Source organism: Thalassovita autumnalis (assembly GCF_001458255.1).
Taxonomy (GTDB): domain Bacteria; phylum Pseudomonadota; class Alphaproteobacteria; order Rhodobacterales; family Rhodobacteraceae; genus Thalassobius; species Thalassobius autumnalis.
This window is the reverse complement of the sequence record NZ_CYSB01000035.1, coordinates 57,006-111,663: the sequence shown is the minus strand read 5'-3', so window position 1 is coordinate 111,663 and position 54,658 is coordinate 57,006. Positions and strand designations below refer to the sequence as shown.

The 54,658-nt window shown below is 61.2% G+C and carries 60 protein-coding genes and 1 riboswitch (2 of these 61 only partly in view); of the genes, 26 read left to right on the top strand and 34 right to left on the bottom strand.

The window, feature by feature from the left end; genetic code table 11:
• Window positions 1-1,244: the 5' portion of an NAD(P)-dependent oxidoreductase gene (locus TL5118_RS13580; protein WP_058245195.1), read on the bottom strand. 79 nt of this gene lie to the left of the window's left edge; the window shows 1,244 of its 1,323 coding nt (coding positions 1-1,244); the start codon lies at window positions 1,242-1,244; its stop codon lies off the left edge, out of view.
• A 253-nt stretch (window positions 1,245-1,497) separates the two neighbouring features.
• Here TL5118_RS13580 and TL5118_RS13575 point away from each other — a divergent pair, with 253 nt between their 5' ends.
• On the top strand, window positions 1,498-4,710 hold the full coding sequence (locus TL5118_RS13575; protein WP_058245196.1) for a reductive dehalogenase: 3,213 nt from the start codon (window positions 1,498-1,500) through the stop codon (window positions 4,708-4,710).
• A gap of 84 nt (window positions 4,711-4,794) precedes the next feature.
• A complete protein-coding gene (locus tag TL5118_RS13570; protein ID WP_058245197.1) occupies window positions 4,795-5,340 on the top strand; it encodes a TetR/AcrR family transcriptional regulator in 546 nt (181 codons plus the stop codon).
• A gap of 4 nt (window positions 5,341-5,344) precedes the next feature.
• Here TL5118_RS13570 and recO read toward each other — a convergent pair whose 3' ends face one another.
• Both recO and TL5118_RS13560 read right to left on the bottom strand, forming a co-directional pair.
• Complete coding sequence (gene recO / locus TL5118_RS13565) at window positions 5,345-6,064, bottom strand: DNA repair protein RecO (RefSeq protein ID WP_058245198.1); 720 nt, start codon at window positions 6,062-6,064, stop codon at window positions 5,345-5,347.
• A 42-nt stretch (window positions 6,065-6,106) separates the two neighbouring features.
• On the bottom strand, window positions 6,107-6,439 hold the full coding sequence (locus tag TL5118_RS13560; RefSeq protein ID WP_058245199.1) for a DUF1491 family protein: 333 nt from the start codon (window positions 6,437-6,439) through the stop codon (window positions 6,107-6,109).
• Between the two features lie 70 nt (window positions 6,440-6,509).
• Between TL5118_RS13560 and TL5118_RS21180 the strand changes: the two genes are divergently transcribed.
• Window positions 6,510-6,695, top strand: coding sequence for a hypothetical protein (locus TL5118_RS21180; RefSeq protein ID WP_131727446.1), 186 nt, complete (start codon window positions 6,510-6,512; stop codon window positions 6,693-6,695).
• Here TL5118_RS21180 and era read toward each other — a convergent pair.
• From era to folK, 11 genes are all read right to left on the bottom strand, one after another.
• A complete protein-coding gene (era, locus tag TL5118_RS13555) occupies window positions 6,692-7,597 on the bottom strand; it encodes a GTPase Era (RefSeq protein WP_058245200.1) in 906 nt (301 codons plus the stop codon). The genes TL5118_RS21180 and era overlap by 4 nt on opposite strands.
• A 104-nt stretch (window positions 7,598-7,701) precedes the next feature.
• Window positions 7,702-8,385 (bottom strand): ribonuclease III, encoded by a 684-nt coding sequence (gene rnc, locus TL5118_RS13550; RefSeq protein WP_058245201.1) that lies wholly within the window; start codon window positions 8,383-8,385, stop codon window positions 7,702-7,704.
• Window positions 8,382-9,206 (bottom strand): signal peptidase I, encoded by an 825-nt coding sequence (lepB, locus tag TL5118_RS13545; protein ID WP_058245202.1) that lies wholly within the window; start codon window positions 9,204-9,206, stop codon window positions 8,382-8,384. Before lepB ends, rnc begins: the two co-directional genes overlap by 4 nt.
• Before the next feature lie 56 nt (window positions 9,207-9,262).
• The gene (acpS, locus tag TL5118_RS13540; protein ID WP_058245203.1) at window positions 9,263-9,694 is read right to left on the bottom strand and encodes a holo-ACP synthase; all 432 of its coding nucleotides are present in this window, start codon (window positions 9,692-9,694) and stop codon (window positions 9,263-9,265) included.
• Entirely contained in the window at window positions 9,691-10,149 is a 459-nt protein-coding gene (locus tag TL5118_RS13535) for a hypothetical protein (RefSeq protein WP_058245204.1), read from the bottom strand. The genes acpS and TL5118_RS13535 overlap by 4 nt, the downstream gene beginning before the upstream one ends.
• Window positions 10,149-10,769: a LysE family translocator gene (locus tag TL5118_RS13530; protein WP_058245205.1), complete on the bottom strand. Its 621-nt coding sequence runs from the start codon at window positions 10,767-10,769 to the stop codon at window positions 10,149-10,151. Before TL5118_RS13530 ends, TL5118_RS13535 begins: the two co-directional genes overlap by 1 nt.
• Window positions 10,770-10,772: 3 nt before the next feature.
• Entirely contained in the window at window positions 10,773-11,537 is a 765-nt protein-coding gene (locus TL5118_RS13525) for a pyridoxine 5'-phosphate synthase (RefSeq protein WP_058245206.1), read from the bottom strand.
• A 41-nt stretch (window positions 11,538-11,578) separates the two neighbouring features.
• On the bottom strand, window positions 11,579-12,259 hold the full coding sequence (locus TL5118_RS13520; RefSeq protein ID WP_058245207.1) for a DUF2062 domain-containing protein: 681 nt from the start codon (window positions 12,257-12,259) through the stop codon (window positions 11,579-11,581).
• Between the two features lie 14 nt (window positions 12,260-12,273).
• Window positions 12,274-14,409: a RelA/SpoT family protein gene (locus TL5118_RS13515; protein ID WP_058245208.1), complete on the bottom strand. Its 2,136-nt coding sequence runs from the start codon at window positions 14,407-14,409 to the stop codon at window positions 12,274-12,276.
• Between the two features lie 32 nt (window positions 14,410-14,441).
• Window positions 14,442-14,798 (bottom strand): DNA-directed RNA polymerase subunit omega, encoded by a 357-nt coding sequence (gene rpoZ / locus TL5118_RS13510; RefSeq protein WP_058245209.1) that lies wholly within the window; start codon window positions 14,796-14,798, stop codon window positions 14,442-14,444.
• 73 nt (window positions 14,799-14,871) lie between these two features.
• Entirely contained in the window at window positions 14,872-15,438 is a 567-nt protein-coding gene (gene folK / locus TL5118_RS13505) for a 2-amino-4-hydroxy-6-hydroxymethyldihydropteridine diphosphokinase (protein WP_058245210.1), read from the bottom strand.
• A gap of 136 nt (window positions 15,439-15,574) precedes the next feature.
• Between folK and TL5118_RS13500 the strand changes: the two genes are divergently transcribed.
• A complete protein-coding gene (locus TL5118_RS13500; RefSeq protein WP_058245211.1) occupies window positions 15,575-16,144 on the top strand; it encodes a LabA-like NYN domain-containing protein in 570 nt (189 codons plus the stop codon).
• A gap of 92 nt (window positions 16,145-16,236) precedes the next feature.
• Here the strand turns inward: TL5118_RS13500 and TL5118_RS13495 are convergent, their stop codons facing one another.
• Entirely contained in the window at window positions 16,237-16,731 is a 495-nt protein-coding gene (locus TL5118_RS13495; RefSeq protein WP_242601779.1) for a c-type cytochrome, read from the bottom strand.
• Window positions 16,732-16,868: 137 nt separating this feature from the next.
• On the opposite strand from TL5118_RS13495, the gene ispH reads away from it, so the two are divergent.
• The 6 genes from ispH to TL5118_RS13465 all read left to right on the top strand — a co-directional run bounded on the left by ispH (window position 16,869) and on the right by TL5118_RS13465 (window position 21,091).
• A complete protein-coding gene (gene ispH / locus TL5118_RS13490; RefSeq protein WP_058245212.1) occupies window positions 16,869-17,819 on the top strand; it encodes a 4-hydroxy-3-methylbut-2-enyl diphosphate reductase in 951 nt (316 codons plus the stop codon).
• A 49-nt stretch (window positions 17,820-17,868) separates the two neighbouring features.
• Window positions 17,869-18,483, top strand: coding sequence for a LysE family translocator (locus TL5118_RS13485; protein WP_058245213.1), 615 nt, complete (start codon window positions 17,869-17,871; stop codon window positions 18,481-18,483).
• Window positions 18,480-19,091, top strand: a complete 612-nt coding sequence (locus TL5118_RS13480) for a class I SAM-dependent DNA methyltransferase (protein ID WP_058245214.1) — start codon at window positions 18,480-18,482, stop codon at window positions 19,089-19,091. The genes TL5118_RS13485 and TL5118_RS13480 overlap by 4 nt, the downstream gene beginning before the upstream one ends.
• Before the next feature lie 404 nt (window positions 19,092-19,495).
• Entirely contained in the window at window positions 19,496-19,906 is a 411-nt protein-coding gene (locus TL5118_RS13475) for a DUF3429 domain-containing protein (protein ID WP_082626432.1), read from the top strand.
• A 57-nt stretch (window positions 19,907-19,963) separates the two neighbouring features.
• A complete protein-coding gene (gene rnhA, locus TL5118_RS13470; protein WP_058245216.1) occupies window positions 19,964-20,416 on the top strand; it encodes a ribonuclease HI in 453 nt (150 codons plus the stop codon).
• Window positions 20,417-20,455: 39 nt separating this feature from the next.
• Window positions 20,456-21,091: a trimeric intracellular cation channel family protein gene (locus TL5118_RS13465; RefSeq protein ID WP_058245445.1), complete on the top strand. Its 636-nt coding sequence runs from the start codon at window positions 20,456-20,458 to the stop codon at window positions 21,089-21,091.
• A gap of 6 nt (window positions 21,092-21,097) precedes the next feature.
• On the opposite strand, the gene TL5118_RS13460 is transcribed toward TL5118_RS13465, so the two are convergent.
• Genes TL5118_RS13460 through def (TL5118_RS13435) form a run of 6 tightly spaced genes read right to left on the bottom strand, consistent with a single transcriptional unit; the run spans window position 21,098 to window position 24,091 of the window.
• The gene (locus TL5118_RS13460) at window positions 21,098-21,331 is read right to left on the bottom strand and encodes a GlsB/YeaQ/YmgE family stress response membrane protein (RefSeq protein WP_058245217.1); all 234 of its coding nucleotides are present in this window, start codon (window positions 21,329-21,331) and stop codon (window positions 21,098-21,100) included.
• A gap of 39 nt (window positions 21,332-21,370) precedes the next feature.
• Window positions 21,371-21,607 (bottom strand): hypothetical protein, encoded by a 237-nt coding sequence (locus TL5118_RS13455; RefSeq protein ID WP_058245218.1) that lies wholly within the window; start codon window positions 21,605-21,607, stop codon window positions 21,371-21,373.
• 16 nt (window positions 21,608-21,623) lie between these two features.
• Window positions 21,624-22,529, bottom strand: a complete 906-nt coding sequence (fmt, locus tag TL5118_RS13450) for a methionyl-tRNA formyltransferase (RefSeq protein WP_058245219.1) — start codon at window positions 22,527-22,529, stop codon at window positions 21,624-21,626.
• 51 nt (window positions 22,530-22,580) lie between these two features.
• The gene (def, locus tag TL5118_RS13445) at window positions 22,581-23,075 is read right to left on the bottom strand and encodes a peptide deformylase (RefSeq protein ID WP_058245220.1); all 495 of its coding nucleotides are present in this window, start codon (window positions 23,073-23,075) and stop codon (window positions 22,581-22,583) included.
• On the bottom strand, window positions 23,072-23,572 hold the full coding sequence (gene def / locus TL5118_RS13440; RefSeq protein ID WP_058245221.1) for a peptide deformylase: 501 nt from the start codon (window positions 23,570-23,572) through the stop codon (window positions 23,072-23,074). The genes def (TL5118_RS13445) and def (TL5118_RS13440) overlap by 4 nt, the downstream gene beginning before the upstream one ends.
• Before the next feature lie 3 nt (window positions 23,573-23,575).
• Window positions 23,576-24,091, bottom strand: coding sequence for a peptide deformylase (gene def, locus TL5118_RS13435; protein ID WP_058245222.1), 516 nt, complete (start codon window positions 24,089-24,091; stop codon window positions 23,576-23,578).
• A gap of 256 nt (window positions 24,092-24,347) precedes the next feature.
• On the opposite strand from def (TL5118_RS13435), the gene TL5118_RS13430 reads away from it, so the two are divergent.
• Window positions 24,348-25,517 (top strand): MalY/PatB family protein, encoded by a 1,170-nt coding sequence (locus TL5118_RS13430; protein WP_058245223.1) that lies wholly within the window; start codon window positions 24,348-24,350, stop codon window positions 25,515-25,517.
• Window positions 25,518-25,760: 243 nt separating this feature from the next.
• On the opposite strand, the gene TL5118_RS13425 is transcribed toward TL5118_RS13430, so the two are convergent.
• From TL5118_RS13425 to TL5118_RS13385, 9 genes are all read right to left on the bottom strand, one after another.
• Window positions 25,761-26,114, bottom strand: a complete 354-nt coding sequence (locus TL5118_RS13425) for a hypothetical protein (protein WP_058245224.1) — start codon at window positions 26,112-26,114, stop codon at window positions 25,761-25,763.
• A 68-nt stretch (window positions 26,115-26,182) separates the two neighbouring features.
• Window positions 26,183-26,974, bottom strand: a complete 792-nt coding sequence (gene cobM, locus TL5118_RS13420; protein WP_058245225.1) for a precorrin-4 C(11)-methyltransferase — start codon at window positions 26,972-26,974, stop codon at window positions 26,183-26,185.
• A 34-nt stretch (window positions 26,975-27,008) separates the two neighbouring features.
• Entirely contained in the window at window positions 27,009-28,868 is a 1,860-nt protein-coding gene (gene cobJ / locus TL5118_RS13415) for a precorrin-3B C(17)-methyltransferase (protein WP_058245226.1), read from the bottom strand.
• A complete protein-coding gene (gene cobI, locus TL5118_RS13410) occupies window positions 28,859-29,560 on the bottom strand; it encodes a precorrin-2 C(20)-methyltransferase (RefSeq protein ID WP_058245227.1) in 702 nt (233 codons plus the stop codon). The genes cobJ and cobI overlap by 10 nt, the downstream gene beginning before the upstream one ends.
• On the bottom strand, window positions 29,557-30,771 hold the full coding sequence (locus TL5118_RS13405; RefSeq protein ID WP_058245228.1) for a bifunctional cobalt-precorrin-7 (C(5))-methyltransferase/cobalt-precorrin-6B (C(15))-methyltransferase: 1,215 nt from the start codon (window positions 30,769-30,771) through the stop codon (window positions 29,557-29,559). The genes cobI and TL5118_RS13405 overlap by 4 nt, the downstream gene beginning before the upstream one ends.
• Window positions 30,764-31,408 (bottom strand): precorrin-8X methylmutase, encoded by a 645-nt coding sequence (locus TL5118_RS13400; protein ID WP_058245229.1) that lies wholly within the window; start codon window positions 31,406-31,408, stop codon window positions 30,764-30,766. Before TL5118_RS13400 ends, TL5118_RS13405 begins: the two co-directional genes overlap by 8 nt.
• Before the next feature lie 75 nt (window positions 31,409-31,483).
• Window positions 31,484-32,728: a sirohydrochlorin chelatase gene (locus tag TL5118_RS13395; protein ID WP_058245230.1), complete on the bottom strand. Its 1,245-nt coding sequence runs from the start codon at window positions 32,726-32,728 to the stop codon at window positions 31,484-31,486.
• 3 nt (window positions 32,729-32,731) lie between these two features.
• Window positions 32,732-32,968: a DUF6732 family protein gene (locus tag TL5118_RS13390; protein ID WP_058245231.1), complete on the bottom strand. Its 237-nt coding sequence runs from the start codon at window positions 32,966-32,968 to the stop codon at window positions 32,732-32,734.
• Between the two features lie 264 nt (window positions 32,969-33,232).
• Window positions 33,233-34,390 carry a flavin monoamine oxidase family protein gene (locus TL5118_RS13385; protein WP_058260798.1) on the bottom strand — a complete coding sequence of 386 codons (1,158 nt, stop codon included), beginning with the start codon at window positions 34,388-34,390 and terminating at the stop codon, window positions 33,233-33,235.
• Between the two features lie 118 nt (window positions 34,391-34,508).
• On the opposite strand from TL5118_RS13385, the gene TL5118_RS13380 reads away from it, so the two are divergent.
• The 6 genes from TL5118_RS13380 (at window position 34,509) to TL5118_RS13355 (ending at window position 40,172) form a co-directional block, all read left to right on the top strand.
• The gene (locus TL5118_RS13380; protein ID WP_058245233.1) at window positions 34,509-35,492 is read left to right on the top strand and encodes a glutathione S-transferase family protein; all 984 of its coding nucleotides are present in this window, start codon (window positions 34,509-34,511) and stop codon (window positions 35,490-35,492) included.
• Window positions 35,493-35,552: 60 nt separating this feature from the next.
• Window positions 35,553-35,948, top strand: coding sequence for a DUF1636 family protein (locus tag TL5118_RS13375; protein WP_058245234.1), 396 nt, complete (start codon window positions 35,553-35,555; stop codon window positions 35,946-35,948).
• Complete coding sequence (gene cobD / locus TL5118_RS13370; protein WP_058245235.1) at window positions 35,945-36,883, top strand: threonine-phosphate decarboxylase CobD; 939 nt, start codon at window positions 35,945-35,947, stop codon at window positions 36,881-36,883. The genes TL5118_RS13375 and cobD overlap by 4 nt, the downstream gene beginning before the upstream one ends.
• On the top strand, window positions 36,880-37,788 hold the full coding sequence (gene cbiB, locus TL5118_RS13365) for an adenosylcobinamide-phosphate synthase CbiB (protein WP_058245236.1): 909 nt from the start codon (window positions 36,880-36,882) through the stop codon (window positions 37,786-37,788). Before cobD ends, cbiB begins: the two co-directional genes overlap by 4 nt.
• Window positions 37,789-37,871: 83 nt before the next feature.
• A complete protein-coding gene (locus TL5118_RS13360) occupies window positions 37,872-39,062 on the top strand; it encodes a lytic murein transglycosylase (protein WP_058245237.1) in 1,191 nt (396 codons plus the stop codon).
• Between the two features lie 189 nt (window positions 39,063-39,251).
• Window positions 39,252-40,172: a hypothetical protein gene (locus tag TL5118_RS13355; RefSeq protein WP_058245238.1), complete on the top strand. Its 921-nt coding sequence runs from the start codon at window positions 39,252-39,254 to the stop codon at window positions 40,170-40,172.
• A gap of 72 nt (window positions 40,173-40,244) precedes the next feature.
• Here the strand turns inward: TL5118_RS13355 and TL5118_RS13350 are convergent, their stop codons facing one another.
• Window positions 40,245-43,700, bottom strand: coding sequence for a chromosome segregation SMC family protein (locus TL5118_RS13350; protein WP_058245239.1), 3,456 nt, complete (start codon window positions 43,698-43,700; stop codon window positions 40,245-40,247).
• Window positions 43,701-43,931: 231 nt separating this feature from the next.
• A riboswitch (cobalamin riboswitch) is annotated at window positions 43,932-44,147 on the top strand.
• A gap of 37 nt (window positions 44,148-44,184) precedes the next feature.
• On the opposite strand from TL5118_RS13350, the gene TL5118_RS13345 reads away from it, so the two are divergent.
• The 5 genes from TL5118_RS13345 to TL5118_RS13325 all read left to right on the top strand — a co-directional run bounded on the left by TL5118_RS13345 (window position 44,185) and on the right by TL5118_RS13325 (window position 47,293).
• The gene (locus tag TL5118_RS13345) at window positions 44,185-44,364 is read left to right on the top strand and encodes a CbtB domain-containing protein (RefSeq protein ID WP_058245240.1); all 180 of its coding nucleotides are present in this window, start codon (window positions 44,185-44,187) and stop codon (window positions 44,362-44,364) included.
• A 14-nt stretch (window positions 44,365-44,378) separates the two neighbouring features.
• Complete coding sequence (locus TL5118_RS13340; protein WP_058245241.1) at window positions 44,379-45,059, top strand: CbtA family protein; 681 nt, start codon at window positions 44,379-44,381, stop codon at window positions 45,057-45,059.
• Window positions 45,060-45,123: 64 nt separating this feature from the next.
• Window positions 45,124-45,648 carry a hypothetical protein gene (locus TL5118_RS13335; protein ID WP_058245242.1) on the top strand — a complete coding sequence of 175 codons (525 nt, stop codon included), beginning with the start codon at window positions 45,124-45,126 and terminating at the stop codon, window positions 45,646-45,648.
• A 110-nt stretch (window positions 45,649-45,758) separates the two neighbouring features.
• Window positions 45,759-46,847 carry a cobalamin biosynthesis protein CobW gene (gene cobW / locus TL5118_RS13330; RefSeq protein WP_058245243.1) on the top strand — a complete coding sequence of 363 codons (1,089 nt, stop codon included), beginning with the start codon at window positions 45,759-45,761 and terminating at the stop codon, window positions 46,845-46,847.
• Complete coding sequence (locus TL5118_RS13325; protein WP_058245244.1) at window positions 46,844-47,293, top strand: GNAT family N-acetyltransferase; 450 nt, start codon at window positions 46,844-46,846, stop codon at window positions 47,291-47,293. Before cobW ends, TL5118_RS13325 begins: the two co-directional genes overlap by 4 nt.
• Before the next feature lie 5 nt (window positions 47,294-47,298).
• Here the strand turns inward: TL5118_RS13325 and TL5118_RS21405 are convergent, their stop codons facing one another.
• Entirely contained in the window at window positions 47,299-47,469 is a 171-nt protein-coding gene (locus TL5118_RS21405; protein ID WP_165590050.1) for a hypothetical protein, read from the bottom strand.
• Between the two features lie 72 nt (window positions 47,470-47,541).
• Between TL5118_RS21405 and cobN the strand changes: the two genes are divergently transcribed.
• Window positions 47,542-51,234, top strand: coding sequence for a cobaltochelatase subunit CobN (gene cobN, locus TL5118_RS13320; RefSeq protein WP_058245245.1), 3,693 nt, complete (start codon window positions 47,542-47,544; stop codon window positions 51,232-51,234).
• Window positions 51,235-51,323: 89 nt separating this feature from the next.
• Here cobN and TL5118_RS13315 read toward each other — a convergent pair whose 3' ends face one another.
• On the bottom strand, window positions 51,324-51,704 hold the full coding sequence (locus TL5118_RS13315; protein WP_131727635.1) for a hypothetical protein: 381 nt from the start codon (window positions 51,702-51,704) through the stop codon (window positions 51,324-51,326).
• Window positions 51,705-51,838: 134 nt separating this feature from the next.
• Here TL5118_RS13315 and TL5118_RS13310 point away from each other — a divergent pair, with 134 nt between their 5' ends.
• Complete coding sequence (locus TL5118_RS13310; RefSeq protein ID WP_058245247.1) at window positions 51,839-53,053, top strand: TsoY family (seleno)protein; 1,215 nt, start codon at window positions 51,839-51,841, stop codon at window positions 53,051-53,053.
• A gap of 42 nt (window positions 53,054-53,095) precedes the next feature.
• Here TL5118_RS13310 and TL5118_RS13305 read toward each other — a convergent pair whose 3' ends face one another.
• Complete coding sequence (locus TL5118_RS13305; RefSeq protein WP_082626434.1) at window positions 53,096-53,614, bottom strand: fasciclin domain-containing protein; 519 nt, start codon at window positions 53,612-53,614, stop codon at window positions 53,096-53,098.
• 226 nt (window positions 53,615-53,840) lie between these two features.
• Here TL5118_RS13305 and cobO point away from each other — a divergent pair, with 226 nt between their 5' ends.
• Window positions 53,841-54,449, top strand: coding sequence for a cob(I)yrinic acid a,c-diamide adenosyltransferase (gene cobO / locus TL5118_RS13300; protein WP_058245248.1), 609 nt, complete (start codon window positions 53,841-53,843; stop codon window positions 54,447-54,449).
• Window positions 54,449-54,658, top strand: partial view of a metal-dependent hydrolase gene (locus tag TL5118_RS13295; protein ID WP_058245249.1) — the beginning only. The gene runs 279 nt beyond the window's last position; 210 of the gene's 489 nt are visible here — the first part of the coding sequence; its start codon is at window positions 54,449-54,451; its stop codon lies off the right edge, out of view. The genes cobO and TL5118_RS13295 overlap by 1 nt, the downstream gene beginning before the upstream one ends.

Genomic DNA, 54,658 nt, shown 5'->3' with positions numbered 1-54,658 from the left:
CCTGAGGCACAGTCACCCCCGGCCCAGACCCCTGCCATGCTGGTGCGCCCTGCGCCGCTGACGGTGATCTTGCCACGCTCAACCGCGGGTAGGTCATCACCGCCCAGCTGCTGACCAATGGCTTTGAATACCTGATCGGCCGCCAGACGTACGGTCTGGCCGGTCGCTTGCAGATCATCATCGGTGTATTCGAACTCAATCTCCTGCACCGCACCATTGCCGATCACCGCCTTGGGTGAGGCATTGGTGATAATGCGCACCCCTTTGGTGGCGGCCAGCTCCTGCTCAAACGCGGAGGCGTTCATGCGATCTTTGCCGCGGCGGTAAACCAGGCTGACGTTCAAGGCGCCCAGCAGTTTGGCCTGCACGGCAGCATCCACAGCGGTCATGCCGCCGCCGATGACCACAACATCCCGGCCAATCGCCACCTGAGACAGGTCATCGGCCTGGCGCAGCTCAGCAATGAAATCGACCGCATCCAACACGCCGTCTTTGTCTTCGCCGTCGACATTCAGCGCGTTCACACCGGCCAGACCGATGCCAAGGAACACCGCGTCATAATCGGCCTTCAGCTTCTCCAGTGACAGGCCGGCGCCCAAACCTTTGCCATGCTCCACGGTGATGCCACCAATCTGCAGCAGCCAGTCGACCTCTTTTTCAGCGAAATTATCGACCGACTTGTAGGCCGCGATACCAAATTCGTTGAGGCCACCGGATTTAGCGCGCGCATCATAGATGGTCACGTCATGGCCTTTGCTGGCCAAACGGTGCGCACAGCTGAGGCCCGCAGGGCCAGCGCCAACAACCGCCACCTTCTTGCCGGTTGCGGCCGCACGGGTGAACGGATGCACACCCGATGCCATCAAAGTATCGGTGGCGTAACGCTGCAAATTGCCGATCTCCACCGGCTTGCCTTCAGCGGTTTCGCGCACACAGACCTGTTCACACAGCGTTTCGGTGGGGCAGACACGAGCGCACATGCCGCCCAGAATATTCTGCTCCAGAATTGTTTTGGCCGCCGCATCCGGGGTGCCGGTGGCGATCTGCCGGATAAACAAGGGAATATCGATATCTGTCGGACAGGCCGTCATACAGGGCGCGTCGTGACAGAAGTAACAACGATCCGCGGCGACCAGCGCCTCGTGATCGTCAAGCGGGGGATGCAGGTCCGAGAAATTCTCGACCAGGTCCTCCGCGGGGAGCCGCCCAGAAACAATGCCTGGCGTCAGCGCGTTTGAAGTCATGAATACCTCCACTGAGCTTGGTTTTGTCTTCTTTTTTGCAATCACTCTGCACCGTTTTTGTTTTTTTCCAAATGGTAAAATTTAAGCAGTTGAAAAAAACTTGCCCGGCACCGACGGGCCGACCCTCCTCAGAGATGAGGATTTTCTGCGATCTCCCCGCCCGATAGTGGCTGTCTTCCAAAGCCACCTGCCCGGAATGCCGCCCCATAAAATATTGGGCTCTCGGGCCGCCAGCATGAAGGAACCGCCGTCAATGGGATTGCGCTTTTTCTCGGACAAATCACGACCGGTCCATCTGGGCCCCTACCCGATGGAAAATCTGCGCCGCCAAACGGAGCTGCCTGATCTTTCGGCACTTCCCGCCTGGTCCCCTGTCAGCTTCCGCCGCCCCGATGCGCCTGAAAGCATCGTCAACGCGATGGGCGAATATCAGGCGATGCTGGATGCGATCCGCGACGGGGGTGTGAACCGGCTGCAGTCCGACATCCCCGACGACCTGGAAGAGCGCGCCAATCACCTGAAATCATTTGGCTATTTCAGTGATGCCAGCATGGTCGGCATCTGCCGTCTGCCACAGGCCGCGCGGCTGGACGCACCGGTTCTGAACCCCGATATTCAGCGTCTGGCCGAGGCACTAAAAACCCGGCAGACCAAGACGCTGGCCTCGGGCATCGACATGATCATGGCCGAGCTGAAAGAGGCCATGGCCGCGCCGCCCTCCTCGATTGACGATCATGAATATGCGCTGGTCTTCCTCTATGAATACCCGCGCGATCCCGGCCAGACTGAGGCGGGCACCGACTGGATCAAAGATGCCCAGGCACAACGCGCCTGCCTGCGCGCCAACGAAACCGCAGCGGTGCTGGCCAACTACATCCGGCTGCTGGGCTGGGGCGCCAAAGCGCATTCCGGTGGCTCCTCCGACGTAGATTTGAACCACCTCGCCGTGGCCGCGGGTCTGGCCAGTTTCGAAGGCGGCGAACTGGTTGCGCCGTGGGTTGGCCCCCGATTCGGGCTGGCGGCAGTGACCTGCACCCTGCCGGTTGCCACCGATCAGCCGCTGGCGCCGATGGTGCAGCAGCCATGGAAGGCCACCAATGGCCCCGCTTGGTGGCTGGGCACCAAAAGTTCCAAATCCGCCCTCAACCGCGATCCCTTTGCCAATCGGCGTTTCGCCGATGGCGGCCACCCCTTTGAACGGCTGAAACGGGTGGAGGATCCCACCACCTATATCGACGAACCCAATGTGGCCCGTGTGCCCAAACGGGCCGATATGTTTGCCCGCGCCCTTTTCGGTGACATGGGCAAACACGTGCAGGAGGCCACCAAAAACGGCCACTATGTGCGCAAATCCGCGCCCAGCTTTGCCCAACGCCGCGCGCTTGGGGCCTTTGTGGTGATCCAGAACGGCGACCCGAACCCGGCCGGGTCCCATCCCGCCGACCCCACGATCAACGCTTTGAACATCAAGGCCACCAGCTACTTCCTGGGCGCCGATGCCGTTGGCCTCAGCCGGTGCCCCGATTGGGCCTGGTACAGCCACGATGCCGCCGGGGAGGAAATCACGCCGCGCCACAACAACGCCATTTCGATGATCATCGATCAGGGCCGCGAAACGATGGAGGGCTCCTCGGGCGATGACTGGATCGCGGTGGCCCAATCGATGCGCGCTTACCTGCGGTTCTCGCTGCTGGGTGGGGTGATTGCCCAACAGATCCGCAACCTGGGCTATTCCGCCAAGGCTCACACGGTGATGGACGGCGAGGTGCTGCAGCCGCCCCTGTTGCTGCTCAGCGGTCTGGGGGAGGTCAGCCGTATCGGTGAGGTGATCCTGAACCCCTATCTGGGCCCGCGTCTGAAATCCGGCGTAGTGACCACAGACATGCCGATGGCGCATGACAAACCGATCGATTTCGGTCTGCAGAAGTTCTGCGAGTCTTGCAACAAATGCGCGCGCGAATGCCCCTCGGGTGCGATCACCGCCGGGCCAAAGCTGATGTTCAACGGCTATGAGATTTGGAAATCCGACAGCCAGAAATGTGCCAGCTACCGGATCACCACACCGGGCGGGGCGATGTGCGGCCGCTGCATGAAAACCTGCCCCTGGAACCTGGAAGGTCTGTTTTCCGAGGCGCCGTTCCGCTGGGCCGCTTCTAACATCCCCGCCGCCGCCCCGGTGCTGGCCAAGCTGGACGACAAGCTGGGCAACGGTGGCCTCAACGACGTCAAGAAATGGTGGTGGGATCTGGAGCTGACAGATGACGGTGCCTATTACCCCAGCAAACACCCGCTGAACCGGCGCGACCTGCAGACCGATCTGGACCTGAAGTATGAAGATCAGACACTTGCGGTCTACCCCGCCCCGCTGGCGCCGCCGCCCTGGCCCTACCCCTTCCCGATGGACCGCGAAGCAGGCATTGCCGCATATGAGGCGATGATCCCGGCCGAGGAATACCGCGCCAAACTGGCCGCTGGTGATCTGAGCGTGGTGCACCGGTATGAGACCCCCACCGATGCCCCCGTGATCCGGGTGGAGATCAGCAAGGCCGAAGCAATGACCGCCGATGTGACCAAATATGAGTTCGCCACGCTAGACGGCGCCCCGCTACCGGATTGGACGGCAGGCGCCCATCTGGACGTGCTGGTCGCGCCCGAATTCCTGCGCCAATATTCGATGTCGGGCAACCCGTCCGAAACCGGCCGCTATCAGATCGGCGTCCTGCGCGAGGACGAAGGCCGCGGTGGCTCCGCCCTGCTGCACCGCATCTTTGAGGAGGGGCGCAAGGTCTTCATCTCCAAACCGATCAACCACTTCCCGCTGGTTGAAGAGGCCGAGAAGACCTTCCTCATGGGCGGCGGGATCGGCATCACGCCGATGATCGCTTTTGCCCACCGCCTGCACGACCTGGGCCGCGACTTTGCCCTGCACTACTCCTGCTCCAGCCGCGCCAATGCCGGCTATCTGGAGGATCTGGCTGCAATGCCCTGGGCCGACAAAGTGCATTACCACTTCAGTGATGAAGGCACCCGCGCCGATCTGGATCAGGTGCTGTCAGGCTACCGCGAGGGCTGGCACGTCTACACCTGTGGCCCGGACCGTTTCATGGCCGGTGTGATGGAAGCCGCCGAACGCCAGGGCTTCCCCGAAGAGGGGCGGCATCTGGAATACTTCAACGTGCCCGAACAGCCCGAATACGAAAACCACCCCTTCATGCTGAAACTGCAAGACGGCCGCCGCCTTGAGGTGCCAGAGGACAAGACCGCCAGCGATGTGCTGATCGAAAACGGTGTGCATGTGGATGTGAAATGCGCCGATGGCATCTGCGGCGTGTGCAAATGTGGGCTGGTGGCCGGCGAGGTGGAACACCGCGATTTCGTCCTGTCAAACAAGCAGCGTGAAACGGGGATCATCCTGTGCCAGTCCCGCGCGGCCGAACCGGGGGGTGAGATCGAAATCGACCTCTAGGCTTAGGATCCACCTTCTGTGACAAAATGCACCCGGGGAAATTCTGCAGTTGCAAAATGAAATGCTGCAGCGTAGCATTTCCCCATGACCAGCAAACCGCGCCTTTCCAAAGCCGACTGGTTGAAAACCGGTTTCGCCGCCCTGACAGAGGACGGCCCCAACGCGTTGAAAGCCGAACCTCTGGCCCGACGCATGAAGACGACCAAGGGGTCTTTCTACTGGCACTTCGCAGATGTCCCGGCCTATCAGTCCGCCATGCTGGACGTCTGGGAGGCTGAGGCGCTGACTGCGCTGACCACCGTCATCGAAGAAGAGCCCAACGCCATCGCCCGCCTGCGCCGCCTTGGCGCCGAGGTGACAAGCTATGACAGCGCCGTGCTGGCCGATGCCAATCCCGAACATGCCATGCGCGCCTGGGCCAAGGATGATCCCAAAGTGGCCGAACGGGTCGCCAAGGTGGATGGTCTGCGGCTGGATCTGCTGGACGGCTTGTTGAAAGAATCAGGCATCTCAAACCCGGAATGGGCGCGGCTGATCCTTGCCGCCTCGGTCGGGCTGCGTGAACTGCCCGCCAATGACGATGTGGCGCCGATGGATTCGCTGATCGACCTGGTGATGTCGCTGCGCTGACCGCTTATCTTAGCAATCGATCAATAAACCGCTGCCGCGCTTCGGGCAGCGGCCGCCCCCGTGTGCCGGAGGCCAGCGACTTCTGCAGGAAATGTCCCGTTGTGCGCAGCCCCAGGGCCACCTCCTGCGGATCCGGGTCCAGCCCGCCCTTCAGCGCAAAGGGCAGCGGCAGCATCCGGTCCGCCCACTCCCCCGCCCCTTCACGCGATACCGCACGGCCGGTTTTGGGCGACACGTATATCAGATCCTGCGTCTTACCGGTCACCGCACATTCATCAAGGTCCAGCCCGTAGCCCAGCTCCTCCAGCAGGGCGACCTCCCAACGCAGATAGGCCAGCGGCCACAGCTCTGTCTCATCCAAAATGTCAAACAGCGCCTCGGTGCGTTCATAAAGCGCCGGGTGCGGTTCACGTTCCGGCAGGGAATGCACCAGCAGCGCACAAACCGCATTCAGCCCGGCCAGCGCCTGACGGTCCTGCATCACCATCGCTGCCCGGCTGCGCAGCGGCTCAACACTGTAGCTGCCAATGTGATCTTCCAGCCGGGCGCGCCATTGCACATCCAGCTGGGCACCGGGCTGCAGAATGGGGGCAATCTTGCGGCTGGTGGCGCCGCGCATCACGCCAGCATGAATCCCATGCCTCGGGGTGAACACCTCAAGGATCGCTGAGGTCTCCCCGTGTTTGCGCACCGCCAGCAATATGCCCTGATCCCGCCACTCCATAAGGTCAGCTTTGCGTGTATCAGGCGAAGTTACAAGCGGCGATCAATCCGCCAATCCTGGCTCATCCAGCAGGTGGCGGCCGGCGCGGTCTTCGACCTCAATCACCCAGAGGTCGGGGTCAAAGGACCGCTGCTTGCTGATGGAGGCATCCACCTCCCGCTCATCCCCCGATGACAGTTCCATCCATTTGCGATCGCCGGTCATCAGGTCAAACGAGCGCTGGAATCCAACCGCCTGACCATCCAATGTGTTCAGCTTCACCAGCACCGCCCCAGCCGTGTCATCGCCATGGGCCACCACAAAGGCCGGAATATCACTTAAGCGGAGTCTGGTCAGATAGGCATCAACCCAAGTGCGAGCGGTCAAACGCATAATTAAAAGTCCCGGTGAAAGTGACGTAGAGTCTACCAGCTTAACGAGTCAAACCACCAGTCATGAGGTTTACATGTCGAATTTCCGCAGACGGACAATTGTCCCGCGCTTTATGGTGACGATGGGTATTGCGCTGATGGGCGCGGCCTACTTCGAACTGCATCTGATGCCCGAGCCCTACCAGATGAGCCTGGGCGGCCTGTTCGGCTTCCTTGGCACCTTCTGGTTCTTACACGCAGCAGGCATCTTCAAAAGTTAAGAGCCGTCTTTGAAATCGAGCCCCATCTCTGAGTAGCGCTCTTTTTCTTCCAGCCAGTTGCTGCGCACCTTCACCTGCAGGAACAAGTGTACCTTGCGGCCCAGGAACTCACTCAGTTCTTCACGGGCCGCCTTGGAAATGGCTTTGATCGTTTCGCCGCGATGGCCAAGGATGATCCCCTTGTGCCCGTCGCGCGCAACGTAGATCACCTGATCCACCTTGGCGGAGCCGTCTTTGCGCTCTTCCCAGTTTTCGGTTTCCACGGTCAGCTGATAGGGCAGCTCCTGATGCATGCGCAGCGTCAGCTTTTCGCGCGTCATCTCGGCCGCGATCATGCGCATGGGCAGGTCCGCGATCTGATCTTCCGGGTAGAGCCATGGGCTCTCCGGCAGTTCCTTGGCCAGCCATTTGCGCAGATCCTTCACACCGCGGCCCTTCTCGGCCGAAATCATGAAGGTGTGCACGAAGTCATAGCGTTCGTTCAGATCGGCGCTGAGTTTCAGCAACACCTCGGGTTTCACCCGATCGATCTTGTTGATGGCCAGCGCGATTTTGCGCCCCTCACCAATCTCCTCCAGACCTTCCAGAATACGCTCCACCCCTTCGGTCACACCGCGGTGGGCTTCGACCATCAGCACGATGACATCCGCATCCGCGGCGCCACCCCAAGCCGCAGCCACCATGGCGCGATCCAGACGACGGCGCGGTTTGAACAGGCCGGGCGTGTCCACAAACACCAGCTGCGCATCACCTTCCATCGCCACACCACGGATCCGGGCGCGGGTGGTCTGCACCTTATGGGTCACGATGGAAACTTTGGCCCCCACCATGGCATTGGTCAGGGTGGATTTGCCCGCATTGGGCTCTCCGATCAGGGCGATAAATCCGGCGCGTGTGGTCATATGTGTGAATTCCTAAGGTAGTCAGTCTCCGCGACAGACCTCAGTGTCTGCCCGGCAAGGGGGGCAGGTCTAGCCGATTTCACCGGCTTTGACCAGAAGGGCGGTTAAGCCTGCGTCAGGCGCTCCAGCAGGGTCTTGGCCGCGGCCTGTTGCGCCAACCGCTTGGAGGCGGCAGTGGCCTGTTCGCTTTCGCCGCTTTGCAGAGTGACGGAAATGGTAAACACCGGCGCATGGTCTGGCCCCGACCGTGACACTTCCGCGTAGCTGGGGGGCGTCTGTTTGCGGGCCTGGGCCCATTCCTGCAGGGCGGTTTTGGGATCGCGAGCATCCGCATCGACACTGTCCACCCGGCTGCCCCAGAGCCGCAGCACCATCGCCTTGGCGGTTTCGAAATCCGCATCCAGATAGACGGCGGCAATCACCGCCTCCATCGCATCGCCCAGCAGCGCCAGTTTGCGCCGGCCACCGGACATCTGTTCGGACCGGCCCAGTTTCAAAACCGCGCCCAGATCGATGTCTTTGGCGACATCGGCGCAGGCCTCTTTGCGCACCAAGGCGTTAAACCGCGGCGCAAGCTGGCCCTCACTGGCGCCTTTGTCACGCTCCAACAGCGCTTCAGACATCACCAAGCCCAGCACCCGGTCACCCAGAAACTCCAGCCGCTGATTGTCTTCGCGCGTGGGGGAGGATTTGGACGAATGGGTAACAGCCCGAAGCAGAAGCTCGGGCTGTTTAAAGTCGTAACCAATCCGGCCCTGAAAGGCCTTCAGTTCTGCAGAAAGTTTCATTCCACCGCCTTGAAGAAACGATCCCCGCGCCAGGTCCAGAAGGCCAGCATCGAGGTGCCGCCCGAGGAGAACATGATGCGATCGGCGCGACCAATCAGGTTTTCATAAGGCACAAAGCCAACCCCGCCGGCCTGCTGCGGCACGCGGCTGTCGGTGGAGTTGTCACGGTTGTCGCCCATGAAGAAATAGTGGCCCTGCGGCACGGTATAGACCGGCGTGTTGTCCGAGCTCTGGTTGCCGATGTTCAGGATGGTGTAGCTGCGGCCGTTCGGCAGGGTCTCAATCGCAGCATCTTTGGCGCAATCGCCGCCCTGACCCACCGGACCATTGGAACACCGCGGACGCAGACGCTGCGGGCCCTGAGCCTCCGCAATCTCAACGAAATCCTCTACCGGTTCCTGCGACACGGCTTTGCCGTTCAGGTGCAGGACCCCCTGTTTGACCTGCACGGTATCACCCGGCATGCCAATCACGCGCTTGATGTAATCCAGCCCGGTCACCGGGTGGCGGAATACGATGACATCGCCACGCTCCGGCTCGGAGCCCATGACGCGGGTGTTCTCACCATCAATCACAGCACAGATGTTTTTCGCATCCAGACCCAGCATGCGGATGTTGGGGCACGAGGCGTAGGAGTAGCCATAGGCCATCTTGTTCACAAACAGGAAATCGCCGATCAGCAGCGTCGATTTCATCGAACCCGACGGGATCCAGAACGGCTGAAAGAACAGGGTGCGGAAAATACCCGCAATGGCCAGCGCCCAAACCACCGTCTTGATGGTCTCAACCACCGCATTGCCCTTTTTGGCCTCTGCTGCCATCTGTTCTTTCTCCTAGAAATCTTTGATTTGGTAGATGAGCGGTTGTGCCCGGTGTGTCAACCCGACCCTTCGTGCAGGTCTGCCTTCGGCGGGATCGGGCGCGCCTCAATTACCACAAAGGCCTGTGCCCAAGGGTGATCGTCGGTCAGGGTGACATGCACTGTGGCCTCATGGCCCTCAGGCGTCATTGCCTCCAGCCGCTCTTTGGCCCAGCCGGTCAGTTCCATCACCGGTTGCCCGGTGCGCAGGTTCCGGACCGACATGTCCTTCCAGGCGATGCCCATCGCCAAGCCAGTGCCGAGCGCTTTGGAACAGGCCTCCTTCGCGGCCCATCGTTTGGCATAGGTGCCCGCCACATCCTTGCGACGTTCCGCCTTGGCCTGTTCAAGATCGGTGAAGACGCGATTGCGGAACCGATCGCCAAACCGCTCCAGCGTGCCCGCGATACGTTCGATATTGGCCAGATCTGTACCGATCCCCAGGATCATTGGTGCCATACCCCGATCTGACCCGTCGCCTGATTGAGCGTGACCTCCAGCGTGATCGGCAGGAAGTCGTTATAGTCGGAATCAAACCGCTGCGCCTCGAAATTGAAGATCAGCCCAATCGAGGGATCATAGGCGGCGGCGACATTGGCAAAGTCGATGCCGGAAAATCCTGCGCCACCACCAAGGATGACAACGCGACACTGTCTGTCACCTAGTTCATTATAGGGCGGTGACAGAACCAGCAGATGGAACGCCCCCGCTGCCGGTTCCACCGTATCCAACAGCGCCAGCCGTACCGCGCCATTGGCAAAGGTGCGGGTGCTCTCCTCCCAAGGTTCCGCCAGATTGCGGGCCTGCGCCTGCCAGTCACACTCAATCACCTCCCCCGCTGTGGCGAGCGCTGGCATACAGGCAGCTGACAGGGAAACAGACAGGGCGGTTAAAGCTTTACGCATTAGGGGGCCTCCACACGGGTTGTGAAGATCTTGGCCGCTGCAGCGCCAAACATCAATCCAAACACCAGATCAAATCCGCGCTTGGCCCGTGCGTAGCCTGCCGCAATCGCTGCTGTGCTGAACAACAGGGCATAGCCAAAAAACACCAGCATTGAGACTGCAATCAACGCCCCAAACAGCGACCAGACCGCAGCCATATCAGCGCCCGCAGGCAGGGCCACGGCATAGACCGCGCCCCAGGAAAAGATCGCTTTGGGATTGGTCAGATGCAGGGCCAAGCCTTTGGCAAACAACCGACTTCCAGTCCGTGATAGAGTGACCGCAACCACGCCGCCACGCCAGACCGCGCGCAGTGATTTCAGCGCCAGAAAGCCAAGGTAAGCCGCGCCTGCATACCGCAGCACCTCAAAGATCCAGGCATGGGCCAGCATCATCGCTGACAGGCCAAGACCCGCCGCGATCCCCCAGGAGGCGGATCCGCAAACAACACCCGCCGCCAGCGTCAGTCCGGCGCGACGGCCCAGTCCCATCGAGGTGCCGGAAATGGCCAGCGTGGCCGGGCCGGGGCTGCCCCCGGCAACCGCCCAGGCGATCAAGATAAAGACCAGCCCCTCAGCCATGACTTAGCCCTCTGCCAGTTCGGCGCGGGCCTCATCCATCAAGCGGCGCATTTCGCTGATGGCCGGGGTCAGACCACGGAAGATCGATTCCCCGATCAGGAAATGCCCGATGTTCAACTCCATCACCTCAGGGAAGGCGGCGACAGGTTTCACCGTGTCATAGGTCAGACCATGACCGGCATGCACCTCAAGACCCAGCGAATGGGCATAGGCTGACATTTCGCGCAGCGCTTTCAGCTCCACCTCAACCTGGGCCATGTTGCCTTCGGCGAAGTGGTCACAATAGGCGCCGGTGTGCAGTTCAATCACTTCAGCGCCGATGCGGGCGGCAGCTTCGATCTGTTTCATGTCCGCAGCGATAAAGATCGACACGCGGCAGCCGGCCTCCCGCAGGGGGGCGATGAAATGGGCCAGTTTGTTTTCCTCACGCGCCACTTCAAGGCCACCCTCGGTGGTGCGTTCCTCACGCTTTTCCGGCACGATGCAGACGGCATGCGGTTTGTGACGCAGCGCGATCTGCTGCATTTCGTCAGTCGCGGCCATCTCAAAGTTCAGCGGCACCGACAGGACCTCCATAAGGCCATCGATGTCAGCATCGGAAATGTGACGGCGGTCTTCGCGCAAATGGGCGGTGATGCCATCAGCACCGGCCTCTTCTGCCAACTTTGCCGCACGCAGCGGATCCGGATAGGCCCCGCCACGGGCGTTTCGCACTGTGGCCACATGGTCAATATTCACGCCGAGACGCAGTTTTCCCAAAGGCTTCATCGCCTTCTCCTTCGCAATAGGCTTCCCCGTCGCGGGCCAACCTAGTCCGGTTTTGAACGGTCGTCAGCCTTGAGATGCGCTTTTTTCGCCAATCCATCCAATTTCGCCTTCAGCGCACCTTTGCGGCGGTTCTGATAGGCCCGGATCAGGGGGACGGAAATGTAATAGCAGATCGCCCCGGCGATGATTCCGGGCACAATGCCGCCGATCATGAAGGGGTAGAAAACCTCATCATAAAAGACCGACAGATCGCTCCAGTCCATCTTGGCCCCGGTGAAGAGGGCGCGGAAGTTATCCCAGAAGGCATCGCCTGCCTGCAGGAACCGTTCGCCCACGGTGGCGGGGTCCCCTTCGGCATGACGGCCAAACCCCAATTGGCGCCCATCCATGCCCAGCATCCAGTAGCCGGTCTGCATCGAGGTCATCACAATCGGCACATAGGTCAGCGGGTTGCCAAAGAAGGTGGCGAGGAGCGAGGCCAGAACATTGCCGCGCATCAGGGTCGACAGGATCGCCGCGACCACAAAATGCATGCCGTAGAAGGGGGTAAAGGTGGTGAAGACACCGGCAAAGATACCGCGGGCGATCTTTTCAGGCGAATCGGGCAAACGGTGCAGGCGATGCTTGACGTAACGCGCCGCTCGCCCCCAGCCGCCGCGCGGCCAGAAGAACTCGAACACGATCCGCCAGATCGGTCGTTTGTCGCGGCGCTTGAAAACCAAGGCGGTCCGCCCTCCTACTCACCCGTTACAAAACTGGCGCGCGACGGATCCCGATAGCGCGCGAGGGCCGCAACATCACTCTCTGCTTCAAGCGCAGACATCACCGTATGGAGATGTTCCGCGTCGCGCAGTTCCACATCAACCAGCAGCCGGAAGTAATCTGGCTTGCGGTCCACAAACTCAAGGTCCGAGATATTCGCCTTACACTCACCGATCAATGTGCAAATTCGTCCCAAGACACCTGCATCGTTGCCGATAGTCAGTTCCAGCATCGCATGGTGAATCGCCGGGTGTTTACCCGCATGCCAATGCAGATCAAGCCAGCGGTTCATCTGATCTTCGTATTCCTGCAGGGCTTCGCAGTCGATGGCATGAACCATCACACCCTTGCCGCGGCTGCCGATGCCCACAATGCGTTCACCCGGCAGGGGCTGGCAGCATTTGGCAATATTGAAGCTTTGATCCGGCGACAGGCCAACAACCGCGCGGCGCGGCTCAATATTATCAGCCTCAGTGTCTTTCAGTTCGGGATAGACCGAATGCAACACGTCCGAGGCAGTGATCTCAGCGCTGCCCAGCCGGGCCAGCAGCGTATCCACATCCTCCACCCGCATGTTGCGGGCGGCGGTTTCCAGCACCTTATCGGTGACCTTCTTACCGGCATGATCAAAGACCGAGCGCACCAGTTCACGCCCCAGCTTGCCGAAACGTTCTTTGTCCACCTCACGCAGGGCGCGACGAATCGCTGAACGGGCCTTGCCGGTGATCGCGATATCCAGCCATGTGGCCTGCGGCGTCTGGCCTTCGGCGGTGATGATGGTGATCGACTGGCCGTTTTTGACCCGCGTCCACAGCGGCACACGCATGCCGTCGACCTTGGCCCCAACACAGGCGTTGCCGATCCGGGTGTGGATGGCATAGGCGAAATCAATTGGTGTGGCGCCCTTGGGCAGCTTCACCACTTCGCCTTTGGGGGTGAAGCAGAACACCTTGTCCGAATACATCTCCAGCTTGACCGCTTCGAGGAAGGCATCGTGATCCTCCTCAGCATCAAACTGTTCCGTGAGGCTGGCCAGCCATTTGGCCGGATCCACCGCAAAGGGGTTCATGGAGCGCACGCCGTCCCGGTAGGACCAATGCGCTGCAACGCCGGTTTCGGCAACGTCATGCATCTGCCGGGTGCGGATCTGCACCTCCACCCGTTTGCCGTCCCGCCCCGATACCGTGGTGTGGATCGAACGGTAGCCGTTGGATTTCGGCTGGCTGATGTAATCCTTGAACCGCCCGGGCACAGCCCGCCACCGCTGATGAATCACGCCAAGCGCACGGTAACAGTCATCTTCGCGGTCGGTGATCACCCGGAAGCCGTAAATGTCTGAAAGGCGGGAAAAGCCCACGTCCTTTTCCGACATCTTCCGCCAGATCGAATAGGGTTTCTTGGCGCGGCCAAAGACCTGCGCTTCGATACCAGCAGCTTCAAACTCGGCCCGCATATCGCCGGTGATGCGGTGAATCACATCGCCGGTCTCTTTCTGCAGCATCACGAACCGCCGCATGATCGAGGCGCGGGCGTCCGGGTTCAGCACCTTGAAGGCCAGATCTTCCAGTTCTTCGCGCATCCACTGCATACCCATCCGGCCGGCCAGTGGGGCGAAGATTTCCATCGTTTCGCGGGCTTTTTGCGCCTGTTTCTCGGGCCGCATCGCCTTGATGGTGCGCATGTTGTGCAGACGGTCGGCCAGCTTGACCAGGATCACCCGCAGGTCCTTGGACATGGCCATGAACAGCTTGCGGAAGTTTTCCGCCTGTTTGGTTTCCGACGAGGACAGCTGCAGATTAGTCAGCTTGGTCACACCATCCACCAGATCGGCCACTTCGGGGCTGAAACGCTCGGCAATCTCACCGTAGGAGGCTTTGGTGTCCTCAATCGTGTCGTGCAGCAGGGCCGTGATGATCGAGGCATCATCCAGACGTTGTTCCGTCAGGATGGCAGCAACAGCGATGGGGTGGGTAAAATAGGGCTCGCCCGAGTGGCGGAACTGCCCTTCATGTGCCGCAAGGCCATAATCATAGGCCTCGCGTATCAGTGTTTCGTTTGTTTTGGGGTTATAGTTGCGAACCAGTGCGATCAGATCGTCAACCGCAATCATATCCTTCGCTTCCCTATACCCTGAGCTGGGGCTTAGCCCTGGCCTTGTGCTTCCATCAGCTGGCGCAGCAGCATTTCTTCGGACATATCGTCCTCTGCCGGCTTGTCAGCTTCACCACCACCCATGAGCAGCGCCATGGAATCTTCTTCTGGCTCGTCCACTTCGATCTGGGTCTGGTTGTTTTCGATCAGACGCTCACGCAGGCTGTCTGCCGACTGGGTCTCATCCGCGATTTCACGCAGGGCAACAACAGGGTTCTTGTCGTTGTCACGGTCCACGGTCAGCGGCGAACCAGATGCAATTTCACGTGCGCGGTGCGACGCAAGCATCACCAGTTCGAACCGGTTCGGAACCTTGTCTACGCAATCTTCAACGGTAACGCGGGCCATTAAGACACTCCGATCATGGGAAGGGCTAGAGAGGCAGTATTTATGCCGGAACAGCAGGGTTGACAAGCCACAATTACAGGCGAACCACGGTCTCCACCTCTTCTTTCGGCAGTTCCGCACAGATTTCTTGAACCGTTTTGCCCAGAACCGGGTGTTTCCAGTCGGGTGCCACATCTTTCAGGGGGATCAGAACAAACGACCGGTCCTGAATCCGCGGATGCGGGAGAATCAGTTGCTCTGGCGCCTGACGGGTCTGCTGTTCCAGCGGCAGGTCCACCCAATGACGCTGCGTCACAAGATCGGGCAGGATCAGGTCATCAACCGCCAGCAAATCCAGATCCAACGTGCGCCCGGCCCAGCGTGATACCCGCTCGCGGCCAAACTCATGTTCCACTTTATGGAGGGTTTCGAGGATTTCTGTGGGCGCCATATCGGATCCAATAGACAAGGCGCCGTTCACATAGTCAGGCCCAGCCCCCTTTGGAAAACAAGGGGTTTGGTAAAAAGAACTAACCGCATTCAGGGAAAACCCAAGATCTTGCAATCGCGACAGCGCACGCTCGATCACTTCCAGGGGACGTTCGCCTTCAAGAGGAAGATTTCCGCCGAAAGCGACCAAGATTTGCTGTTCTTTAAGCATTTTTGACCTATCCTAATGAACCAGAGGGGTCCCTTGCGCCCCCTAGCGCAACAACTTATTTTTGATCAATAGCAGCGTGGCACATATTTCAAACCACTCACGGATCGCCGCGCGCTGATAATCGGAAGGAAATTTGATGTTCTACAAAGACGAACGGCTGGCGCTGTTCATCGATGGGTCGAACTTGTATGCAGCAGCCAAGGCCTTGGGCTTTGACATTGATTATAAGCTGCTGCGCCAGGAATTCATGCGCCGGGGCAAACTGCTGCGGGCGTTCTACTACACTGCGTTGCTGGAAAACGACGAATATTCGCCGATCCGCCCGCTGGTAGACTGGTTGCATTACAATGGCTTCACCATGGTGACCAAACCCGCCAAGGAATACACCGACAGCCAGGGCCGTCGGAAGGTTAAAGGCAACATGGATATCGAACTGACGGTCGATGCCATGGAACTGGCCCCACGCGTTGACCACGTTGTGCTGTTCTCCGGCGATGGCGATTTCCGCCCGCTGATCGAGAGCCTGCAGCGTCAGGGCGTGCGCGTTTCGGTCGTTTCGACCATCCGCAGCCAGCCGCCGATGATTGCTGACGAACTGCGTCGCCAAGCCGATAATTTCATCGAGCTGGACGAGTTGAAAGAAGTGATCGGCCGCCCCCCGCGTGAAACCCCTGCGGAACGCGACATGGCCTATACCGCACCTTAAGCGGTTTAAGCATGAAACGAAAAAACCGGGGCCAGCGTGCCCCGGTTTTCTTTTGCCCTGATTTTCTTTTGCCTGATCGTCAGACGGCGGTGTCAGCCACCCTGCGCCGCAGCGGCGGCATTGCGGGCATTGTGCTGGTCGATGATTGGTGTCGGCCAGGTGCTTTTGATGAAGGCCAGAATCTGCACGATCTCCTCATCGCTCAGGATCTCCTCATAGGCGCCCATCCGGCTTTTGTAACCGTTGCCGACCATCGCTTCGGTGCCAAACTTGGTGATCATGAACAGCTGCAGATCCGGATGGTGCCAGGTATGCCCCGAGGGATCATGTGGCGGGGCGGGCAGATAGCCATCGGCATCGCGTTCACGCCAGTTCGCTTCGCCCTGCAGCTGATCGCCATGACAGGCGGCGCAATTGTCGGCGTAAAGCTCCTGACCGGCGGCCACGGCCGCAGCGTCCTGATACGGCAGAAAGCCGGCTGGCTGCGCCTCCGCCCGTTGCAGCCAGATGCCCCCAAGGGTCACCCCCGCCAAGGCCAACGCCCCTACCGATAGTCCAATCGCGTTTTTCCCAATCGCTTTTTTCACCGCGTCACTCCTTCTTTTGGCCCCTCTTCGCGGCTTCCCCCGCTGGAAGGTCAAGCCCCCCCTTTACCCGGCCCGCTTTGCGCCTTACCTCTGCCATAAGCCACGGAGACCCGCGCCACATGACCGACTCGCCAAACATGGGCAAACCGCCCCTTGATCTTTACCTTGCAGCGCCGCGCGGCTTCTGCGCCGGGGTCGACCGCGCCATCAAAATTGTGGAAATGGCGATCCAGAAATGGGGCGCCCCAGTCTATGTGCGTCACGAAATTGTGCACAACAAATTTGTGGTCGACAGTCTGAAAGCGCAGGGCGCGATCTTTGTTGAAGAGCTCAGCGACTGTCCTGACGACCGGCCGGTAATTTTTTCCGCGCACGGTGTGCCCAAATCCGTGCCCGCCGCGGCCCAGGCGCGCCAGATGGTCTATGTCGATGCCACCTGCCCGCTGGTGTCCAAGGTACATATCGAGGCTGAGCGGCATTCCGAAAACGGTCTGCAGATCATCATGATCGGCCACGCGGGCCACCCGGAAACCGTCGGCACCATGGGGCAGTTGCCCGAAGGTGAGGTGCTGTTGGTGGAAACGGTCGAAGACGTGACAACGGTCGATGTGCGCGATCCCGAACAGCTGGCCTTTGTGACGCAAACGACGCTCTCGGTGGATGACACCAAGGATATCGTCGCCGCGCTGGAGGCCCGGTTCCCTGCGATCCAGGGGCCGCATAAGGAAGACATCTGCTACGCCACCACCAACCGCCAGGAATCAGTGAAAGCCATTTCGGCCAAGATTGACGCGCTGCTGGTGGTTGGGGCGCCAAATTCCTCGAACTCCCGCCGTTTGGTCGAGGTGGGCGCGCGCAACGGCTGTTCCTACGCGCAGCTGGTGCAGCGGGCCGAAGACATCGACTGGCGCGCCATTGAGGGCATCAAAGCCATCGGCATCACCGCCGGGGCCTCGGCCCCCGAGGTGCTGGTCAATGAGGTGATCGATGCCATCAAAGCCCGCTATGACGTGACCGTCGCTGAGGTGGAAACCGCCAAAGAAAACATTGAATTCAAAGTGCCCAGGGTCTTGCGCCAACCTGCGTGATCCTGAACCATTTCGACCGGGCAATTTACGCCCTCTCAGGAGACCCCAAATGATTTCACTACAATTTCTTATCACCGCCTTTGTTGTCGTTATCGCCCCCGGCACCGGGGTGATCTACACCCTTGCGCTGGGACTGGGACAGGGCCGCCGCGCGGCGCTGATTGCCGCGCTGGGATGCACCTTGGGGATCGTGCCGCATCTGGCCGCTGCCATTCTGGGGCTGGCGGCGGTGCTACACACCTCTGCGCTGCTGTTCCAGATCGTGAAATTTGCCGGGGTCGCCTATCTGCTGTGGCTGGCCTATCAGGCGCTGAAGTCCGGTGGTGCCCTGTCCGTCAGCGGGGATGCACAGCGTCAACCGGCCTGGGCCATCGCCCGCCGCGGTGCACTGATCAATATCCTGAACCCGAAGCTGTCGATCTTCTTTCTGGCGCTTTTGCCGCCGTTTCTGTCCGGCAATGCCGCAACCGCCAGCGTGGAGATGGCAACATTGGGCGGGATCTTCATGGCAATGACCTTTGCGGTTTTTGTGATCTACGGCGTCTTTGCCGCCGCGGCGCGCGATTTCCTTCTGGGGTCTGAGCGGGTGATGACTTGGCTGAACCGCAGCTTTGCAGGAATTTTCACCCTGTTGGCCGGACGACTGGCGCTGGAGAAAGCATGACAGACGCAGAAACCATGCAGGTCTATGCCGAGGCTGTAGCGCGTTACGCCGAAGGCTTTGCGCGGACCAAAGACACCGATCAGGAAGAAGACTACGCCGCCTTCACCGCGTTGCTGCCGGATGGGGCCAAGGTGCTGGATCTGGGCTGTGGCCCCGGTCACTGGGCTGCGCGGATGCGGGGCGATGGCTACGCCGCAGAGGGCATGGATGCCTCCCCCGAAATGGCGGCCTACGCCCGTGACGCCTACGGCATCGAAGTCACGCTTGCCGATTTCAGCGCGCTTGCACAGCTGGCGGGTTATGATGGGATCTGGGCCAACTTCAGCCTGCTGCACGCACCCAAGGCCGCGTTTCCAACCCACCTGGCGCATATCCGGCAGGCCCTGCCCTCGGGCGGTGCGCTGGCCCTTGGCATGAAGCTGGGCAGCGGCGAATCGCGTGATCATCTGGGCCGGTTTTACGCCTATTACAGCGAAGCAGACCTGATCGAGCGGGTCACCCAGGCCGGTTTTAACGTGCTGAGCACCCGGCGGGGCCATGGCGAAGGTCTGGCCGGCAAACCCGATACCTTTGTGGTTTTGATCGCGCAGGTGCCGCCGCAGGGCTAAGCTATCCCTCTGAGCACCTGCGTTTTTCTTCGCGCCCACCCGTGCCAATCGATCCCGGCGCCCTAGCTGATGGGGGACTTAGGTCCCACCAAGCAGCAAAGGCCCCTCTATGTTCAACTGGTCCGCCATTCCCCGGCCCGCCCTGACCTAAGGCTCAGGACCCATTAATTTTTCCGCACCGGTTTGGCAGATTTTAGAACTGACAAGAAACATGGCCGCAGGAATAGCGGGCTATTTCAAGGTAATGTGACGCCGCTCAGTTCTAAAACCCGCCAAATCGAAGACGCCAAAATCGCTGCATTTCAATGGCATGAGGCGCTTGAAAAGAGAACCACTCTTTCCGGCGCACCTCAAACCCTTGAGATTTTGCGATTTTGGCGCCGGTACTGGAACATTAATGGGTCCTGAGCCTGGGCTTTGCGGGCACCCTGCCCTTTCTGTTTGCCGCGCTAGCTCCATTGGACGTTTCAGACCGCTATGTGCTGTCGCTGGCCTATGGGCTGGTGATCCTATGTTTCATGGCGGGCACCCTCTGGGGTTTTGCCGCCCACCGCAGTGATGCCTTTGGCTACGGCGCCAGCGTGATCCCGGCGATCCTGGCCTTTGGCTTGCTCACAGACCATGTACTGTCACTGGGTTTGGGGACGGTCACCCGCCACTGGTTGCTGATCGCGCTGTTTGTCGGGCTGCTGCCCTTGGACCATTGGATGCAGAAACAGCACCTCGCGCCGCCGTGGTGGCTGAGCCTGCGCCTGTCGATCACTGCTGTGGTCCTGGCCTGCCTGATTTTTGTGGGCCTGCAGCCGATCCCCTGACACGCCATCCGCCGCAAACCTCTTGACGGCCCGGCGTGGCACTGGCACTTCGCCTTTATGCCCGAACTTTATGCATATACCGACGGAGCCTGCTCCGGTAATCCCGGCCCCGGCGGCTGGGGCGTTCTGCTGCGCGCGATGGAGGGCGACAAAGTCCTGAAAGAGCGTGAGTTGAAAGGTGGCGAAGCTGCCACCACCAACAACCAGATGGAGCTGATGGCGGCCATCTCAGCTCTTGAGGCGCTTGAGCGGCCGTCGACGCTGACGGTGGTGACCGACAGTGCCTATGTGAAAAACGGGGTCACAGGCTGGATCTTCGGCTGGAAGCGGAACGGCTGGAAAACATCCAACAAAAAGCCGGTGAAAAATGTTGAGCTGTGGCAACGCCTTGATGCGGCACAGACCCGTCACACGGTGACCTGGGAATGGGTCAAGGGCCACGCCGGCCACCCGGAAAATGAACGTGCCGATGAACTGGCCCGCGCCGGCATGGCCCCGTTCAAGGACTAAGCCCCCCTTCACCCCAAAGGACACCCGATGCCCGCCCAGCTGAGCCTGCAGATCCTCCTCGACAGTGCATCGGTTCTGGTCTTTGCGCTGACCGGCGCGCTTGCAGCGTCCCGGGCCCAGTTGGATCTGGTTGGGTTTCTGTTCATCGCGGCGCTGACGGCCATTGGCGGCGGCACCCTGCGCGATGTTCTGCTGGACAGAAACCCGGTGTTCTGGATCGCCCAACCCTGGTTCCTGGCGGTGGCCGTTGCCGCGGCAACTCTGGTCTTTTTCACCGCGCACCTGTTGGAAAGCCGCTACCGAACACTGCTGTGGCTCGACAGTCTGGCGCTGGCGGTTGCCGTGCCTGCGGGGGCGGCTGTGGCGCTGGATCTGGGCGCGCATTGGTCCATCGTGATTGTGATGGGGGTGGCCACGGGCACCTTTGGCGGCATGATGCGCGATGTGGTCTGCAATGAGGTGCCGCTGGTCCTGACACAGGGCGAGCTTTATGCCACCGCTGCGGCGGCCGGGGCGCTGGCAACGGTTCTGGCCACAGGGCTAACCGACAGCGCCGGACTGGCCCGTGAATGGGATCTGTTGATCGGCGGATTGGTCACCTGGGGGTTGCGCGCCGGGTCACTGCATTTTGGCTGGCAGCTGCCGGTCTACAAAAGCCGACCACCGCGGCAATAAGCGGCCTCAGCCTTTGAAGCGCTGGTAGAACCAGATCAGCAGCATGGCGCCAAGGATCGCGCCCACAAGACCTGCCGCCATGCCGGTCACAACCAGCAGGAACCGCAGGATCAGCCCGCCGATCAGCGCCCCGGCAATGCCGATGCCAATGGTAGTGATCAGGTTCGCCTCCTGCCCCATCAGCTTGGTGGCGATGACACCGGCAGCGGCGCCGATGATGATCAGAAACAGAATGGACATTCAGAACCTCCTGAGGGGCAAACCATTGCCACTATTATCTTATTTCCGCCAATGCGTCGGCACCACGATCAGCGCCCCGACCGAGGCAAGGATTGCATCGACACCGGGCGGGCCAAAGCTGATGCCGAACATCACCCGGACAAAATAGAACAGGAAAGCCCCGCCAACGCAGATGATGATCGAGGGCAGGATCCCATTGTGGGTGAAGCCCGTCTTTTCGACCAGATAGCCCACGATCCCGGCAATCACCACCGTACCGATCAAGGTTGGAAACATGGGCGTTCTCCTCTGGTTACAGCTGCGTTCCCTTGGGCAGGGGCAGGCCGCGCAGGAACACCTCGGCATCCTGCGCTGCTTTGCCCGCGCGTTGCAAGCGCAAGAGTTGCACCGCCCCGCTGCCACAGGCGACAGTCAGCTGATCGTCCAACACTTCACCAGGCGCCCCTGCACCATCCACCAGACGGGAGGCCAGGAGTTTGAGGCGCTGGTCGTCATATTCCACAAATGCACCCGGGAAGGGCGACAGGCCGCGGATCTTGCGATCGACCTCAGCAGCAGGGGCGGACCAGTCAATTGCCGCCTCGGCCTTGTCGATCTTGCTGGCGTAGGTGACGCCGTCCTCAGGCTGCACCTCTGGGGTCAGCGTGGGCAGTTTTGCCAGCGCCTCAACAATCAGCGCGGCGCCCATATCGGACAGGCGGTCATGCAGCTGTGCGGTGGTTTCTTCGGCCTCAATTGCGGTTTCTTCCCGCAAGAGAACCGGCCCGGTGTCCAGCCCGGCTTCCATCTGCATGATGCAGATGCCGGTTTCCGCATCGCCCGACATGATCGCGCGATGGATCGGCGCGGCCCCACGCCAGCGCGGCAATAGCGAGGCATGAATGTTCAGACAGCCCTGTGCAGGCGCGTCCAGAATGGCCTGCGGCAGGATCAGCCCATAGGCGACAACGACCGCAACATCCGCGTTCAATGCGGCAAAATCCGCTTGCTCTTCCGCACCTTTCAGTGACACGGGATGGCGCACCTCCAGTCCCAGTTCTGCTGCGCGGGCGTGGACCGGTGTTGGGCGCTCTTTCTTGCCGCGACCAGCCTGACGGGGGGGCTGACAATAGACGGCAGCGATCTCATGCCCGGCATTCACCAAAGCCTCCAGAACCGGCACCGAAAACTCCGGCGTGCCCATGAAAACTACCCGCATCGTCCTGCTCCTTCGTCCGGCTTAGTTCAGTCTGACTCAGCTCTATCTCGCTCAGCGTGCTTTACGTGACTTGCGGATCAGCATGTCGCGTTTGGTCTTGCTCAGGTGATCAAAGTACATCTTGCCATTGATGTGGTCGATCTGGTGCTGCACCGAGGTCGCCCAGAGCCCAACAAAATCGCGCTCTTCCATCTCACCCTGATCGTTCATGAAGCGTACGGTCACCGCGCGGGGGCGGGTGATCTTAGCCGAGACCCCAACGAGGTTCGGGCTGGCCTCTTCATGATCACGCGGCTGGGTGGAGGCATGCAGGATCTCAGGGTTGGCCATGCGGATCGCCTGATTGCCCTCCTCGGTCGCATCCACCACGATCAGCCGCAGCATTTCGCCAATCTGATTGCCCCCCATGCCGACGCCGGGCATCGCATACATCGTGTCAATCAGATCCTCCCAGACCTGACGCACGTGATCGGTGATTTCCGCCACCGGTTCTGCCGCGGTGCGCAGGCGTTTGTCGGGCCAGGGGATACATTTGCGAACGGTCATTTCAGCGCCTCCTGATAGGCGGCTTCCAGCCGCGCGCGGTCGTCTTGGCCCAGATGGTCAAAGATCACCACACCGTTCAGGTGATCCAACTCGTGCTGGGCGCATTTTGCTTCAAAGCCTGTCATCCGGCGGGTCTGGCGCTGGCCCTGCAGATCAAACCAGGTCATCACCACTTCAGCGGGGCGCTGCACCTCAGCGGGTGCGTTTGGGATCGACAGGCAGCCCTCCTCCCCGCCTGCAAGCTGATCTGAGGCCTCAAGGATTTCGGGATTGATCAGAACCTGCGGGGCGCGGGTGCCTTCCTTCCAGGTGACATCCATCACAAAGATCCGCTGCATCACGCCCACCTGCGGCCCGGCCAGTCCCCTGCCATAGGCCGCATACATCGTGTCCAGCATGTCCTGCGCCAGGGTGCTGAGGTCGCTGCCTTCCGCCACCGGGGCGCAGGACTGCTGCAACCGCGGATCAGGCCAGCGCAGGATCTCTAGCTGGGCCATGACTTAGCCCCGCGCCAGTTCGCGTTTCAGCTTCTGCATTTTACGAGTGATCATCTGGCGCTTCAGCGGCTTCAGATAATCGATGAACAGCTTGCCATCCAGATGGTCAATCTCATGCTGCACACAGGTCGCCCAGAGGTCGGCAAAGGTACGTTCCTGTTCCTTGCCATCCACATCCATCCAGCGCACCGTCACCTCGGCAGGGCGGGTCACTTCGGCGAACTGATCCGGGATCGACAAGCAGCCCTCTTCGTAGCTGGATGTCTCATCCGAAGCGGCCACAATTTCAGGATTGAACATCACCAGCGGGCTGTTCTCTTCTTCCTGCGTGGTGCAATCCAGCGTGATCACCCGTTGCAGCACACCGATCTGTGGCGCGGCCAACCCAATGCCCGGCGCGTCATACATGGTTTCCAGCATATCCTCTGCCAGCGTGCGCAATTCGTCGCTCATGTCTGCGACCGGATCACAGAGCTTTTTCAGGCGGGGGTCGGGATGGATCAGGATCTTGCGTTTCATGGCGTTGATGTAGGCGATGGGAGGGCATCACGCAATGGGTCAATCCCCAAGCGCCGTAGGGTTTTACCGTGAAAATACGGGCAGCCTGCATTGCTGCAGGGCTGGGCTGCGATGGCTGTGCGTCAATCCACAGGAAAGCGCCAATTGCCACCTTGCTGCCGCCCCCCATCTGCCCCTAGGCTCGCCCCGATCCGGCGGCCCTTTCAGGCCACCCAAGAACCGCACAAGACCACCGCATACCCTGAGGGAGACCCGTATGAATTTCGATGAGATCCACAACCGAGTTGGCAGCCATTCCGTCAAATGGGACATGATGGAGACCCTCTATGGCGTTTCCCCCGAAGACGGGCTGTCCATGTGGGTTGCCGATATGGATTTCAAAGCCGCGGATGTCATTCAGGATGCGGTCAAGGCGATGGCTGATCACGGCATCTATGGCTATTACGGCGATGACGCCAGCTATCGCAACGCGATCTGCTGGTGGATGGAAAACCGCCACGGCTGGAAAGTGGATCCATCGTGGATTTTCACCACCCATGGTCTGGTCAATGGCACCGCGATCTGCGTCGATACCTTCACCGCGCCGGGTGATGGCGTGGTTCTGATGACACCGGTTTATCACGCCTTCGCCAAGGTGATCCGCGCCAACAACCGCCGTGTGGTGGAATGTGATCTGCGCAATGTTGATGGCCGCTATGAAATGGACTTTGACGCCTGGGACCAGCAGCTTGATGGCTCTGAGAAGATGGTCATCCTCTGCTCACCGCATAACCCCGGTGGCCGGGTCTGGACCCGCGACGAACTGGAAGGTGTGGTGGCCTTCGCCAAACGCCACGATCTGATCCTGGTCTCGGATGAGATCCACCACGATCTGGTCTACCCAGGTGTGACCCACACGCCGATGGCCAATGTGGCCGGCGCCGAAGAGCGGCTGATCATGATGACCGCCACCTCCAAGACCTTCAACATCGCCGGCACCCATTGTGGCAATGTCATCATCCCCGACGAAAAACTGCGCGCCAAATTTGCCGCCCGGATGGCGAGCCTTGGTCTGTCGCCCAACTCCTTCGGTCTGCATATGACCGAAGCCGCCTATTCCCCGGAAGGCGCCAAATGGGCCGATGCGGTGCTGGAATACATCGACGGCAACCGGCAGATCTTTGATGCGGGCATCAACGCCATTCCCGGTCTCGCCTCAATGAAGATGGAAGCCACCTATCTGGCCTGGGTTGATTTCTCGGGCACCGGAATGGCGCGGGAAGAGTTTACCGATCGTGTCTCCAAGGAGGCGAAGATCGCGGTGAACCAGGGCCCAACCTTCGGATCTGGCGGCGAAAACTTCCTGCGCTTCAACCTGGCGACCCCGCGCGCACATGTCGAAGAAGCGGTGAAGCGGATGCAGGCCGCCTTCGGCGATCTGCAGTAACCCCAAATCTCGCGCCCAATCAGACCGGCCCCTGCGGATCATCGCGGGGGCCTTTGCATGCGGCCGGTTGCCACGTCCCTTCTGCCGGCTAGCCCGCCTGCCCCTATCTGTAGCACCCCAGATAGGGGGGCAACACGGTTGGGTTCTAGTAAAAAACCCCGGCGTATCGCCAAACCCCAAAAACAAAATCGGCCCCAGTTGGAGCCGCTTCATTCAGCGAAAACGCACCAGAAACGCCTGGGCTCAGCTTTGATGCCCCAGGAGCGCAATGACCTCATGATCCTCTTGCACGAAATCCGCCGGCGGCTTGCCGTGGATCGCGGTGAGGCGTTTGAATTCATAACACATCTCCCCGGCCTCTTCTTCCGAGGCAAGGATCAGACATTGATAGAGGTGCTCACCCCGGTCAAACAGATCCACAAAGCCACGCAGATGCGGCGCGGAGTCCGCATCCAGCGCAAAGCCGGTTTCCCAGAATCGCAGCACACGATAGGTCTGGCCATCGGCCTCCACCAACATACGGCTGTTGCGTTTCTGGTCTTTCTTGCGTGCAGCATCCAGACCGGCCTGAACCTCTTTGGGCAGAAATGTCGTCATTTCGCTCCTCCTTCTGGCCCCAAAATGGGGGATTTCCAGTTAAGGTCAAGTAAACCTTTGACGAAATCTCACTCGTCGATCGGCTCTTCCAAGACCGCTCCCTCCACCGGACGCAGCACATGCGGCATCTTCGGATCATAGAGGGCTGAGTCTTTGAAATCACGAACCGTGCCAAGTGCCGGCCCCACCAGGATCAAAGCGGTGCGGGTGATCTTTTCCGCCCGCACTTTTTTGCGAATGTCGCTCAGCGTGCCTTTGATGAACATCTCATCCGGCCAGCCGACGCGGTAGCCCACCACAACCGGACACTCCGCGCCATAATAGGGCACCAGCTGGCGCTCAATCTCACGCAAGTTGCGGATCCCCAGATGGATCGCCAGTGTCGCGCCGGTACGGGCGAAGTTTTCTAAGGTCTCGCCTTCCGGCATCGAGGTCGATTTCATCGACACCCGGGTTAGCACGATCGACTGCGCCACCTCAGGGATGGTCAACTCCTGCCCAAGGGCTGCAGCCATTGCGGCGTAGGCCGGCACGCCGGGGATGATCTCATAGCGGATATCTTCGGCCTGCAATCGGCGGATCTGTTCGGCAATTGCGCCATAAAGCGACGGATCGCCAGAATGCACCCGCGCCACATCCTGCCCCTTGGCATGGGCCGCCACGATCTCGGCATGGGTCTCATCCAGCGTCATCGGCGCCGTGTCCAGCACCCGCGCCCCTTCCGGGGCGCAGGCCACCACCTCCGGCGGCACCAAGGAGCCCGCATAGAGGCAAACGGGGCACTCACCAATCACCCGCTCGGCCTTTTTCGTCAGCAATTCGGGATCGCCCGGCCCCGCGCCAATAAAGTAAACGGTCATGCCCCGCGCCCCTCTTTCATCTTGCCAAAAATACTCACTGCGCTGCCTTCTCGGCCAGATCGCCATCAATTTTGCGCGCATAGCCGCGCGGCGTGAACATGCGGGGGCCTTCGCCCAGCTCCGCCAGTCGTGAATTGCTGGAGCCGATCAGAACCACGGTCAGCATATCGACTTCATCGACCTCCAGCTGGTCCAAACGGCGATAGCGCACATGTTCCTCAGGCCGCCCCAGGGACGAGGCCAGCATCACCGGTGTATCGGCCGGGCGATGCTGCAACAGGATCTCGCGCGCCTCGGCCAGCAGGGTCCGGCGGGTTTTGGAGACAGGGTTGTAGAAGGCAATGACAAAATCGCCCTCCGCCGCCGCTTTCAACCGGCGCAGGATGTCATCACGCGGGGTCAGCAGATCGGACAGCGAAATGGTGCAGAAGTCATGCCCCAAAGGCGCTCCGGCCCGTGCCGCAGCCCCTTGCAGTGCCGAAACACCCGGCGAACAGACAACCTCCACGCGGTGCGCCGCGTCAGAGACGCCATGTTCCTCCGGCCCGCGATCCAGTAATTCAAAGACCAGCGCGCCCATCGCATAGATGCCCGCATCGCCCGAGCAGACCAGCGCCACGTTCTTGCCCTTCGCCGCCTGTTCCAACGCATAACGGCACCGCGCCTCTTCGCCGCCCAGCGGGAAATCGGACCGTTCCTTGCCCGCCGCCAATGGCCCCAGCAGATCAATGTAGAGGCCATAGCCGACCAGCTCTTCCGCCTCGGCCACCAGGCGCGACACCTCGGGCGTGCGCCAGCTGGCCTGACCCGGGCCAATGCCCACAACCGACAGACGGCCACGGGCGCGGCCCGCCACTGCGGTCACAGGGGCCTCAGCCATCGCCAGCGCTGCAGTGCCCATGGCGGTTTTGCGTTTCGGATGGGTCAGCGTCACAGCTGCGCCCCCCGCGGCCAAGGCCGCGTTTTCGGCCACGCCGTGGGTGCCGATCTCGGCAAAAACCACCTCGGATGTGGTGGCGCAACGCGGGGTTTCCGCGTCCAGCTCCGCCGCCGTGAACAGGCGCAGTGGCACGTTGAACTTCGCCGCCAGCGCGTTCATCGCAGGCTCATCCGCTTTCAGGTCTGCCGTGGCGATGGCCGCCATTGCGCCGGGTGCAACGCCCGCATCCGCCAGCAGCTCTGCGACCAGACCATCCAGCTCTTCCGCAGGACAGTTGCGCGAACAGCCAACACCCAGAATGGCACGCTGCGGGTGGAAGACCAGCGTGGTCTCCTCAGTCACCTCAACAGGCGCCACAGTGCAGTGAATGGTCACCCCGTCACCTTTCGGCAGATCCGCAAGCCAGCCAGCCGCGCCAACCGCCTCGCCTACCAACGTAGCACCAGCGCCCGACAGCAAGGCCGCCATCGCCGCCTTAGCGTTTTCGGGGTTGGCCAGAACCCAGCCCTGCGGCGGTTCATCCAGCGCGACGCCCATGGCCACATCGCCTGCCGTGGTCACAGCCGCCGTCGCCTCCAGCGCCGCAGCGATCTCACCGGCCAGACGGTTGGCGCCGCGATGTCCGCCCAGAAGCGGCACCACAACGGACCCGTCATCAGACACCGACACAACCGGCGGCTCCACCCGTTTGTCACTCAGCAATGGCGCAACCGCGCGGATCAAGATGCCGCTGGCACAGACGCCGACCACCGGCACACCGGCGGCAAACAGATCCCGCGCATGGTCCAGCGCATTGGGGAAAAAGGCATCCGCCTCTGCCACACGACCCTCACGGCCGTGCACCTCAGCACCCAGAACCGCCGCCACTTGATGCGCCACCGCCTCGCCCGAGGTGCTCAGCGCCAGAACAACCGGCGTCACATTTTCGCCCGCAGGCCCAGAAGTTACAGCCATGGGTCACCCCCCTTCACCAGTAGAATCATTGAGAAATAGGGCGCCTTCTCCGGCGCCTCCTTAAGCGGGCAAACCACCTCTTCGGGCAGGCTGGCGCGCTCAATATACATTGCCTTGTCGGTCAGGCCCAAGGCCTCGATCACGCTGCGGATCTTGGCCAAATGGCGGCCGACCTTCATGATCGCCACGCTTTCGGCGCCTTCGATCCGGCTGCGCAACTCGGCCTCAGGCAAGGGGCCGGGTAGAACTGTCAGCCGCTCATTGCGCGCTGCCAAAGGCACACCGGCCCGCGCCGCGCAGGTGGTGATCGAGGTCACACCGGGCACAACCTCAACCTCAAACCGTTCGGACAGGCGGGCAAAGAGATACATGAAGGAGCCGTAGAAAAACGGATCCCCTTCACAGAGGCAGATCACATCCTCCCCCGCCTCCAGTACCGCTGCGATTTCCGCCGCGCCCTTGTCATAGGCGGCCTGCGCCGGGGCGCGGTCCACCGTCATCGGCACGTCCATCACGATCTCACGCGCAGTCGCGGGGATCACATCCGCCGCGATGGCGCGGGCAAAGCTGTCACCACCTGCCAAGGCCGGATAGGCCACCACCGAGGCCCCGGCAATCAGCCGATGGGCCCGCAGGGTCATCAGGTCGGGATCACCCGGCCCCAGCCCCACACCATAGAGTTTACCGGTCATCGTTTGATCAGGCTCCACTGGGTCACGGTGCGCAGCGGTTTCCAGCCGCTCAAGGGGCCAATCGCCTCGGCCCGTTCGACCGAAATCTTGACCAGCTCACCGCCGTAATCCTTCTGCAGCGCGATCAGCGTCGCCTCACTTTCGATGGTCACCGCATTGGCCACCATCCGGCCCAAGGGACGCAGGGCTTCCCAGGCAAACTCGAACGTCTCCCGGCTGAGGCCACCGCCAATGAACACCGCATCGGGGGCGGGCAGATCCTGCAGGGCGGCGGGCACGGTGCCGTCCACCAGCTGCAGCTTCGGCACCCCCAGCGCCAGCGCGTTTGCCGCCGCCATCGACCGGCGATCGGCACGCGGCTCAATCCCGATGGCCTGCGCATAAGAGGCCGAGCGCATCCATTCCACCGCAACTGAACCACAGCCAGTACCAATGTCCCACAGCAGCGCGCCGCGCATCGGCATCAGCTTGGCCAGTGTTGCCGCACGAACCTCCTGTTTGGTCATGGTGCCGTCGTTCTGCAACAGATCATCCGCCAGCCCCGGCACCCGCGGCAAAAGCGCCGCGTCAGGGGCGGCAATGCAGTCGACTGCCAGCGTGTTGAACGGCGGCACCTCGTGCTCCCAGCCCTCGGCGACACCGTCAAACCGCTGCTCATCCTCGCCCCCCATATTGGCCAGCACCGTCATCTTGGATTTGCCAAAGCCACGGGCGGTCAGGAAGGCGGCAATCTTGCCGGGCGTCTCGGACCCTGTGGTCAGGATCAGCAAGCGCGCATCCGGCTGAATAAAGGCGATCATCTGCTCCACCGGGCGGCCATGCACCGTCAGCGTTTCCAAATCCGCCATCGACCAGCCCATCCGCGCCGCCGCCAACTGGAAGGCCCCAACCTGCGGGTGATAAACCAACTCGCTTGGATCAATCTCACGCCCGATCCGCGCCCCAACCGAAAACCACAGGGGGTCGCCGGTGGCCAGAACCACCACACGTTTGCCTTTCAGCTCCTGCAACATGCCAATCAGCGCATCAAAGGGTGAGGGCCAGGCCAGCCGCTCGGCCGTGACGGCCGCTGACAGTTCATGATGGCGTTCCCCGCCCACAATCACCTCTGCCGCTTCGACAACCGCGCGGGTAGCGGGCAGCAGCCCGTCCATACCGTCCTCACCAATGCCAACGATGTGAAGCCAGGGATCTTGATGAGTTTCAGTCATTTGCTTTCTCCTCAGGCAGCCCAGCTGCCAAAGCGTTCACTGCGGCTGAGGCAATGGCCGATCCACCGCGACGGCCCCGCAGCGCGACAAAATCACAGCCACGCGGGTTGGCGGCCAGTTCGGCCTTGCTTTCTGCCGCACCAACAAAACCCACGGGGAAGCCCAGGATCACCGCCGGTTTTGGAGCGCCTTGGTCGATCAGTTCCAACAGGTGGAACAGCGCGGTAGGTGCGTTGCCGACAGCGACAACTGCGCCCTCCAGATGATCGGCCCAAAGCTCCACCGCGGCGGCTGAGCGGGTGTTGCCGATCCCCGCTGCAATGCCAGGCGTCCGGGCATCGTTTAGGGTGACAATCACCTCATTTTCGGCCGGCAGATAACGCCGGATGATGCCCGCGCCGACCATTTCACAGTCACACAGGATCGGTTTGCCCGCCTGCAACGCCGCGTGACCTGCCGCATAGGCGTTTTCTGAAAACGCCAGACGATCCGCGACCTCAACCATGCCGCAGGCGTGGATCAGCCGGATCGCCATACGTTCCATGCCCGCATCAAACTGGTCCAGACGCGCCTCGCGCCGGACGGTGGCGAAGCTTTCGGCGTAGATCGCCGAGGGGTTCTTTTCATAGGGTCGCATCAGCCCCCCCTTTGCGGATGTGGCCGCCGAAGGATGCCTCTGGCGGGAGTATTTTCAGGATCATTGAAAGGGCGCTCAGCCCTTGCGGCGTGCACTTTCCGGCCCCAGCGGGTGTTTGGCATGCGGGTATTCGGCATGCACGTGATCATGATCGTGGTGGTGATGATGGTGATGGCCATGATCGTGATGGTGATCATGCCCGTGATCATGATCGTGGTGGTGATGATGCCCCATATCCAGACGGCACTCCCCAGTGCAGAACAGATCACAGAGTTTACAATCCGCCACGTTTGATCCCGGGGCTGAGGCGCCCTGACCTTCGACATGGTGGTGGTGGCTTTCCTGGACCGAGCCGACCTCATCCTCAAAGCCCAGCACCTGCACACGGTACTTGCACATCACGCAGGTGGGCGGCGGCACCGAAGCCAGCGCCGGATGCGCGGTGCCTTCAGCGGCCTTGGCGCGGTCTTCGGCGGAAATGACAATCTTGCCCTCTTCCAGCGCAAGTTCCTGAGTGCGGAACAGGCAGGTGCCGCAGTTCGGCGGCGGCACCGCGCCCACCTGTTCAGTGATGCGCTCGGCAAAGGTGGCCAGCACCTTTTCGTGATCGTTCAAGTAGCCGGCTTTGACAAAATCGATCTCAGGGTGATCCGCGGCCACCTTATCGGTGAAGCCATAAATCCGGTCGATCAGGATGCCGGTGAACAGGAAGTAGGGAAAAACGATGACACGTTTGTAGCCCAGCTTGGTCACATGGCGCAGGCAGGGTTCCACCAATGGGAAGGTCACACCGGAATAGCCGACCTCGAGCCAGCCAAAGCCCATGCCCTCCTGCAACAGGCGGGCGATTTTGGACACATTGGCATTGGCGTCCGGGTCCGAGGCGCCGCGACCGATGACCACCAGACAGGTGTCATGCAGGTCCACGTCGCCCAGTTCGGCGTTGGCCTGATCCACCGCGTCCTGAATACGCGCCCCTGCGGCGGCGACCATCTTGGGATCGACCCCCAGTTCGCGGCCATAAGAAACCTCAATGCCGTGTTTGGTGGCATAGGTGTTCAGCACCGTCGGGATGTCATTTTTGGAATGCATCGCCGCAAACAGCATCCCCGGCACCGCCAGGATCTTTTCGCAGCCCGCTTCGCGCAGGCGGTCCAGCCCGTCGCGGATCACCGGATTGGCAAATTCCAGATAGCCATATTCCACCATCCAGTCCTGCGGCAACAGGGGGGGCAGTTTTTCGGCAAGGACAGAAAATTCGTCAACTGCGGCCTGGCTACGCGAGCCGTGACCGCAGATCATCACTCCAATTTTGCTCATGGCTTAAGCTTCCTGCAGCTCTTCTTCGCTAGGCTCTTCGTCGGATTCGGGCGCGGCTTCGGTGTCTTTCTTCTTGCCCTTCAGGCCCGCGATCAGGGCAATCGCCCCTGCCGCGCCCAAGGCGCCCAGCGCGATCCAGTGATCGTGGCCGGCAAGTTCACCAAAGTGGCCGATATGGGCCGCCGCCGGTGCTGCCCAAACAGCGCCGCCAAGGGCCACAAATGTATAGAAGGTTTTCATGCCTCTCCCCCAGTTCAATCCCATTTGCAGAGAGAATGCCCGGGTTCGGGCACCTGACGACGCTTGCCCCTGATCCCCTGTTTGGGTCGATCGCACAAACACACCTCTCCGGCCCCGTCTTTGGGGCTTCGTCTGAGGCGCACTATAGGCAGCGTGCCGCAGTGCCGCAATGCGGTTCGCGGCATGTGTGGCAACAAAGCCGACCTTAGGCTCAGGACCCATTAATGTTCCGCACCGGTGCTAGATCAATAACGGGTCCTGAGCCTAGGCGTGAAGCAGTTGGTCCACCGCCTCATAGGCCGAAAAGGCCGCGCCATGTACGGTTGATCGCACCTCACCGCCCAGCGCTTCGCCGGCGAAGAACAGACGCCCCGCCACCGGACGGAAGGCATAGACCAGCGTGCCCTGATCGCCTTCGTCATAATCGTTGGCATAGGTGCCATTGATGTAGGGCACGCGGTCCCAGTTCTGAACCTGAACCTTTTCAACCAGTTGGCTGGCGGCGCCGTCATAGATCCGGTCCAGTTCTGCCAGCAGGTCACGTTGGATCTGGGCATCTGACTGCCGGGCGGTGGCCAAGGGCACATTGCTGTTTTGGAACAGGCCAAGCACATGGTCACTGCTGTCTTTGCCAAAGGCTGCGTTGTAGAAAATCCGTTCGGACCAGGTATCAGCGGTGAAGCCGGACGCGCCATGCGGCAAAGTGATATCGCCGTAGAAGCGTTCCTTGAATTTGAAGAACGCCTTTAGCCCGCTGCCAAACACCGCGTTACCCAGCGCCGCCGTGATCCGGCGGGGCAGGCCGGGGGCGAAACTGATTCCCCCTTTCTGCAGCACCGACAGGGGCGTGGCCACAATCACATGGTCTCCGCTATAGCGAGCTTTCGCGGTGGTGACTGTCACACCGGTGCCCGAATGTTCAATCCGGCTCACCGGTTCATTGAGGCGCAGGGATGCACTGACCGATGGCAGCATGTGACGTTCAAAGAAGCCATACCAGGTGGTGCGCTTGAACTTGCGTTCCGCATAGGCCAGTCGCAGCCAGTTGGCGCTGCCGCGGCTTTCACCATCCCAGGTGTCATAGGTCTTGGGCCGGTAGGTGATCGTTTCCTCATCCACATTGGCGGCGGGGTTATCCACGATCTCGCTCAGGACGGAATGATCGGCATGGATCCATTCGGCCCCCAGATCGATGGGAAAATCGGCAAAGCCCTCCAACCGCTTGATCCGTCCGCCCCAATGTGGCGCGGCCTCTAGGATCGTGACCTGCGCGCCTGCGCGGCGCAGCAGATACCCGGCGGTGCCCCCCGCCACACCTGCGCCGACAACGATCACACGCTGCCCCGCCTTGGCCCGTCCAAGCTCGGGTCCAACGAGCGCTGCCGCCAATGCCGAAAGGCCAAATGCACGCCGTGAAATCATTGGAATACCCTTTCCATCGCAACACTGTGCAGAAATGCAGAAAACCTGCGCCCGCATAGGCCTGTGCGCGCCCAGCGCTGCGCCCTACCTTCTGGACAGAAACGCATAGGAGCATGAAATGGGTAAGCTGGTCGACGGAAAATGGCATGATGTCTGGTATGACACCAAAGACAGCGGCGGCGCCTTCAAACGGACCGAAGCCACCTTCCGCAATTGGATCACCGCAGATGGCAGCGCCGGCCCCTCAGGCGAGGGGGGCTTCAAGGCCGAAAGCGGTCGCTATCACCTCTATGTGTCTTATGCCTGCCCCTGGGCTCACCGCACCCTGATTTTCCGCGCCCTCAAGGGCTTGAGCGACCATATCACCGTATCCGCCGTGCATCCCGATATGCTGTCGGAGGGCTGGCATTTTGGCACCGATTATGAGGGCGCGACGGGGGATACCCTCTACGGCCTGCCTTTTGCCCGCGACATTTACCTGAAGGCGATGCCGGATATGTCGGGCCGGGTCACTGTGCCGATCCTCTGGGACAAGGAGCGGGAGACGATCGTTTCCAACGAAAGCTCAGAAATCATCCGCATGTTCAATTCCGCCTTCAACGGGATCACCGGCAACACCGATGACTACTGGCCCGAAGCAGAGCGGGACGCAATCGAAGAGGTCAATGCGCGGATCTATGACACGTTGAACAACGGCGTCTACAAATCCGGTTTTGCCACCACGCAATCCGCCTATGAGGCGGCGGTATACCCGCTGTTTGATACACTCGACTGGCTGGAAGACCGGTTGAGCCAAAACCGTTACCTGATGGGCGATCATGTGACCGAGGCTGACTGGCGCCTGTTCACCACGCTGATCCGTTTCGATCCCGTCTATCACTTGCATTTCAAATGCAACCGCAAGCGGATCGTGGATTACCCCAACCTCTGGGCTTATACGCGTGAGCTTTATCAAGTGCCCGGCGTGGCTGAGACGGTGAACATGGACCACATCGTGCGCCATTATCACTACAGCCATGACAGCATCAATCCGCACCGGATTGTGCCGATCAACCCGGTTCTGGACTATCTGGAACCACATGGTCGTGAACACCTCGGCTGATTGCCCACTTGTGTCGCTGCGCGTTTTCCGCTTTCTCTGCGAGAAAGAAGGAGCGCGCGCATGACAACCTGGATCACCATCTGTGACACCTGCAAACTAGACGATTGGGAGGCCTCGGGCCGCGAGCAGAAAGATGGTGAGGTCTTGGCCGAACTGGTTGAGGCGGCGGCGGCTGATCGCGCGGATGTGCAGACACGGCGGGTGTCTTGCCTGATGGGCTGTAGCCACGGCTGCAACGTCGCCATCCAAGGCCGTGACAAGCTGAACTATACGCTGGGCCGGTTCGAACCGGGTGTTGAGGCGGCTGAAGCCATTGTGGACTACGCCGCCCTACATGCCGAAAGCGCCAGCGGGCAGGTGCCGTTTCGTCAGTGGCCGCAAGGGGTCAAAGGGCATTTCGTGACCCGCCACCCGCCGCTGCCGAAACCTGAGGTCGAAGCTGAGGCCGCAGAATGATCCAGGAGGCCCGGGACCACGGTGGTGGCGTTGACGCCGCCGCAGCCCGATACGGTGGCACCCGCGCCGATTGGCTGGACCTGTCCACCGGCATCAATCCGGTGCCCTATCCGGTTGGCACCTTCGACATGGATGCCTGGACCGCCCTGCCCGACAAAGGTGCGCAACAGGCGCTGATCGCAGCCGCCCGTGACTTCTGGCAGGTACCAGAAGGCGCTGCCGTGCTGGCCGCGCCAGGGGCTTCTGCCCTGATTGCCCGCATCCCTGCGCTGGCCGCCAAGGACCGCGTGGACATCCCGCGCCCGACCTACAACGAACACGCTGCCGCCTTTGAGGCCGCAGGCTGGCAGCTGTCCGGCGCTCAGGCACAAGCCCGCGTGATCGTGCACCCGAACAATCCCACCGGTCAGTTCTATGATGAGGAACCCATAGGCCCCGCCCTGCACATCATCGACGAAAGCTTCTGCGACATCGCGCCGGACCGCTCCCTGATCGAACACGCCACCCAACCCGGCACCGTGATCCTGAAAAGCTTTGGCAAATTCTGGGGCCTCGCCGGTGTGCGTCTGGGCTTTGCCATAGGCGACCCTGCCCTGATTGCGCGCTTGGAACAGATGCTCGGCCCTTGGCCGGTTGCCGGGCCTGCGTTGCGCATCGGGCGACAAGCGCTCACCGATCAGAAATGGGCCGAAGAGACCCGCACCCGACTGACCGCCGACAGCACCCGGCTAGACCAGTTGATGACCGGCGCGGGTGCAAAGCTACACGGTGGCACGCCGCTCTTCCGCCTCTATGAGGTTAAGGACGCCGCCCAGTGGCAGACCCGCTTTGCCGAGGCGCGGATCTGGACCCGCATCTTCCCCTATTCGCGTCATTTCATCCGCCTTGGCCTGCCCGCCCCAGACCAATGGCACCGGCTGGAGACCCTGCTATGACCCTCATCCTTGCCATGTTGCTGGACGCCGCCGTGGGCGAACCGAAAGCGATCTACAGCCGCGTACCCCATCCCGCCGTCCTGATGGGGCGGTTGATCGGCTGGGCCGACAACAGGTTCAATCAAGGCGAAGACCCGAAGAGCGACCGGCGCCGCAATGGCATCCTGACCATGCTGGCACTGGCCATCGGCGCGCTGATCCTGGGCAAACTGCTGACCGCCTTTGGACCGCTGGTGGAAATCCTAGTGCTGGCCGCCCTGCTGGCCCAGCGTAGTCTGGTCGATCACGTGCGTGACGTGGCCAACGCGCTGCGCCTGTCCGAAGGCGACGGTCGTATGATGGTCGCCCGCATTGTCGGCCGCGATACCTCCGCGATGGATGGCCCCGCGATCAGCCGCGCCGCCATCGAAAGCGCGGCTGAGAATTTCAGCGACGGGGTGATTGCACCGATCTTCTGGTTTGCCCTCTTGGGCCTGCCGGGGCTGCTGCTTTACAAGATCACCAACACCGCTGACAGCATGATCGGCTACCGCACCGAACGGCACCGCGATTACGGCTGGGCCGCAGCGCGGTTTGACGACCTTCTGAACCTGATCCCGGCCCGGTTGACCGCCGCGTTGATCGCCGCAACCCATCAAGTGTTTCACGGCTGGCCGCTGCTGGTGCGCGACGCCCGGCAGCACCGCTCCCCCAATGCTGGCTGGCCCGAGGCCGCAATGGCCCGGGCGCTCAACGTCGCCTTGTCCGGTCCACGATCCTATGACGGGGAAATGCGCGATTTTCCTTACGTGAATGTCGACGGCAGCCATAACGCCAACCCTGATCACATCGATGCCGCTTGCACAGCGCTTTGGCGGGTCTGGGGTGTGGTGCTGGGGCTTGCACTCCTGCTGACCCTGTTCTGACCGCACCGCACGCTGGCGACTGGCTAGCGATTGACGGACGATGATGCTACCGTCGCCACACCCATTTCAATTTTGAGGCATTTATGAAACGCCCCCAGATCACCAAAGCACTCACCACTTTCGCCCTCACCGCGACCCTTGCCACGGCAAGCTACGCCGCCGAATGTGGCGGCGGATTCAACAGCTTCGTCAAAGGCCTGCGCCAGGAAGCCCAATCCATGGGCTATGATGCCGGTCTGACCAAACGCTTCTTTGCAAATGTCGCACAGGACCAGAAGGTTCTGGCAGCTGACCGGCGCCAAGGCGTGTTTCAGAAGAACTTCACCGAGTTTTCACGCCATCTGATTTCCCAGAACCGGATCAACACCGGCAAGAAAAAAGCCCAGCAATACAGCAAGGTTTTTGACCGGATCGAACGGGAATACGGTGTTTCGCGCGGGGTGCTTCTGGCGTTCTGGGCGTTTGAGACCGACTACGGCGGCTATCAGGGCGATTTCAACACGCTGAACGCGCTGGTGACCCTGTCACATGACTGCCGCCGCCCCGAGTTGTTCCGCCCACAGGTTTTTGCTGCGCTGGAACTTTTTGCCCGTGGCGAGTTTGATCCGAACCGCACCACCGGCGCCTGGGCCGGTGAGATTGGCATGGTACAGATGCTACCTGCCGACATCATCGAAAACGGTGTGGATGGTGATGGTGACGGCAAGGTCTCACTGAAAACCTCCGCCCCTGATGCGCTGCTGTCGGGCGGAAAAATGCTCAGCCATCTGGGCTGGCGCGCAGGTGAGCCGTGGTTGCAGGAGGTCACTGTGCCTGCCGAAATGGACTGGTCGCTGTCGGGCACCGCAAAGGCGCTGCCGATCAGCAAATGGCAGGCGATGGGCGTGCAGCCCCGTTCGGGCGCCTGGCAGGCGAAGGGCCTCAATGGCAAGCTGATCCTGCCCCAGGGCCGCAAAGGGCCGGCCTTTATCGCCTATCCGAACTTTGACGTTTATTTCGAATGGAACCAAAGCTTTACCTATGTTCTGACCGCCGCCTATTTCGGCACCCGCCTGTTGGGCGGCCCGGTGTTTGACGGTGGCGCACCAGAACAGGGGTTGAGCGGCCCACAGATGAAGCAGCTGCAGAAGAAACTGGCAGCGCGGGGTCACGATGTGGGCAAGATCGACGGCATTCTGGGCGCAGGCACCCGCGCCGCCACCCAAGCGGAACAGAAACGTCTGGGCCTGCCCGCCGATGCATGGCCAACCGCCGCGTTGCTGAACGCGCTATAGGCCTGTCGCACCTGCTTGGAAAACGGTCGCGCAGATTGCGTGGCCGTTTTTTATGGACGTCAAAGGTGTAAATTCCCTGATCCACGTGACCCGCACGCAACAGCATTGCCACAAAGGCCACCCTTGCGCAGGGCAAAACCAAGACTCTGCCATGCAACGCTCTTAGAAGCGCGCCATAGGATCATGCGGATGACAATGAAACCCACTTTGACTGCCGTCGCCGCCATCGCGACACTGACCGCTGGCGCCGCACAGGCCGAACTGTCCTTTGGTGGTTTTGCCCAAACCGAAAGCTTTAACGGATATTGCCCCTGCATTGGCGACTGGGAAAACATCTACAATGACCTGCGCGGCGAAGTGAGCGCGACCTATCAGTTTGACAGGGTCACGATCGGCGCAGGCCTGAAGTTTGAAACCGAACTGGGCGAGGATGATTTCGAATTCGAGCCCGAAGAAAACCTGTTCTTCCTGCTGAACAGCGGTGCCGTGACCCTGACCTACGGCAGCTTTTATGGCGCGGGCAACATGTTGTCCGAAGACTATTTCCTGATGGACGACACGACCGAGGATCACGACAAAACCCTGCGTGTTGATCTGGAACAGGACGGGCTGCACATCGCCCTGTCCGTCCCACTGGACGACACCGAAGAATGGGAACTGGGCGTTGCCACCCAAGCTTTTGGTCATTTCTTCCGCTTAGGGTATGAGGCCGACAGCCAGGATCTGGGTGTCATCATCGGCCGCGATATGGGCCGTTGGGGTTATCACCTGACCACCCTGCAGGATCTGGATGACAACGGCTGGGGTGACGATCAAATCGGCGCGACCCTGCTGGTCGACCTAACCGATGACCTGCGCGTGGCGGGCAATGTAAACTATGCCACCGAAAACCTTGAGCTCATGCATTACAGCCTTGCCGCTTGGTATCAGTTGAGCGATGACAAAGGCAGCCTTGGTCCTGTGACGCTTTATGCAGAATATAACAAGGACTTGGACTGGGATGAGCAGTACTTCTCAGTCGGTATCGACATCGCCTTTGGCAATCAGGCCCCCGCAGCCTATGAGCGTCGCGAGCGCAAAGAATTTGTCAGCGGTTTTGGCTTTTACTAAGGGCGGCAGACGCTCCTGCCCCCCCCGAAACCGGCGGCATCCCCGCCGGTTTTCTTTTTCAGATCCAGAGCATCAAGCCACCAGCGCTTCGGCCTTTTTCAGGTCAACGCTGACCAGCTGGCTGACGCCCTGTTCCTGCATGGTGACGCCAAACAGGCGGTCCATCCGCGCCATGGTCACCGCGTGGTGGGTGATGATGAGGAAGCGCGTGTCGGTGCGGCGGCACATTTCGTCCAGCAGGTCGCAGAACCGGGTCACGTTGGCATCATCCAGCGGCGCGTCGACCTCATCCAGCACACAGATCGGCGCCGGGTTCGCCAGGAACACCGCAAAGATCAGCGCCATGGCGGTCAAGGTCTGTTCACCACCTGACAGCAGCGACAGGGTCGAAAGCTTCTTGCCCGGGGGCTGGCACATGATCTCCAGCCCGGCGTCCAGCGGATCCTCACTTTCGATCAGTTCCAGATTGGCCTCACCGCCGCCAAAGAGGTGGGTGAACAGCAGTGAGAAGTTGGAATTCACCTGTTCAAAGGCCGTTAGCAGACGTTCGCGTCCCTCTTTGTTGAGGTTGGCAATGCCCGAGCGCAGCGCCTTGATCGCCTCTTCCAGATCGGCCTTTTCATCCACCAGAGACCCGTGTTCCTCACGGACCTCTTTGGCATCCTCCTCGGCACGCAGGTTCACCGCCCCCAGGGCATCGCGCTGCCGCTTCAGGCGGTTCACATCCTGTTCCAGCGCTTCGGCATCGGCCATGTCTTCGGGGTTGGTGTCCAGTGTTTCCAGCAGTTTCTGCGGCGTGACCTGCATCACCTCATCAATGCGCTCAACCGTCAGAGCCACGGTTTCACGGGCGGCTTCGGCACGCGCTTCGGACCCGGCGCGGGCTTCGCGCGCATCTGAGGCGGCGCGTTCTGCATCCCGTTCACCCTGTTCGGCCAGACGCAGCGCCGCTTCGGCCTCGGCCAGAACATCTGCGGCCTCCTTGCGTCGCGCCTCAGCGGTTTCGATCGCCTCCCCCAGATCTTCGCGCTTTTCCGCGATCTCTTCGGGCAGCGCCATGGCTTCGGCCAGTTCTTCCTCGGATTCTTCTTTGCGGTCCGCCAGTTCCGAGCTGCGTTTGGAGGCGGTTTCCAACCGGTGCTTCCAGCCCGAGATTTCCTTGGTGACCTCCTGGCTGCGGCGCAGGCGTGCCTCGCCTTCACGGCGCACCTCATCATGGGCCGATCGTTTGGTCATCATGGTCATCCGCGCAGCCTCAACCGTCAGCTTCAGATCCTCAACCGCGGCGCGGGCCTCGCTGAGGTCATCAAGCTCGCCCAGGGCCTCCTCCGCTTCGACCACACGGGCGCGGGATTCCATCGCCTCATCCTCATGGCGTTCAACCGCCATGCCGAGGCTTTCAAGTTTTGATCCAGCCAGCGTCATATCCGCTTCGGCGCGCGACAGACGGCGACTGGCCTCATTGACCAGACGGTCCGCATCGCGGCGGGCCTGACGGGCGGCCTGATCGGCGCGGGTCAGATCGGCCAAACGCTGGGTCAGCGCCTCATGCGCTGCACGGGCCGCTTCGGCGCGGGTGCCCGCATGTTCGGACTGCTGTTTCAGTTCTTCCAGCCTGTTCAACTGCTGCAGACGCAGCGCCGCGGCCGAGGGCGCATCCTCGGCCCAGGCGCGATAGCCGTCCCAGCGCCACAGATCCCCCTCGAGCGAGACCAGACGCTGACCGGGCTGCAACAGCGGCTGCAGGCGCGGCGCATCTTCGGGATCGATCAGGCCGATTTGCGCCATCCGGCGGGCCAGAACATCGGGCACAGACACATGGTTTGACAGGGGTGGCACGCCGGGTGGCAGCGCCTGCGCCTCATCATAATCGGGCAGTTCGGTCCAGCCCGAAGGGCCATCGCCCTCAACCTGGGGCGCGCGCAGATCATCGGCCAGCGCCGCACCCAGCGCCTTTTCAAAGCCCATTTCCACCTGCAACCGGTCAAGGATCTGACCACCCTCAGCGGTGTCACGTTCCAACAGCTTGGCCAGCGCCGTGACCTCAGCCCGCAGGGCGTTCAACTCGCCCTCCGCCTCGGACCTCTCGGCGCGCACATCAGCCTCACGCGATTGCGTTTCAGCCCGCGCAGCCTCTGCCTCCATCAGGGTTTCTTCGGCGTTTTCTGCCGTCGCCTGCGCCAGCTCGGCCTCTTCCTCGGCCGCTTCGAAATTCACCTGCGCCTGTTCCGAGGCCTGCTGCGCCGTGGCAACCGCATCGCGTGCTTTCAGCGCCTCAGCCTCAGACCGAGCCAGGGTTTTGCGCACATCATCCAGCATCCGCTGCGCCGATTGGTGACGGGCCGACAGGCGGGCCACGTCTTCGGTCTGCTGCGACATCTCGGTTTCGCGATCCTGCAGGACCAGTGCCGCCTCATGCGCCATTTCCGAGGCAATCTCGAGCTTATCTTCATGGCCTTCGCTGGCCTTCTGCAGCTCACGCGCTTCCCATTCCAACCGTTCAATCGTTTCACCCGCGTCGCGGTTCAGACCGGCTTCGCGTTCGATATCCTTGCCCATCTGCAGGATGCGGTTTTTCAGGGTTTCGATCGACTGCAGCGCCTGCGCTTCCTGATCTTTCAGCGTGTCGCGCTGAACCGCCAGCCGCTGCAGGATCGCCGCGGCAATCGCCTCTTCTTCGCGCAGGGGCGGCAGGCCGGCATCCAACTCGGCCCGCATTTTGGCAATCTTGCGCGCCTCAGCTTCAGCCTGAGCGGCTGCGGTGACACGACTGCGCAGCTCTTCCTCAGCAGCCAGCCGGGCCTCATCCGCTTCGCGCCACCGCCGGTAGAGCAGCAGCCCCTCGGCCTTGCGCAACTCTTCCCCGATGGTGCGATAGCGTGCCGCCTGACGGGCCTGACGATCCAATGTCGCCAGTTGGCTGGCCAGCTGATCCACCACATCATCCACCCGGGCGAGGTTCTGTTCGGCCCCTTTCAGTTTCAACTCAGCCTCATGACGACGCTGATAAAGCCCTGAGATCCCGGCAGCCTCTTCCAGAATGCGCCGTCGCGCCTTGGGCTTGGAGTTAATCAACTCCGAGATTTGCCCCTGCCGCACCAGCGCTGGCGAATGCGCCCCGGTGGAGGCATCGGCAAACAGCATCTGCACGTCACGGGCGCGCACATCCTTGGTGTTCACCTTATAGGCCGAGCCGACGTCACGGGTGATCCGGCGGACGATTTCCAGCTGGTCCTCTTCGTTGAAGCCAGCAGGCGCCAGCCGCTGTGAATTGTCGATGACCAGGCTGACCTCAGCGAAATTACGCGCCGGACGGGAGGAGGCACCGGCAAAGATCACATCCTCCATGCCGCCGCCGCGCATTGCCTTGGGGCGGTTTTCCCCCATCACCCAACGCAGCGCCTCAAGAAGGTTCGACTTGCCACAGCCATTTGGCCCCACGACTCCGGTCAACCCGTCCTTGATCAGCAGATCGGTCGGATCGACAAAGCTTTTGAAGCCGGTCAGTCTGAGTTTGGAAAACAGCACGTGCTGTGGCGTCCCCTAATGATTCCAGTTGTGATTCCAAAGTCCCCTGATCCTGAGAGCCGCAGCGCCATTGAGTCAACGCAAACGCCCCTTATTTCGGGTTATCCCAGCAGTTATCCACAAAATATTGCGATTCTTCGCCGATGTTGACCCTAGATTAAGGGGGCTTCTGGTCGTTTTTGACCCGCCAATGCGCGCAAAACGCGCTTGACGCATTGCAGCATTCCGCGCGATTAAAGGGTTTAGTATGGTTCCCATCTCAGAGCGCAAAGCGTTCGGGACGAAGAGGGAATGTGGAATGGGTGACCCAATCCGGGGCCCACAGCCGCAGCCGCCCCCGCGACTGTCAGCGGAGAGTGCCTGCACGTGCCACTGAGCCACCGCTCGGGAAGGCCGCAGGTGCATCGACCCGCCAGCCAGGAGACCTGCCATGCGATAACGATAACCCAATCCGTCGGGGATGACGGAAGAGGAGACAGAACAAATGACAACTATGACTGCGACCAAGACCGCCGCAAAATCCAACACCTCGGCACTGGTTGGTTTCATCTTTGCTGCCGTGATTGGCATGGGCATCGTCACCGTTGCCGGCCACGTTCAGGCAGACACCCTGCATGATGCTGCACATGACGTGCGCCACGCCACTGGCTTCCCCTGCCACTGAGCTGACCAAGCTTCATGTTTGCTAAAATCGGGACCAGCGCGTTGTTCGCTGGGTTTGCAGCAGGGCTGATTGCCGCCGTGCTGCAACTGATATTTGTGCAACCTGTGCTCTTGCACGCCGAACTTTATGAGGCCGGCGAACTGGTGCATTTCGGGGGAACACTGAACGCTGTTGAACAGGAGCTGCCAGGCTTTGACGCGATGCGCGACGGGTTGAGCGTTCTGTTCACCGCACTGATCTACACCGGCTATGCCTTTATGCTGGTGGGCGCCATGGCGCTGGCCAGCGACCGCGGCCATGCCGTGACCGCGCGCAACGGTATCATCTGGGGCATCGCAGGCTATATCGCCTTCCATTTCGCCCCCGCCGTCAGCCTGCCGCCGGAACTGCCCGGTGTTGCGGCGGCCGATGTTGTGGACCGTCAAATCTGGTGGTTCGGCACGGTGATTTCCGCCGCGATCGCGATGGCGCTGATCGGCTTCGGCTCAGGCTGGGCCGCATGGGGTGTTGCCGCTGTTCTGCTGCTGGCACCACATGTGATCGGCGCACCGCAGCCCGAGTATTTCGCTGGCCCCGTGCCGCCGGAACTGGGCGGGGAATTTGCCGGTCGCGCCCTTGGCGTTGGCCTGGCCTCCTGGGCGATCCTTGGCTGTTTCGCCGGCTTCTTCTGGAGCCGCGCCGAGGCTGAAGGTTAATCCGAAACTCCGACGCTGGGCCGGGGGCATCGCTTCCGGCCTTTAGCCGAAAGGACCCGTAGAGATGAAGAGCCTCTACCTTGCGATCATCGCCCTGTTTTTTGGCACCGGCTTTGGCTTCCTCCTGGCGGTCAGCAGCAACGCGCAGCTGGAAGGGCACGATCATAATGACCCCGCCGCGCACGGCGCAGGCACGGGCCATCTGGCCCATGACACGGCCGAAGGTGCGATGACCGATCACGACCACAGCGCCATGCGGGATGTCACGACTGAGGGCACCGGCACGCCGGATCTGTCACTGGAACTGCACCATGACGGCGGCAACAGCTATAACCTGCAGGTGCGCTATCAAAACTTCGCCCTGACCCCAGAAGCGGTGAATGGCCCGCATGTGCCCGGCACCGGTCACGCCCATATTTATGTCGATGGGGTCAAGCTGACCCGGCTCTACAGTGACTGGTTCCTGCTGTCGAACTTGACACCGGGCGCTGAGGTGAAGGTGACCTTGAACGCCAACAGCCATGAGCAGCTGATGCACAACGGCAAGATGGTTGAAGCGGTGATCACCGTCCCCGCCCCGCAAAACTGACACCGACAATTACACACCTACCGCGCCCCACTGGCCCTAAGCCGCAGAGCGCAGTAGACAGAACCCAACGCCGCTGCCCCGCGCAGACACGCCCGAAACGGAGAGCCCACATGCCCGCCAAGATCCCTGCAACCGTTGTGACCGGTTTCCTCGGTGCCGGTAAAACCACCCTGATCCGCAATATGCTGGCCAATGCCAATGGCAAACGCATCGCGCTGATCATCAATGAATTCGGCGATCTTGGTGTGGATGGTGACATCCTGAAGGGCTGCGGCGATGAGACCTGCACCGAAGATGACATCATGGAGCTTTCGAACGGCTGTATCTGCTGCACCGTGGCCGAGGACTTCATCCCGACGCTGGAAAAGCTGTTGGATCGCGATCAGAAACCCGATCACATCGTGATCGAAACTTCCGGTCTCGCGCTGCCACAGCCCTTGGTCCGCGCCTTCAACTGGCCAGAGATTTCCACCCGCGTGACCGTAGACGGTGTAGTCACCGTCGTGGATGGCCGTGCCGTGCAGGATGGTCAGTTCGCCCACAACATCGCCGCCGTGGATGCGCAGCGCAAGCTGGACGAAAACCTGGATCACGAAACCCCGCTGTCGGAACTGTTCGAAGATCAGGTCACCTGCGCCGATATGATTGTGGTGAACAAATCCGATCTGCTGAGCGCAGAGGAAGCCACCCAGCTGACCACCCGTCTGAAAGACGAAAGTCGCGACGGCGTGCAGGTGGTCAAAGCCTCCATGGGGGTTCTGCCGGTGGATGTCCTGCTGGGTCAGGGTGTGGGCGCCGAGGCCGATATGGCCGCGCGTCACGAAAGCCACCATCACCCCCATGATCATGACCACGATCACGATCACGATCACGAGGATGGCGACGATCATCACCATCATCACCACGATCACGACCATGACGATTTCGAAAGCTTCGTTGTGGAACGCGCCGAAATCGCCGATCCCAAGGCCTTTGCCGATCAGGTAGTCAGCGTCATTCGCGATCACGGCATCCTGCGTCTGAAAGGCTTCGCTGCGGTGACCGGCAAGCCGATGCGCCTGACCCTGCAAGCGGTTGGCCCGCGCATCGACACCTATTTTGACCAGCCCTTCGGCAGCAACCCACGCCTAACCCGCTTGGTGGTGATTGGGGAGTCCGGTCTGAACCGCGCCGCAATTGAGAAGGCGCTGCAAGCATGATCACCATCGCGCAGGAATCGCCCCTGACCGAGGATGGCCGCACCCTGTTGGCTGGCTCAGACGCGGCCCTGCGCGCGGTCTACTCGGCAGAGGAATGCTTTACCCTCGACCCTGAGGAACTGGTGGATGACAGCATCACCTTTCTCGTCGCACGGGAAGAAGGCACCGCCCTTGGCTGCGTGGCGCTGGTTGATTGCGGCAACTATGGCGAGGTGAAACGCCTCTTTGTGACGCCAGAGGCGCGCGGCAAAAGCCTGGCGCGCCTGCTGATGGCCGAGCTGGAAGCCCGCGCCGCAGCACTGGGTCATCAGGCGGTCAATCTGGAAACCGGCGACAAACTGGAAGCCGCGGTCGCGCTCTACAAACGCCTCGGCTACGCGGTCACCGGCCCTTTCGGGGACTATCCCGATCACCCCGCCAGCCTGTTCATGGGCAAAGCACTTTGACCGGCTCAGCCCTTGTGCTCTTTCTCCGGCGCTTTGCCTTCGGCAGCCGCTTTCTTCATGCGCTCCAGCAGGGCCGCCTTATCGGTGCCCTTGTCGTTGTTGCGGCGGTTGTTTTCATTGCGCGGTTTGTTTTTGCCGTAGGTGGGCTTCACCCCGCCCATTCTGCTGTAATCCATCTGATCACCCTTCCACTGGTTTTGACGGCTCTTGCCGCAATCTACCACAAAGCTCAAGCAAAGGTCCGCTAGATGCATCTTATCGCCGCCACTCCGGGATCGATTGATGACGGGCAGGAACCCGTGGATCTGGGCCAAAGCCCGGCTGATGTGATCTTCATCTCCGCGGCGGACACGGAACTGGCGGCCCTCAGCCAGGCCCGCGCCGACCTCAGCGATGCGCCCAGCCTGCGCCTGTCCAACCTAACCCATCTGCAGCACCCGATGTCTGTGGATCTGCATCTGGACAATTGCGCCACCAAATCACGGCTGGTGGTAGCACGCATTCTGGGCGGGGCGGGCTACTGGAAATACGGGTTCGAACAATTTGCCGCCCGTCTGGCGGAGGCCGGTGTGCCCTTTGTGGCCCTACCCGGCGATGACAAACCCGACGCCGAGTTGCGCAGCCTCTCAACCGTGTCGTCGGAAGACTATGATGCACTCTGGGCCTATCTGGTTGAAGGCGGGCCGGACAATGCGCTGAATTTCCTCAGCTATTGCAACTGGATGCTGGCGGACCATCAGGGTGAGGCCCCACAGGCCGCCGCCCCCCTGCTGCGCGCCGGGGTCTACTGGCCCGGTGCCGGTGTCGCCGACATTGCCGCCGCACAAGGCGCATGGCGCGACGGCCAGCCTGTGGTGCCGGTGATATTCTACCGCGCCTTGGTGCAGGGCGCTGGCCTGAACCCGATCAACCGTTTGGTGAAATCGCTGTTGCGGCAGGGGCTGAACCCGCTGCCGATTTTTGTGGCTTCTCTGAAAGATCCAGTATCGGTCGCCACGCTGGAAACCCTCTTCACCGCAGCGCCGCCTTCGGTGATCCTGAATGCCACCGCCTTTGCCGTCGGCAGCCCCCATGCGGGTGACCAGACGCCGGACAACCCGCTGACCATGCCCGCCGCTGCCGAAGCCCCGGTGTTTCAGATTGTTTTGGCAGGCAGCACCGAACAGGCTTGGGCTGAGGGCCTCACCGGTCTGTCTGCCCGCGACATCGCGATGAACGTCGCCCTGCCTGAGGTTGACGGCCGCATCCTGTCGCGCGCCATCAGCTTCAAGGATGAAGCCTATTTTGATGAGGCCACCGAATGCCCCATCGCCACCTACCGCGCCCAGGGCGACCGGATCGATTTCACCGCCCGCCTTGCCGCCAATTGGGCCAAGCTGCGCCACAAGGCCCCGGCTGATCGCCGGGTTGCCATGGTGCTGGCGAATTATCCCAACAAAGACGGGCGGCTGGCCAATGGTGTCGGCCTCGACACGCCCGCCGCTGCTGTGAACATGTTGCAGGCGCTGGCCGGGGCAGGCTACAGCGTGGAAAATGCGCCCGCCGACAGTGACGCGCTGATGCAGCAGATCATGGCCGGGCCCACCAACTGGCTGACCGACCGCGCCGCGCGTGAGGGCGGCACGCCCATGACGCTGGACGCCTACCGGCAGCATTATGATGCCCTGCCCTGGGAGGTGCGCGAACAGATCGAGAGCCGCTGGGGCCAGCCCGAAGATGATCCGTTCTGCGATGGCAGCGGCTTTGCCCTGTCGATCTTCCCTTTCGGCAATGCGGTGATCGCGGTGCAGCCCGCCCGCGGCTATAACATCGACCCGACCGACACCTATCATTCACCGGATCTGGTGCCGCCACACAACTACCTGGCCTTCTATTTCCACCTGCGCCACGAGTTTGGCGCCGATGCCATCGCCCATATGGGCAAACACGGCAATATGGAATGGCTGCCCGGCAAGGCGCTGGCGCTCTCCTCGACCTGCTGGCCCGAGGTGGTCTTTGGCCCCACGCCGCACCTCTATCCGTTCATCGTCAATGACCCCGGTGAGGGCACCCAGGCCAAACGCCGCGCGCAGGCTGTTATCATCGACCACTTGACGCCACCGCTGACCCGCGCCGAAAGCTATGGGCCGATGAAGGATCTGGAGGCGCTGGTCGATGAATACTATGAGGCCGCCGGCGTGGATCCCCGCCGCATTGAACACCTGCGGCGTGAAATCCTCTCGCTCACCTCGGCCACCGGAATCGGCGAAGACGCCGGACTAAAGGGCGAGGATGAAGACAGCGATCTGGCCAAACTGGACGCCTACCTATGTGATCTGAAAGAGGCCCAGATCCGCGATGGGCTGCACATCTTCGGCACGTCGCCCGATGGCGATCAAGCCCGCGATCTGACCATCGCACTGGCCCGCGTGCCCCGCGGTCAGGGCAAAGGCGCCGACAACTCGCTGATCCGGGCGCTGGCCGAGGATCTGGAGCTTGGCTTTGATCCGCTCGACTGTGATATGGCCGCCCCCTGGCAGGGCCCGCGCCCCGGTGTTTTGGCAGATCTCGACAGTGCCAATTGGCGCAGCCATGGCGACACCGTGGAACGTCTGGAACTGCTGGCGATCGTCCTCCTCGACACCGAAGGCGCTGCCCCCGGTCCCTCGTCAGCCGAGGTGCTGGCGCACCTGCGCACCACGATCCGTCCCACGCTGGACAGCTGTGGCCCCGCGGAAACCGATGGTTTCCTGCAGGTTCTGGACGGCCGTTTCCTGCCCCCTGGCCCCTCTGGCGCGCCGACCCGCGGGCGGCTGGACACTCTGCCGACAGGGCGGAATTTCTATTCAGTCGACAGCCGTGCGGTGCCAACGCCAACCGCCTGGGCGCTGGGGTGGAAATCCGCCAACCTGTTGATTGAAAAGCACCTGCAGGATCACGGCGACTGGCCGCGCAGCCTGCTGGTCACTGCCTGGGGCACCGCGAATATGCGCACCGGTGGCGATGACATCGCCCAAGCGCTGGCCCTGATGGGGGTCAAACCCAAATGGGACAATGCCAACCGGCGGGTCACCGGGTTTGAGATTTTGCCGGCCTCGGTGCTTGGCCGCCCGCGGGTTGACGTCACCCTGCGCATATCTGGTTTTTTCCGCGATGCCTTCCCGCAGTTGATCGCTTTGGTGGACAGCGCTGCCCGCGCGGTTCAGGCCCTTGAGGAGCCAAAGGATCAAAACCCCGCCGCCGCCCGCGCCCGGTCCGGCGAAGGTCAGGCCCGTGTTTTCGGTTCCAAACCTGGCGCCTATGGGGCAGGTCTGCAGGCCCTGATTGATGAGCGGATCTGGAATGACACCGCAGATTTTGCAGAGGCCTACCTGGAATGGGGCAGCTATTCATACGGTGCCAGCGGCGAGGGACAAAGGGACCGCGACGGCCTGGAACAGCGCCTGTCCCAGGCCGAGGCAATTGTGCAGAATCAGGACAACCGGGAACATGATCTGCTGGACAGTGATGACTACTACCAGTTCGAAGGCGGTGCCGCAGCCGCAGTGAAAACCCTGCAGGGGCAGGATCGGCCCATCTATCACAATGACCATTCCCGCCCTGAACGTCCCGTTATCCGGACGCTGGACGAAGAAATCGGCCGGGTGCTGCGCTCACGCGTGGTGAACCCAAAGTGGATCGATGGGGTCAAACGCCACGGCTACAAAGGCGCCTTTGAGATTGCCGCGACGGTCGATTACCTCTTTGCCTTTGCGGCGACCACCGGAGCGGTCAGGAATCACCATTTTGACCTGGTGCATTCCGCGTTTCTGGAGGATCAGGTCACCCGCGATTTCATTGCCGAGCATAACGCGCCAGCCCTACGCGAGATTGCTGAGCGTCTGCAGGAAGCCATGGACCGCGGTTTGTGGACCCCGCGATCAAACTCGGCCCGCGCCTTGATCGAAACGCTGCGGGCCTAACGCCCCAGCGCAGTACAGCGCCATGCGGTTTTGCCCTTGCTTTGCTCGTGCATCTGTCGCCTCACCCAAGGCCATTCACCAGATCGTCCCTAACCGGTATCAGGGTGGCAGGTTAGGGCCTCCGACGCGAACCCATCCAGGGCATCCAAGCCCTGCAACTTACATTTATAGGCACTGCTGCCGCCCGTCGGCGCAGCCCCTTTCGCGCACTGCAGCCGTGCGGTGACAACCGCCACATCGCCTGAGATCTGACGAACCCGGCAACCGGACACCTGTTCAATCGCCAGCCCGGCCAGGGGGCCGACCAGATCCATTCGGGGCCGAAGCATCCGGTTGAGGCGAATAGCCTCCGCCTTGGTGCCATTGGTGCGCACCGCAAATTGCATCCCGCCAAGGTCAACCCGCGTCACCGGCAGGCCCCGAAAATCCCGCCCGGCCATATCACAAGCCGCGAGCATTAGAATCACCAAAATCCATCTCATCTGAAGACTGTGCCACAAAGGGGTTAACAGCCCCCTAATGCGGTAGGCTGCGACAATCCTCCCATTGCATTCCGTTTTTGGAATACATATACATTCCATATATTGAATATTAGGAGGCCGTCATGGCACAGACTCTTTCCAGACCCGCCGACAGATACAACCCGCTGTATTTCCTCGCTTCTTTGGGCGCAGGCGGATTGTCCGTCACGTTTTTCATGTATCTGATGTTTTGGATCCCCCACCCCGGCCAGCCCGTGCCCGTCTTCGAAGACATCGCCCGCGCGCTGTCAACGGGCAGCATCCCCATGCAGGCAAGCGTCATCATCGCGCTGGCGGGAATCGCAGTTTTTGCGGCGATGAACCTCACCTCACTGGTGTGGAACCTCAGGGCGCTGAGTGCTTTCAAGAGGACGCAAGCCTATGAAGCATTGACCAAAACCAACGCGCAATCCAGCTTGCTTGCCGCCCCACTGGCTGCCGCAATGAGTATTAACGGAATGTTCATCGTTGGTCTGGTATTTGTACCGGGGCTGTGGTCCGTCGTTGAATACCTGTTTCCGCTGGCAATGGTCGCCTTTCTGGCGCTGGGGATCTGGGCGCTTCGTCTGATTGGCGACTATCTGGGGCGGATCTTGTCCCAAACCGGTGCCTTTGACCTGAAGGCGCATAATTCCTTTGCGCAGATGCTGCCCGCCTTTGCGCTGTCGATGATTGGTGTGGGTCTTTCGGCCCCTGCCGCGATGAGCACCAACCAGACGGTTGTGGGCGTCGCCTTGATCCTGTCGAGCTTCTTTGCGGTGGCGGCGCTGCTCTATGCTGCGATTGCAGGCTTCACCGCGATGAGCGCGATGTTGCAACATGGCACTGCCAAAGAGGCTGCGCCGACCCTGTTGATCCTTGTTCCGCTGATGACGGTGCTGGGCATTCTGTTCCTGCGGCAGAACCACGGGCTGCACACGCAGTTCGACAGCCATGTGACTGCAGGGGAAACGATGATGATGCTGGGGCGGATGCTGGCCGTTCAGATCGCCTTCCTGCTGCTTGGCCTCACCGTACTGAAACGCCTTGGGTATTTCCGCGACTTCGTCTTTGGGCGCAAAGCCTCGCCTGGGTCATACGCGCTGGTCTGCCCCGGGGTGGCGCTCTCCGTGATGCTGCATTTTTTCGTCAACAAAGGTCTGGTGGGCACCGGTGTGATTGACAAGTTTTCCACCCCCTATTGGGCGCTGACCGCTTTGGCGCTGCTCAGCCAGATCCTGATGATCGCGCTGGTGTTGCGGCTGAACCGTCAACACTTCCGCCCCGTCCCACAGGCATCAGCCCTGCCGGCGGAATAACCAAAGGGGTCAGGGGCACCACGCCCCTGACCCACCACCACATCACTTCGGCAGCAAGACCTTGTTCACCACATGCACCTTGCCGTTGGAGGAACCGAGGTCGGCAACCGTCACCAGGCTGGCGCTGCCGCTTTCATCGTAGATGTAGACATGGCTGCCCTTAAGCTGCGCCGACAGCGCATCGCCGGACACCGTGTTGAAATGGAAGAAGCCATCTTTGGAATGTTTGATCTTGCGCACCAGATCGGCGCTCGAGATGTCACCGGCCACCACATGCGCGGTCAGAACCTTGGTCAGCAGACCCTTGTTTTCGGGCTGCAGCAATGTGTCCACCGTGCCATCGGGCAGCGCGGTAAATGCAGCGTTGACGGGCGCAAAGACGGTGAAGGGGCCATCGCCCTGCAGAGTTTCCACCAGACCGGCAGCCTGTACCGCGGCCACCAGGGTGGTGTGGTCGGGCGAGCCCACGGCGATATCCACAACGGTGCCATTCATCGCAACGGCGGCCTGGGTAGCGCCGACAAATGCTGCGGCTAGGGTGATGGTTTTCAACGATTTCATTTGGTCTTCCTCCTGAACTTGCGGTGCAGGATCCGTCGCCCTGAACCTGCATTGGCTACGGGGCGCTGCCGGGATTGGTTCAATGCGCTGCGGTCACAACACCATCACGCTTCCGTGAGGAAATCTGGCCCAGACACAGGCGCCAATTACCCTTGCGCCTATGGCGCAAAGGCCCCTACAGTCGACCTCCAGAACAGGAACATGACATCCGACAGGAGAGCCGCAGATGACTGCCGACAGCGACCGTCACGCAATGAAAATGGCCAAGAAAAAGGCCGCGCGCGATAAGATCATGGCGACCAAGACCGATGAAAAAGGTCTGGTGATGATCAACACCGGCAAAGGCAAAGGCAAAAGCTCGGCCGCGTTTGGGATGATCTTCCGCTGCATCGCCCATGACATGAAATGCGCCGTTGTGCAGTTCATCAAAGGCGGGATGAGCACCGGCGAACGTGATCTGATTTTGGGCAAGTTTTCCGACACCTGTTCGTTCCACACCATGGGCGAAGGCTTCACCTGGGAAACCCAGGACCGCGACCGCGATATCGAAATGGCGCAGGCCGCCTGGGAGAAGGCCAAAGAGCTGATCCGCGACGAAAGCCACAAGATGGTGCTGCTGGATGAGATCAACATCGCGCTTCGTTATGACTATATCGACGTCAATGAGGTGATGACCTTCCTGACCGAGGAAAAACCGCACATGACCCACGTGGTGCTGACCGGTCGCAACGCCAAAGACGAGCTGATTGAGATCGCTGATCTGGTCACCGAAATGGAATTGGTCAAACACCCCTTCCGGTCAGGCATCAAGGCGCAGATCGGCGTCGAATACTGATGTTTATCGGGCATCTGCCCGCGGCCTATCTGGCGCTGAAACCGTTTCAGCGCCACCTGCCCCCGATGGCCTTTGGTGCCGCGTTGGTTGGCAGTGTGCTGCCGGATGTCGACATGCTGTGGTTCTATCTGATCGACGACCGCGCCCATCATCATCACGCCTATCTGACTCACCGGCCCGTCTTGTGGATGCAGCTTTGGCTGCTGGGC

What these genes read in the sequence shown, in the direction of transcription:
- TL5118_RS13575 (WP_058245196.1), top strand. Translation starts at nt 1,498, where the DNA reads ATGGGATTGCGCTTTTTCTCGGACAAATCACGACCGGTCCATCTGGGC.
- TL5118_RS13570 (WP_058245197.1), top strand. Translation starts at nt 4,795, where the DNA reads ATGACCAGCAAACCGCGCCTTTCCAAAGCCGACTGGTTGAAAACCGGT.
- recO (WP_058245198.1), bottom strand. Translation starts at nt 6,064, where the DNA reads ATGGAGTGGCGGGATCAGGGCATATTGCTGGCGGTGCGCAAACACGGG.
- TL5118_RS21180 (WP_131727446.1), top strand. Translation starts at nt 6,510, where the DNA reads ATGTCGAATTTCCGCAGACGGACAATTGTCCCGCGCTTTATGGTGACG.
- era (WP_058245200.1), bottom strand. Translation starts at nt 7,597, where the DNA reads ATGACCACACGCGCCGGATTTATCGCCCTGATCGGAGAGCCCAATGCG.
- rnc (WP_058245201.1), bottom strand. Translation starts at nt 8,385, where the DNA reads ATGAAACTTTCTGCAGAACTGAAGGCCTTTCAGGGCCGGATTGGTTAC.
- lepB (WP_058245202.1), bottom strand. Translation starts at nt 9,206, where the DNA reads ATGGCAGCAGAGGCCAAAAAGGGCAATGCGGTGGTTGAGACCATCAAG.
- acpS (WP_058245203.1), bottom strand. Translation starts at nt 9,694, where the DNA reads ATGATCCTGGGGATCGGTACAGATCTGGCCAATATCGAACGTATCGCG.
- TL5118_RS13535 (WP_058245204.1), bottom strand. Translation starts at nt 10,149, where the DNA reads ATGCGTAAAGCTTTAACCGCCCTGTCTGTTTCCCTGTCAGCTGCCTGT.
- TL5118_RS13530 (WP_058245205.1), bottom strand. Translation starts at nt 10,769, where the DNA reads ATGGCTGAGGGGCTGGTCTTTATCTTGATCGCCTGGGCGGTTGCCGGG.
- TL5118_RS13525 (WP_058245206.1), bottom strand. Translation starts at nt 11,537, where the DNA reads ATGAAGCCTTTGGGAAAACTGCGTCTCGGCGTGAATATTGACCATGTG.
- TL5118_RS13515 (WP_058245208.1), bottom strand. Translation starts at nt 14,409, where the DNA reads ATGATTGCGGTTGACGATCTGATCGCACTGGTTCGCAACTATAACCCC.
- rpoZ (WP_058245209.1), bottom strand. Translation starts at nt 14,798, where the DNA reads ATGGCCCGCGTTACCGTTGAAGATTGCGTAGACAAGGTTCCGAACCGG.
- folK (WP_058245210.1), bottom strand. Translation starts at nt 15,438, where the DNA reads ATGCTTAAAGAACAGCAAATCTTGGTCGCTTTCGGCGGAAATCTTCCT.
- TL5118_RS13500 (WP_058245211.1), top strand. Translation starts at nt 15,575, where the DNA reads ATGTTCTACAAAGACGAACGGCTGGCGCTGTTCATCGATGGGTCGAAC.
- ispH (WP_058245212.1), top strand. Translation starts at nt 16,869, where the DNA reads ATGGGCAAACCGCCCCTTGATCTTTACCTTGCAGCGCCGCGCGGCTTC.
- TL5118_RS13485 (WP_058245213.1), top strand. Translation starts at nt 17,869, where the DNA reads ATGATTTCACTACAATTTCTTATCACCGCCTTTGTTGTCGTTATCGCC.
- TL5118_RS13480 (WP_058245214.1), top strand. Translation starts at nt 18,480, where the DNA reads ATGACAGACGCAGAAACCATGCAGGTCTATGCCGAGGCTGTAGCGCGT.
- rnhA (WP_058245216.1), top strand. Translation starts at nt 19,964, where the DNA reads ATGCCCGAACTTTATGCATATACCGACGGAGCCTGCTCCGGTAATCCC.
- TL5118_RS13460 (WP_058245217.1), bottom strand. Translation starts at nt 21,331, where the DNA reads ATGTCCATTCTGTTTCTGATCATCATCGGCGCCGCTGCCGGTGTCATC.
- TL5118_RS13455 (WP_058245218.1), bottom strand. Translation starts at nt 21,607, where the DNA reads ATGTTTCCAACCTTGATCGGTACGGTGGTGATTGCCGGGATCGTGGGC.
- fmt (WP_058245219.1), bottom strand. Translation starts at nt 22,529, where the DNA reads ATGCGGGTAGTTTTCATGGGCACGCCGGAGTTTTCGGTGCCGGTTCTG.
- def (WP_058245220.1), bottom strand. Translation starts at nt 23,075, where the DNA reads ATGACCGTTCGCAAATGTATCCCCTGGCCCGACAAACGCCTGCGCACC.
- def (WP_058245221.1), bottom strand. Translation starts at nt 23,572, where the DNA reads ATGGCCCAGCTAGAGATCCTGCGCTGGCCTGATCCGCGGTTGCAGCAG.
- def (WP_058245222.1), bottom strand. Translation starts at nt 24,091, where the DNA reads ATGAAACGCAAGATCCTGATCCATCCCGACCCCCGCCTGAAAAAGCTC.
- TL5118_RS13430 (WP_058245223.1), top strand. Translation starts at nt 24,348, where the DNA reads ATGAATTTCGATGAGATCCACAACCGAGTTGGCAGCCATTCCGTCAAA.
- TL5118_RS13425 (WP_058245224.1), bottom strand. Translation starts at nt 26,114, where the DNA reads ATGACGACATTTCTGCCCAAAGAGGTTCAGGCCGGTCTGGATGCTGCA.
- cobM (WP_058245225.1), bottom strand. Translation starts at nt 26,974, where the DNA reads ATGACCGTTTACTTTATTGGCGCGGGGCCGGGCGATCCCGAATTGCTG.
- cobJ (WP_058245226.1), bottom strand. Translation starts at nt 28,868, where the DNA reads ATGGCTGTAACTTCTGGGCCTGCGGGCGAAAATGTGACGCCGGTTGTT.
- cobI (WP_058245227.1), bottom strand. Translation starts at nt 29,560, where the DNA reads ATGACCGGTAAACTCTATGGTGTGGGGCTGGGGCCGGGTGATCCCGAC.
- TL5118_RS13405 (WP_058245228.1), bottom strand. Translation starts at nt 30,771, where the DNA reads ATGACTGAAACTCATCAAGATCCCTGGCTTCACATCGTTGGCATTGGT.
- TL5118_RS13400 (WP_058245229.1), bottom strand. Translation starts at nt 31,408, where the DNA reads ATGCGACCCTATGAAAAGAACCCCTCGGCGATCTACGCCGAAAGCTTC.
- TL5118_RS13395 (WP_058245230.1), bottom strand. Translation starts at nt 32,728, where the DNA reads ATGAGCAAAATTGGAGTGATGATCTGCGGTCACGGCTCGCGTAGCCAG.
- TL5118_RS13390 (WP_058245231.1), bottom strand. Translation starts at nt 32,968, where the DNA reads ATGAAAACCTTCTATACATTTGTGGCCCTTGGCGGCGCTGTTTGGGCA.
- TL5118_RS13385 (WP_058260798.1), bottom strand. Translation starts at nt 34,390, where the DNA reads ATGATTTCACGGCGTGCATTTGGCCTTTCGGCATTGGCGGCAGCGCTC.
- TL5118_RS13380 (WP_058245233.1), top strand. Translation starts at nt 34,509, where the DNA reads ATGGGTAAGCTGGTCGACGGAAAATGGCATGATGTCTGGTATGACACC.
- TL5118_RS13375 (WP_058245234.1), top strand. Translation starts at nt 35,553, where the DNA reads ATGACAACCTGGATCACCATCTGTGACACCTGCAAACTAGACGATTGG.
- cobD (WP_058245235.1), top strand. Translation starts at nt 35,945, where the DNA reads ATGATCCAGGAGGCCCGGGACCACGGTGGTGGCGTTGACGCCGCCGCA.
- cbiB (WP_058245236.1), top strand. Translation starts at nt 36,880, where the DNA reads ATGACCCTCATCCTTGCCATGTTGCTGGACGCCGCCGTGGGCGAACCG.
- TL5118_RS13360 (WP_058245237.1), top strand. Translation starts at nt 37,872, where the DNA reads ATGAAACGCCCCCAGATCACCAAAGCACTCACCACTTTCGCCCTCACC.
- TL5118_RS13355 (WP_058245238.1), top strand. Translation starts at nt 39,252, where the DNA reads ATGACAATGAAACCCACTTTGACTGCCGTCGCCGCCATCGCGACACTG.
- TL5118_RS13345 (WP_058245240.1), top strand. Translation starts at nt 44,185, where the DNA reads ATGACAACTATGACTGCGACCAAGACCGCCGCAAAATCCAACACCTCG.
- TL5118_RS13340 (WP_058245241.1), top strand. Translation starts at nt 44,379, where the DNA reads ATGTTTGCTAAAATCGGGACCAGCGCGTTGTTCGCTGGGTTTGCAGCA.
- TL5118_RS13335 (WP_058245242.1), top strand. Translation starts at nt 45,124, where the DNA reads ATGAAGAGCCTCTACCTTGCGATCATCGCCCTGTTTTTTGGCACCGGC.
- cobW (WP_058245243.1), top strand. Translation starts at nt 45,759, where the DNA reads ATGCCCGCCAAGATCCCTGCAACCGTTGTGACCGGTTTCCTCGGTGCC.
- TL5118_RS13325 (WP_058245244.1), top strand. Translation starts at nt 46,844, where the DNA reads ATGATCACCATCGCGCAGGAATCGCCCCTGACCGAGGATGGCCGCACC.
- TL5118_RS21405 (WP_165590050.1), bottom strand. Translation starts at nt 47,469, where the DNA reads ATGGATTACAGCAGAATGGGCGGGGTGAAGCCCACCTACGGCAAAAAC.
- cobN (WP_058245245.1), top strand. Translation starts at nt 47,542, where the DNA reads ATGCATCTTATCGCCGCCACTCCGGGATCGATTGATGACGGGCAGGAA.
- TL5118_RS13310 (WP_058245247.1), top strand. Translation starts at nt 51,839, where the DNA reads ATGGCACAGACTCTTTCCAGACCCGCCGACAGATACAACCCGCTGTAT.
- TL5118_RS13305 (WP_082626434.1), bottom strand. Translation starts at nt 53,614, where the DNA reads ATGAAATCGTTGAAAACCATCACCCTAGCCGCAGCATTTGTCGGCGCT.
- cobO (WP_058245248.1), top strand. Translation starts at nt 53,841, where the DNA reads ATGACTGCCGACAGCGACCGTCACGCAATGAAAATGGCCAAGAAAAAG.